This window comes from Solimonas soli DSM 21787, from assembly GCF_000474945.1.
Classification (GTDB): Bacteria; Pseudomonadota; Gammaproteobacteria; order Nevskiales; family Nevskiaceae; genus Solimonas; species Solimonas soli.
In genome coordinates, this window is record NZ_AXDW01000001.1 from 508,586 (window position 1) to 564,321 (window position 55,736).

The 55,736-nt window shown below is 69.2% G+C and carries 52 protein-coding genes (2 of these 52 running past the window's edge); 19 read left to right on the plus strand and 33 right to left on the minus strand.

The window, feature by feature from the left end; all coding sequences use genetic code 11:
• Positions 1 to 99 carry the 3' end of a phosphoribosyl-AMP cyclohydrolase gene (gene hisI / locus K344_RS0102420; protein ID WP_028079340.1) on the plus strand. It extends 378 nt beyond the left edge of the window, so 99 of the gene's 477 nt are visible here — the last part of the coding sequence; the start codon falls outside the window, past its left edge; it ends in the stop codon at positions 97 to 99.
• 44 nt (positions 100 to 143) lie between these two features.
• On the opposite strand, the gene K344_RS0102425 is transcribed toward hisI, so the two are convergent.
• The 4 genes from K344_RS0102425 to K344_RS0102440 are packed head-to-tail and all read right to left on the minus strand — an operon-like array spanning position 144 to position 5,039.
• On the minus strand, positions 144 to 632 hold the full coding sequence (locus K344_RS0102425) for a DUF3592 domain-containing protein (protein ID WP_028079341.1): 489 nt from the start codon (positions 630 to 632) through the stop codon (positions 144 to 146).
• 33 nt (positions 633 to 665) lie between these two features.
• Positions 666 to 3,059 (minus strand): DNA internalization-related competence protein ComEC/Rec2, encoded by a 2,394-nt coding sequence (locus K344_RS19745; RefSeq protein ID WP_084196833.1) that lies wholly within the window; start codon positions 3,057 to 3,059, stop codon positions 666 to 668.
• Positions 3,014 to 3,799: a lipoprotein-releasing ABC transporter ATP-binding protein LolD gene (gene lolD / locus K344_RS0102435; RefSeq protein WP_084196835.1), complete on the minus strand. Its 786-nt coding sequence runs from the start codon at positions 3,797 to 3,799 to the stop codon at positions 3,014 to 3,016. Before lolD ends, K344_RS19745 begins: the two co-directional genes overlap by 46 nt.
• A complete protein-coding gene (locus K344_RS0102440) occupies positions 3,792 to 5,039 on the minus strand; it encodes a lipoprotein-releasing ABC transporter permease subunit (RefSeq protein WP_028079343.1) in 1,248 nt (415 codons plus the stop codon). Before K344_RS0102440 ends, lolD begins: the two co-directional genes overlap by 8 nt.
• A 193-nt stretch (positions 5,040 to 5,232) precedes the next feature.
• Here K344_RS0102440 and K344_RS19750 point away from each other — a divergent pair, with 193 nt between their 5' ends.
• From K344_RS19750 to K344_RS19760, 4 genes are all read left to right on the plus strand, one after another.
• A complete protein-coding gene (locus K344_RS19750; protein WP_051361789.1) occupies positions 5,233 to 6,981 on the plus strand; it encodes a PhoX family protein in 1,749 nt (582 codons plus the stop codon).
• 65 nt (positions 6,982 to 7,046) lie between these two features.
• Positions 7,047 to 8,765, plus strand: coding sequence for an Aq_1262 family (lipo)protein (locus K344_RS19755; RefSeq protein ID WP_051361790.1), 1,719 nt, complete (start codon positions 7,047 to 7,049; stop codon positions 8,763 to 8,765).
• A gap of 227 nt (positions 8,766 to 8,992) precedes the next feature.
• The gene (locus K344_RS0102455) at positions 8,993 to 9,877 is read left to right on the plus strand and encodes a thiamine pyrophosphate-dependent enzyme (protein ID WP_169729224.1); all 885 of its coding nucleotides are present in this window, start codon (positions 8,993 to 8,995) and stop codon (positions 9,875 to 9,877) included.
• 106 nt (positions 9,878 to 9,983) lie between these two features.
• Entirely contained in the window at positions 9,984 to 10,439 is a 456-nt protein-coding gene (locus K344_RS19760) for a hypothetical protein (protein ID WP_043113492.1), read from the plus strand.
• 50 nt (positions 10,440 to 10,489) lie between these two features.
• Here the strand turns inward: K344_RS19760 and K344_RS0102465 are convergent, their stop codons facing one another.
• Entirely contained in the window at positions 10,490 to 11,047 is a 558-nt protein-coding gene (locus K344_RS0102465) for a hypothetical protein (protein WP_028079345.1), read from the minus strand.
• Positions 11,048 to 11,229: 182 nt separating this feature from the next.
• On the opposite strand from K344_RS0102465, the gene K344_RS19765 reads away from it, so the two are divergent.
• From K344_RS19765 to K344_RS0102490, 5 genes are all read left to right on the plus strand, one after another.
• Positions 11,230 to 11,601 (plus strand): hypothetical protein, encoded by a 372-nt coding sequence (locus tag K344_RS19765; RefSeq protein ID WP_051361791.1) that lies wholly within the window; start codon positions 11,230 to 11,232, stop codon positions 11,599 to 11,601.
• Between the two features lie 102 nt (positions 11,602 to 11,703).
• Positions 11,704 to 12,741, plus strand: coding sequence for an agmatine deiminase family protein (locus tag K344_RS0102475; protein WP_028079346.1), 1,038 nt, complete (start codon positions 11,704 to 11,706; stop codon positions 12,739 to 12,741).
• 4 nt (positions 12,742 to 12,745) lie between these two features.
• Positions 12,746 to 13,657, plus strand: a complete 912-nt coding sequence (locus K344_RS0102480; RefSeq protein ID WP_028079347.1) for a carbon-nitrogen hydrolase — start codon at positions 12,746 to 12,748, stop codon at positions 13,655 to 13,657.
• Between the two features lie 275 nt (positions 13,658 to 13,932).
• On the plus strand, positions 13,933 to 15,075 hold the full coding sequence (locus K344_RS0102485; RefSeq protein WP_028079348.1) for an acyl-CoA dehydrogenase family protein: 1,143 nt from the start codon (positions 13,933 to 13,935) through the stop codon (positions 15,073 to 15,075).
• Between the two features lie 114 nt (positions 15,076 to 15,189).
• A complete protein-coding gene (locus K344_RS0102490; RefSeq protein ID WP_028079349.1) occupies positions 15,190 to 16,341 on the plus strand; it encodes an acyl-CoA dehydrogenase family protein in 1,152 nt (383 codons plus the stop codon).
• A gap of 361 nt (positions 16,342 to 16,702) precedes the next feature.
• On the opposite strand, the gene K344_RS0102495 is transcribed toward K344_RS0102490, so the two are convergent.
• Together K344_RS0102495 and K344_RS0102500 are read right to left on the minus strand one after the other, a co-directional pair.
• Entirely contained in the window at positions 16,703 to 17,704 is a 1,002-nt protein-coding gene (locus tag K344_RS0102495; protein ID WP_028079350.1) for a 2-hydroxyacid dehydrogenase, read from the minus strand.
• Between the two features lie 61 nt (positions 17,705 to 17,765).
• Positions 17,766 to 17,987, minus strand: a complete 222-nt coding sequence (locus K344_RS0102500) for a DUF3565 domain-containing protein (RefSeq protein WP_043113626.1) — start codon at positions 17,985 to 17,987, stop codon at positions 17,766 to 17,768.
• Positions 17,988 to 18,080: 93 nt separating this feature from the next.
• Here K344_RS0102500 and K344_RS0102505 point away from each other — a divergent pair, with 93 nt between their 5' ends.
• Positions 18,081 to 19,247, plus strand: a complete 1,167-nt coding sequence (locus K344_RS0102505) for an MFS transporter (protein WP_028079352.1) — start codon at positions 18,081 to 18,083, stop codon at positions 19,245 to 19,247.
• A gap of 9 nt (positions 19,248 to 19,256) precedes the next feature.
• Here the strand turns inward: K344_RS0102505 and K344_RS0102510 are convergent, their stop codons facing one another.
• The 3 genes from K344_RS0102510 to K344_RS0102520 all read right to left on the minus strand — a co-directional run bounded on the left by K344_RS0102510 (position 19,257) and on the right by K344_RS0102520 (position 21,637).
• Positions 19,257 to 19,733: a hypothetical protein gene (locus K344_RS0102510; RefSeq protein ID WP_028079353.1), complete on the minus strand. Its 477-nt coding sequence runs from the start codon at positions 19,731 to 19,733 to the stop codon at positions 19,257 to 19,259.
• 103 nt (positions 19,734 to 19,836) lie between these two features.
• Entirely contained in the window at positions 19,837 to 21,078 is a 1,242-nt protein-coding gene (locus K344_RS0102515) for a threonine ammonia-lyase (protein WP_028079354.1), read from the minus strand.
• 13 nt (positions 21,079 to 21,091) lie between these two features.
• Complete coding sequence (locus K344_RS0102520; RefSeq protein ID WP_028079355.1) at positions 21,092 to 21,637, minus strand: DUF4124 domain-containing protein; 546 nt, start codon at positions 21,635 to 21,637, stop codon at positions 21,092 to 21,094.
• Between the two features lie 86 nt (positions 21,638 to 21,723).
• Here K344_RS0102520 and ettA point away from each other — a divergent pair, with 86 nt between their 5' ends.
• The 4 genes from ettA to K344_RS19770 all read left to right on the plus strand — a co-directional run bounded on the left by ettA (position 21,724) and on the right by K344_RS19770 (position 25,770).
• Positions 21,724 to 23,388 (plus strand): energy-dependent translational throttle protein EttA, encoded by a 1,665-nt coding sequence (ettA, locus tag K344_RS0102525; protein WP_028079356.1) that lies wholly within the window; start codon positions 21,724 to 21,726, stop codon positions 23,386 to 23,388.
• A gap of 160 nt (positions 23,389 to 23,548) precedes the next feature.
• Positions 23,549 to 24,304 (plus strand): ATP-binding protein, encoded by a 756-nt coding sequence (locus K344_RS0102530; protein ID WP_028079357.1) that lies wholly within the window; start codon positions 23,549 to 23,551, stop codon positions 24,302 to 24,304.
• Entirely contained in the window at positions 24,283 to 25,230 is a 948-nt protein-coding gene (locus tag K344_RS0102535) for a peptidylprolyl isomerase (protein WP_211234458.1), read from the plus strand. The genes K344_RS0102530 and K344_RS0102535 overlap by 22 nt, the downstream gene beginning before the upstream one ends.
• 192 nt (positions 25,231 to 25,422) lie before the next feature.
• Positions 25,423 to 25,770: a YXWGXW repeat-containing protein gene (locus K344_RS19770; protein WP_051361792.1), complete on the plus strand. Its 348-nt coding sequence runs from the start codon at positions 25,423 to 25,425 to the stop codon at positions 25,768 to 25,770.
• A gap of 92 nt (positions 25,771 to 25,862) precedes the next feature.
• Here K344_RS19770 and K344_RS0102545 read toward each other — a convergent pair whose 3' ends face one another.
• The 17 genes from K344_RS0102545 to K344_RS23790 form a co-directional block, all read right to left on the minus strand.
• Entirely contained in the window at positions 25,863 to 26,129 is a 267-nt protein-coding gene (locus tag K344_RS0102545) for an acyl-CoA-binding protein (RefSeq protein ID WP_028079359.1), read from the minus strand.
• 117 nt (positions 26,130 to 26,246) lie between these two features.
• Positions 26,247 to 27,545: a POTRA domain-containing protein gene (locus tag K344_RS0102550; protein WP_028079360.1), complete on the minus strand. Its 1,299-nt coding sequence runs from the start codon at positions 27,543 to 27,545 to the stop codon at positions 26,247 to 26,249.
• Between the two features lie 216 nt (positions 27,546 to 27,761).
• Positions 27,762 to 28,262 (minus strand): dihydrofolate reductase, encoded by a 501-nt coding sequence (locus tag K344_RS0102555; RefSeq protein ID WP_028079361.1) that lies wholly within the window; start codon positions 28,260 to 28,262, stop codon positions 27,762 to 27,764.
• An 89-nt stretch (positions 28,263 to 28,351) separates the two neighbouring features.
• Positions 28,352 to 29,464, minus strand: a complete 1,113-nt coding sequence (locus K344_RS0102560) for a mannuronate-specific alginate lyase (RefSeq protein WP_051361809.1) — start codon at positions 29,462 to 29,464, stop codon at positions 28,352 to 28,354.
• Positions 29,457 to 31,055, minus strand: a complete 1,599-nt coding sequence (locus tag K344_RS19775; protein ID WP_051361793.1) for an alginate O-acetyltransferase — start codon at positions 31,053 to 31,055, stop codon at positions 29,457 to 29,459. The genes K344_RS0102560 and K344_RS19775 overlap by 8 nt, the downstream gene beginning before the upstream one ends.
• Positions 31,040 to 31,675 carry an alginate O-acetyltransferase AlgF gene (locus K344_RS0102570; RefSeq protein ID WP_028079363.1) on the minus strand — a complete coding sequence of 212 codons (636 nt, stop codon included), beginning with the start codon at positions 31,673 to 31,675 and terminating at the stop codon, positions 31,040 to 31,042. The genes K344_RS19775 and K344_RS0102570 overlap by 16 nt, the downstream gene beginning before the upstream one ends.
• 23 nt (positions 31,676 to 31,698) lie before the next feature.
• Positions 31,699 to 32,841: an alginate O-acetyltransferase gene (locus tag K344_RS19780; protein WP_051361794.1), complete on the minus strand. Its 1,143-nt coding sequence runs from the start codon at positions 32,839 to 32,841 to the stop codon at positions 31,699 to 31,701.
• Positions 32,842 to 32,861: 20 nt separating this feature from the next.
• Positions 32,862 to 34,310, minus strand: a complete 1,449-nt coding sequence (locus tag K344_RS0102580) for an MBOAT family O-acyltransferase (RefSeq protein WP_028079364.1) — start codon at positions 34,308 to 34,310, stop codon at positions 32,862 to 32,864.
• Positions 34,311 to 34,328: 18 nt separating this feature from the next.
• A complete protein-coding gene (gene algG, locus K344_RS19785) occupies positions 34,329 to 36,107 on the minus strand; it encodes a mannuronan 5-epimerase AlgG (protein WP_051361795.1) in 1,779 nt (592 codons plus the stop codon).
• Positions 36,098 to 37,585: an alginate export family protein gene (locus tag K344_RS19790; protein WP_051361796.1), complete on the minus strand. Its 1,488-nt coding sequence runs from the start codon at positions 37,583 to 37,585 to the stop codon at positions 36,098 to 36,100. Before K344_RS19790 ends, algG begins: the two co-directional genes overlap by 10 nt.
• Positions 37,582 to 39,813 carry a tetratricopeptide repeat protein gene (locus K344_RS0102595; RefSeq protein ID WP_028079365.1) on the minus strand — a complete coding sequence of 744 codons (2,232 nt, stop codon included), beginning with the start codon at positions 39,811 to 39,813 and terminating at the stop codon, positions 37,582 to 37,584. The genes K344_RS19790 and K344_RS0102595 overlap by 4 nt, the downstream gene beginning before the upstream one ends.
• Entirely contained in the window at positions 39,810 to 41,045 is a 1,236-nt protein-coding gene (locus K344_RS19795; protein ID WP_051361797.1) for a PilZ domain-containing protein, read from the minus strand. The genes K344_RS0102595 and K344_RS19795 overlap by 4 nt, the downstream gene beginning before the upstream one ends.
• Before the next feature lie 57 nt (positions 41,046 to 41,102).
• Positions 41,103 to 42,548, minus strand: a complete 1,446-nt coding sequence (locus K344_RS0102605; protein WP_051361810.1) for a glycosyltransferase family 2 protein — start codon at positions 42,546 to 42,548, stop codon at positions 41,103 to 41,105.
• 111 nt (positions 42,549 to 42,659) lie between these two features.
• Positions 42,660 to 43,970 (minus strand): nucleotide sugar dehydrogenase, encoded by a 1,311-nt coding sequence (locus K344_RS0102610; protein WP_028079367.1) that lies wholly within the window; start codon positions 43,968 to 43,970, stop codon positions 42,660 to 42,662.
• Positions 43,971 to 44,016: 46 nt separating this feature from the next.
• Positions 44,017 to 45,483 carry a phosphohexomutase domain-containing protein gene (locus K344_RS0102615; RefSeq protein ID WP_084196845.1) on the minus strand — a complete coding sequence of 489 codons (1,467 nt, stop codon included), beginning with the start codon at positions 45,481 to 45,483 and terminating at the stop codon, positions 44,017 to 44,019.
• A 13-nt stretch (positions 45,484 to 45,496) separates the two neighbouring features.
• Entirely contained in the window at positions 45,497 to 47,005 is a 1,509-nt protein-coding gene (locus K344_RS0102620; RefSeq protein ID WP_245586078.1) for a mannose-1-phosphate guanylyltransferase/mannose-6-phosphate isomerase, read from the minus strand.
• Positions 47,006 to 47,161: 156 nt separating this feature from the next.
• Entirely contained in the window at positions 47,162 to 47,530 is a 369-nt protein-coding gene (locus K344_RS23790; RefSeq protein WP_157622719.1) for a hypothetical protein, read from the minus strand.
• Positions 47,531 to 47,653: 123 nt separating this feature from the next.
• Here K344_RS23790 and K344_RS0102625 point away from each other — a divergent pair, with 123 nt between their 5' ends.
• From K344_RS0102625 to K344_RS0102635, 3 genes are read left to right on the plus strand one after another with little or no spacing between them, the layout of a single operon-like run.
• Positions 47,654 to 49,141 (plus strand): sensor histidine kinase, encoded by a 1,488-nt coding sequence (locus K344_RS0102625; RefSeq protein ID WP_084196847.1) that lies wholly within the window; start codon positions 47,654 to 47,656, stop codon positions 49,139 to 49,141.
• A 31-nt stretch (positions 49,142 to 49,172) separates the two neighbouring features.
• On the plus strand, positions 49,173 to 49,511 hold the full coding sequence (locus K344_RS0102630) for a hypothetical protein (protein ID WP_157622720.1): 339 nt from the start codon (positions 49,173 to 49,175) through the stop codon (positions 49,509 to 49,511).
• Positions 49,477 to 50,814: a sigma 54-interacting transcriptional regulator gene (locus K344_RS0102635; protein WP_028079372.1), complete on the plus strand. Its 1,338-nt coding sequence runs from the start codon at positions 49,477 to 49,479 to the stop codon at positions 50,812 to 50,814. Before K344_RS0102630 ends, K344_RS0102635 begins: the two co-directional genes overlap by 35 nt.
• A 2-nt stretch (positions 50,815 to 50,816) precedes the next feature.
• Here the strand turns inward: K344_RS0102635 and K344_RS22725 are convergent, their stop codons facing one another.
• The 6 genes from K344_RS22725 to K344_RS0102665 form a co-directional block, all read right to left on the minus strand.
• Complete coding sequence (locus K344_RS22725; protein ID WP_051361798.1) at positions 50,817 to 51,245, minus strand: WapI family immunity protein; 429 nt, start codon at positions 51,243 to 51,245, stop codon at positions 50,817 to 50,819.
• A 17-nt stretch (positions 51,246 to 51,262) separates the two neighbouring features.
• Entirely contained in the window at positions 51,263 to 52,057 is a 795-nt protein-coding gene (locus K344_RS0102645) for a thymidylate synthase (RefSeq protein WP_028079373.1), read from the minus strand.
• A complete protein-coding gene (lgt, locus tag K344_RS0102650) occupies positions 52,054 to 52,896 on the minus strand; it encodes a prolipoprotein diacylglyceryl transferase (RefSeq protein ID WP_028079374.1) in 843 nt (280 codons plus the stop codon). Before lgt ends, K344_RS0102645 begins: the two co-directional genes overlap by 4 nt.
• A 44-nt stretch (positions 52,897 to 52,940) precedes the next feature.
• The gene (locus tag K344_RS0102655; RefSeq protein ID WP_028079375.1) at positions 52,941 to 54,134 is read right to left on the minus strand and encodes a class I SAM-dependent rRNA methyltransferase; all 1,194 of its coding nucleotides are present in this window, start codon (positions 54,132 to 54,134) and stop codon (positions 52,941 to 52,943) included.
• Complete coding sequence (locus K344_RS0102660; protein ID WP_028079376.1) at positions 54,131 to 55,063, minus strand: carbohydrate kinase family protein; 933 nt, start codon at positions 55,061 to 55,063, stop codon at positions 54,131 to 54,133. Before K344_RS0102660 ends, K344_RS0102655 begins: the two co-directional genes overlap by 4 nt.
• Before the next feature lie 77 nt (positions 55,064 to 55,140).
• On the minus strand, positions 55,141 to 55,500 hold the full coding sequence (locus tag K344_RS0102665; RefSeq protein ID WP_028079377.1) for a diacylglycerol kinase: 360 nt from the start codon (positions 55,498 to 55,500) through the stop codon (positions 55,141 to 55,143).
• Positions 55,501 to 55,715: 215 nt separating this feature from the next.
• On the opposite strand from K344_RS0102665, the gene K344_RS0102670 reads away from it, so the two are divergent.
• Positions 55,716 to 55,736: the start of a hypothetical protein gene (locus K344_RS0102670; protein WP_028079378.1), read on the plus strand. It continues 192 nt past the right edge of the window; the window shows 21 of its 213 coding nt (coding positions 1-21); the start codon lies at positions 55,716 to 55,718; its stop codon lies beyond the right edge, outside the window.

Here is a 55,736-nt window from a genome sequence, read left to right on the forward strand (position 1 = left end):
GAAGGCCCGGCGGTGCGCGAACTGCACTTCGAGGAAAGCGAGAAGGCTTTCGATCCGAAGGCCGTCTACGGCGACGCGCCGAACCCGACGCAGCTGTGAGGCTGCCGTAACGGCCGGCGGCCCGCGGCCGTTCGCCGGCGACCCTACTCGATCACCGAACCGCGGCGCGGCGATTCTTCGCGCTCGCGCCGCCAGGGCCGCAGGCCCGGCATGAACAGCAGCGGCAGGGCGAAGAAGCCGCCGAAGCCGCCGAGCAGCGCCGGCAGCAGCCAGGTTTCGACGAACAGGTCGAGCGTCGCGTCCTGCGGCTTCTGCGGGTCGAACAGCACCGTCACGCGATCGCCGACGGCGTAATGGCGGTACAGATCCGAGCCGGCGCTTTCGACGCGCCGCCGCTCGCCGCCGCCCGCGTCGAACTCGACGATCAGCGTCGGCACGTCGCCGCTGATCTCGACGACCTCGCCCGGCGCCCGCGCGCCGAAGAATTGCTGGCGCAGCACGTTCGTCGCCAGCCATAGCGCGATCAGCAGCGGCGGCAGCGACACCGCCAGCAGCAGGCTGCCGGTCAGCCGCCGCGACTGGCGTTCGCTGCGCCGGAACTGTTCCTCGAACCGCTCGAAACGGTCGTCCATGCCCCCTCCCGGCGCGCACTCCCCGGCGCGAGTCTACGGCGCCGCGCAGGGTGCGGCCGGCAGCGACGCCGCGGCGCGCCGCCAGTAGGCATCGGCGGCCGGATCGGCATTCCAGAAATGGCTCGCCCGCAGCCGCCAGCGCTCGACCCGCAGCGCGCCGGCGGCGCCGGCGACGATGAGCGCGCCGTCCTCGCCGGTCATCAGCAGGCGCGCGCCGCAGTCCGCGTAGCGACGCACGACCTCGGGGCGCGGATGGTTGAAACGGTTGTGCCAGCCGCTGGGGAAAACGACGAGTTGCGGACGCACGGCGGCGATGAACGCGGCGCTCGACGAACTGGCGCTGCCGTGATGCGGCGCGATCAGCAGATCGGCGCGCAGCGCCTCGCCATGCGCATCGAGCAGGCGCTGCTCGGCGGCGCGCTCGATGTCGCCGGGCAGCAGCGCCGAAAAACCGCCCGCCGCGGGCGGCGCTTCGATTTTCAGCACGCAGGAGCGGTTGTTGTCGGAATCGAGGCCGCGCCGCGAACCCTTGGCGGCCGCGCCGGCCGACGCGCCCGGCCCCAGGACCGTGAAGCGCACGCCATCCCACTCCCACTGCTGGCCGTCGCCGCAGGGCGGCGCACGGTCGGTACCGAGTTCACTGCGCACGTTCAGCAGGCGGCGCACGGCCGGCACGCCGCCGGCGTGATCGTTGTCACCGTGCGACAGCAGCAGCAGATCGATGTCGCGCAGGCCGCGGCCGAGCACGTAGGGCGCGACCACCGAGGCGCCGGCATCGAAGCCCTCGTCGTAGGCCGGCCCGGCATCGAACAGCAGGCTGTGCCGCGCGGTGCGCACCAGTACCGCGAGCCCCTGCCCGACATCGAGCACGCTGACCTCGAGCGCGCCGCGCAGCGGCGCGACCGGCGGCCAGAGCAGCGGCAGCAGGCACAGCAGGCCGGCCGGACGCAGCGGCAGGCCGGACGGCGCGAACAGCAGGACAGCGCCGATCAGGGCCAGCAGCAGCGCCGTCGGCGGCAGGGCCATCGGCCACCAGGCCTGCGGCGCGTGCGCGGCGACGGCGGCGAGCGCGGCGAGCACGTACTCGAGCAGCTTGGCGCAGGCCGGCAGCAGGAACTGCGCGGCCGGCATCGACAGCGCGCCGACGAGCGTGACCAGCAGCAGCGCCGGCGTCAGCACCGCGAACAGCGGCACGGCGAGCAGGTTGACGAACGGCGCGGCCCAGGCCAGACCGTGGAAATACCAGACGCCGAGCGGCGCCAGCGCGAGGCTCAGGAACAGCTGCACGCGGATCGCCGCGCGCCAGGGCGCTTCCGGGCGCCAGCGGCCGCCGGCGAGATAGAAGATCGCCGCCACCGCCGCGAACGACAGCCACAGGCCCGGCGCCATCACCGCGCAGGGATCGGCGATGACGATCGCCGCCCAGGCCAGCGCGAGTGCGCGGCTCGGCTGCGCCGTGCGGTGCAGCAGCGCCGCGACCAGCAGCACCAGCAGCATGAACAGGGCGCGCGCCACCGGCGCCTCGAAGCCGGCCAGCGCCGCGCAGGCGCAGGCCACCAGCGCCGAGCCGTACAAGGCGAAGCGCTGCGCCGGCATGCGCAGGGCGAGGCCCGGCACGCTGGCCCAGGCCCAGCGCAGCACGAAGAACGCGAAGCCGGCGGCCAGAGCGAGATTGAAGCCGGAAATCGCGATCAGATGCGTGGTGCCGGTGAGGCGGAACACGTCCCAGTCGGCATCGCGCAGATCCGAGCTCACGCCGATCGTCAGGGCCTTGAGCAGCGCAGCGCCCGGTCGCCGGCCGGCCGCGTGGTCGATGCGATCGCTCCAGGCCTGGCGCAGCTCGAGCACCGGCCAGCCGGCGGCGCTGCCGCAGGGCTCGGCCCCGCGCACCGTCGCCGTCGCGCCGAGATGCTGGCGAAACAGCCAGGCCTCGTAATCGAAGCCGTCCGGGTTCAGGGAACCATGCGGCGCACGCAGGCGCAGGCGCAGACGCCAGCACTGAGCGCCGGCCAGCACGGTGTCGGCGCGATACCAGGAGACGCGGATGCGCGACGGCAGCCCGGCTTCCGCACGCGGCGCGAACGTGAAACGCCAGGTCTGCGTCGGCTCGCCGCCCTCGCCGCGGTCGACGGCGCGCTCCGGCACCGAAGCGACGACGCCCTCGATCCAGCGCTCCTCGTTGTAGCGCGACTCCGGCCACCGATGCTCGCGCAGTCGTCCGGCATGCAGCGTGGTCAGCGCGAGGCCCAGCACCAGGGCGAGCAGGCATGCGCGGCCGCACCAGGGCAGAAGCGCGAGCGCGGCGAGCCCGCACAGCGCCGGCAGCGGCAGCAGCGACGGCAGGGCGTGCACCAGCAGCACGCCCGCCGTGAAGGCAAGCGTCAGGACACGGACGTCTCGACCAGCGTGCCGCTGTCCAGCGTCCATACGCGATCCATGCGGCTGGCCAGATGCAGATCGTGGGTGACGACGACGAGGCTGGTGCCGAGCTCGCGATTGAGCTCGAGCATCTGGTCGAACACGCGCTCGGCCGTCCTGGTATCGAGATTGCCGGTCGGCTCGTCGGCGAGCACACAGGCCGGCCGCGTCACCAGCGCGCGCGCCACGGCCGCGCGCTGGCGCTCGCCGCCCGACAGCTCGCCCGGCTTGTGCTGCAAACGCGCGCCGAGGCCGACGCGCGTCAGCAGATCGGTCGCGCGCTCCTGCGCTTCGCGCAGCGGCGTACGGCGGATCAGCAGCGGCATCGCCACGTTCTCGAGCGCCGTGAATTCCGGCAGCAGATGGTGGAACTGGTAGACGAAGCCGAGCGCCGCGTTGCGCAGGCGGCCGCGCGCCGCGTCGCTCAGCGCCGACATGTTCTCGCCGGCGACCCAGACCCCGCCCGCCGTCGGCGCATCGAGCCCGCCGAGGCAGTGCAGCAAGGTCGACTTGCCGCTGCCGCTGGCACCGACGATGGCGACGCGCTCGCCCCGGCCGATGCGCAGATCGATGTCCTTCAGCACCTCGAGCCGCAGACGGCCGTCGTCGAAGGTCTTGCCGAGCTGGGTCGCGCGAATGATGGCGCCGTCGCCGCTGCCCGCCTGTGCGTTACCACCACGCGAAGCGAATCCGCCGGCATCGAGTAGTGTGCTCGCTGCATCGGTTACTGCACCGGTCACGTCATTCATAACGGAGCGCCTCCGCCGGCTGCACGCGCGAGGCGCGCCAGGCGGGGTACAGGGTCGATACGAGGCCGAGCACCAGCGACAGGCTGCCGATGCGGATGACATCGGAGAGCTTCAGCTCCGAGGGCAGATCGCTGATGTAGTAGACGTCCGGCGCGAGGAACTGATGGTGGGTCAGCTGCTCGAGCAGCGGCACCAGGGTCTCGACATTGAGCGCCAGCAGGACGCCGAAGAAAACGCCGAAGAAGGTGCCGACGAAGCCGATGATCGAGCCCTGCACCATGAAGATCGCCATGATCGAGCGCGGCGTCGCGCCGAGCGTGCGCAGGATGGCGATGTCGGCCTGCTTGTCCTGCACGACCATGACCAGCGTCGAGACGATGTTGAAGGCGGCCACGCCGACGATCAGCGAGAGGATGATGAACATCACCATCTTCTCGGTGGCCACGGCGCGGAAGAAGTTGGCATGGCTGCGTGTCCAGTCCGAAATGTAATAGATGCCGGGCAGCTGGTTGGCGAGGTCGCGCGCCACGCGCGGCGCCGCGAACAGGTCGTGGAGCTTGAGGCGCACGCCGGTCACGGAATCGCCCATGCGCAGCAGGGCCTGCGCATCCTGCAGGTTGATCAGCACCAGGCCGCGGTCGAACTCGTACATGCCGACGCGGAAGATGCCGCTGACCGTGAAGCGGCGGAAGCGCGGCAGCACGCCGGCCGGCGTCACCGAGGCCTGCGGGATCATCAGGTCGATCTTGTCGCCGATCGTCGCGCCCAGCGATTCGGCGAGTTCCGAGCCGAGCACGATGTTGTAGGAGCCCGGCGTCAGCGACTCGAAGCTGCCGGCCTTCATGTGCTGGTCGATCTCCGAAACGCGGCCTTCCTCGGCCGGAATCACGCCGCGCAGCATGGTGCCGGACAGGTCGGAGCCGACCTTCACCATGCCTTCGCCCTCGATGTACGGCGCGACCGCCTCGATCTCCTTGTTCTGCTTCGCCAGCTTGGCAACGCCCGGCCAGTCTTCGAGGCCGCCGCGATAGGCCGAGATGGTCGCGTGCGAGGCCATGCCGAGAATGCGCGTGCGCAGCTCGCGCTCGAAGCCGTTCATCACCGACAGCACCGTGATCAGCGCCGTCACGCCGATCGCGATGCCGGCCATCGACGCCGCCGAAATGAAGGAAATGAAGTGGTTGCGCCGCTTGGCGCGCGTGTAGCGCAGGCCGGCGAACAGCTCGTAGGGGTTACGCATAAGTGGGCAATTGGACCACAAGGCCGACGATTCGTGCCAGCGAAGGACGGGCCGCCACGCAGAAAACTGACAAGACGGTCACACAAGCTTCACGGGCTCGCAATTGCGTGCGGCTACGGTACGGCTCTCGGCAGCGTCCGCATGCACGGGCGCGCCAGGCAGCTCATCTTCGTAAGCGACCCAGGGAGTCACCATGCAGAACCTGTCACCGCGCCCGCTCGGCGCCGGCCTTCTCACCGCCTGCGCCTTCGTCGGCGCGTTCGCGCTCGCCGCGTGCAGCGACGACGACAACAACGACACGCCGGACAATGCCAAGGCCACCCTCTTCGCGCCCGTCGACGTCGCCACCACCGACGCCGCCAAGCGCCAGGTCTACGGCACCGATTTCGCGACGGTCGACGGCGAGACGCGCGAGACCGGCTACGTGACGATCCTGCGCTCGGGCGAGCAGCGCGGCAGCAGCGCCGACCTGAACACCTTCGGCCTGCAGCTCGACAAGCACATGCAGCCGATCCTGGCCGATGACGGATCGAGCGCCATTCTCGATTCGAACGACTTCTCGTCGATCCTCAAGGTCGGCCGCAAGCTGTTCGCGGTCTCGCAGTTCGAGAGCCAGCCGGGCGCCATGTACCTGACCGAACTGGCGCAGGACAAAGCGACCGGCAAGCTGTCGGCCACCAAGACCACGGCCATCGACCTGTCCAGCATCCACGGCATCTGGAACCCCTGCGCGGGTTCGGTCACGCCGTGGAACACGCACCTCGGCTCCGAAGAGTACGAGCCGGACGCCATCAATGGCGCCACCGGCCGCGTCAAGACCATGGTCCCCTACGGCGACACGGTGAATCCGTACTACTACGGTTTCCCGGTCGAAGTCGCGGTCAAGGAAGACGGCACGGCGACGCCGACCAAGCACTACTCGATGGGACGCTTCGCGCACGAGTTGTCATACGTGATGCCGGACCAGAAGACCGTCTATGAAACCGACGACGGCAGCAACGTCGGCTTCTTCCGCTATGTCGCCACCACCGCCGGCCAGCTGACCGGCGGCACGCTGTACGCCGCCAAGTGGACGCAGACCGGCACCAAGCCGGCCACTTCGCCGCTGGCCGCCGCCGACATCAGCTGGGTCGAGCTGGGCACCGCCACCGACGCCGAAGTCGAAACGCTGATCGATGCCGGCACCAAGTTCACCGACATTTTCGAGGTTGGCACCGTCACCGCCGGCGCCTGCGCCGCCGGCTTCACCTACGTCGACGCCTCCGACGGCGACGCCGTGGTGCCGAAGTGCCTCAAGCTCAAGACCGGCATGGAGAAGGCCGCCGCCTTCCTCGAAACGCGCACTTACGCGGCGCTCAAGGGCGCGACCACCGAGTTCAAGAAGGAAGAAGGCATCACCTTCGACCCGGATGGCAAGAAGGTCTACGTGGCCTACAGCGACACCAGCGGCCAGATGTCCGACGCCAAGGGCGATATCCAGGTCGCCAAGGAAAGCTGCGGCACGGTCTACGCCTATGACGTCGACGCCAACTACATGATCACCAAGGCCAGCGGCGTGCTGCGCGGCACCAGCACGACCTACCCGGCCGAGAGTGTCTTCGCCGGCAACACCTGCGACGTGAACGGCATCGGCAACCCGGACAACATCAGCTTCATGCCCGGACAGAAGACGCTGCTGATCGGCGAGGATGCCTCGAGCGCGCACCAGAACGACGTGGTGTGGGCGTACAACGTCGAGGCCAACACCCTGACGCGCATCGCCTCGACGCCCTACGGCGCGGAAACGACCTCGCTGTACTACTACCCGGACGTCAACGACTTCGGCTACATCGTCGCCGTCGTGCAGCACCCGTACGGCGAAAGCGACCAGTCCAAGCTGGAGGACGCGGCCGACAAGCACTCGTATTTCGGCTACATCGGCGCCCTGGCGCCGCACCAGTAAGCATCATCGGGCCGCACCCGGTTCCGGCGCGTTCGCGCGCCGGAACCTTTTTGTTTTACGAATCCATGTCGAACTCCCTGATCCCCGCCTCCCGACCCGCCGCAGCCGCGACGCTGCTCGCCACGCTCGTCATCGCCTGCCTGCTCGGCGCCTGCGAGCGGCGCGACGACAGTGGCGTCACGCTGCGCAGCAAGCCGGACGTCAGCCGCATCGCCAACATTCCGCCGCAGTGCTACACGCGCACGCGGGATGCCGACGGCAAGGTGCAGAATCCCTGCTACGTCTGCCACGCCGACGCGCAGGAACCGAACTACCAGAGCCAGCCGGAGAACCAGCTGAGCTACGCCTTCCCTTCGCTGCAGCGCGACGGCAAGACACCGAACACCTGGGCCAATTTCTTCGTCGACCGCGGCGCCGCCATCGCGGCGATCGGCGACGACGAAGCCCTGCGCCATGTGCGCACCGACAACTACCGCGACGCCCGCGGCCGCATCGAACTGGTCGAACGCCTGACGCACCTGCCGAAGGCCTGGGACGTCAACGGCGACGGCCGCTGGGGCGGCTATCTTCCCGACGCCGCCTTCCGCTTCGACGCGCAGGGCTTCGACCGCGACGCGAACGATCGGCCGACCGGCTGGCGCGCCTTCGCCTACTTCCCGTTTCCCGGCAGCTTCATGCCGACCAACGGCGCCTTCGACGACGTGCTGATCCGCCTGCCGGCCGCCTTCCGCGAACGCGAGGACGGCACGCCGGACGAGACGGTCTACAAGATCAATCTGGCGATCGTCGAAAGCCTGGTGCGGCGCGCGGACATCGCCATCGACGCCAGCGACGAACGCGCGCTGGGCAGCGATCTCGACCGTGATGGCCGGCTCGCCAAGGCGACGCGCATCGTCTACGACTGGGCGCCGCTGCAGAAGCGCTTCATGTCCTACGTCGGTCGCGCCCGGCTCGAGCAGGACGCCGGCCGCCTGCACGCCGCCGCCGGCCTGTTCCCCGAAGGCACGGAATTCCTGCACAGCGTGCGTTATCTCGACGTCGCCGCCGACGGCAGCGTGGTGCCGGCGCCGCGCATGAAGGAACTGCGCTACAGCCGCAAGCTGCGCTGGGTGTCGTATTCGGCGCTGCGCAACCAGGCGATCATCGAGACCAAGGAAGCGGCGCTGTCGCCGGACGAGCCCGAGCAATATTTCGGCGATCCGGAACGCGGCATGCAAAGCAAGCTCGGCTGGGCCTACCAGGGCTTCATCGAGGATGCGCGCGGCCGCCTGCGGCCGCAGACCCAGGAGGAATCGCAGTTCTGCCTCGGCTGCCACGGCGGCCTGTCGGCGACCGACGACACCGTGTTCTCGTTCTCGCGCAAGCTGCAGGGCGGCACGGCCCGCGGCTGGTACCACTGGGACGCGCAGCCGTTCCGCGCCCTGCCCGACCCGCTGCGGGCCGACGGCCAGCCCGAGTTCGCGACCTACCTGTACAACAACGCGGCGGGCGACGAATACCGCGCCAACGACGAGGTGCGGACGCGCTTCTTCGCCGCCGACGGCACGCCGCGTGCCGACGCCTTCGAAAAGCTGAAGACCGATCTGTCGACGCTGATGCTGCCGTCGCGCGAGCGCGCCCTGGCGCTCGACAAGGCCTACTGGCTGATCGTGCGCGAGCAGTCGTTCGCGCACGGCCGCGACGCCATCCTGCGGCCGGCGCACAACATGTGGCAGGAAGTCGAGCAGAACGCGCCGACCGGCATCGAAACGCCGCTGCCGGCGCCGCGTCTCGCCGTGCAATAAGGCCGCGGTCGCGCTGCGGAAACACCCGCAACGCTGGGTGAATCTCCCGAATGGCTGTGCCCGGGGGCGGCGCGGAGAATCGGTCGCGAGCCGCCGCGGGGAAGGCGCGGGCGGCGCTCACGCCGCCGGAGGCCGCAGGGGTCCGCGGCCCTCGTCCGACTACAGCACAGGTGCGCGTGATCCAGCCCGATCCACCGGCGAGGCGAGTCGTCCGCTTCGACATCGACGTGACGCGGTTCATCGACGCCGAGGGCCAGCTCTGCGCGCCGCTGCCGGCCTTCGCACGCCAGTCGGGCACCCTGCGCGCGCTGTACGGCACCATGGTCGAGGCGCGCATCTTCGACAAGAAGGCGACCGCGCTGCAGCGTGCCGGCCAGCTCGGCGGCTATTCGCCGCGGCTCGGGTTCGAGGCGATCGGCACGGCGATCGGCGGCGCGCTGCGCGCCGACGATCTGCTGTTGCCGGCGCATCGCGATGCGGCCGCGCAACTGCTGCGCGGCGCGGCGATGCAGGAGCTTTTCGCGTACTGGAGCGATCCGGCCGGCGAGCAGGATTCGCCCCTGCTGCCGGCCCTGGAACTGGCGCGCCGCAGCGCGCGCGGCGACGGACCGATCGCGCTGCTGAGCTGCGCCGACGGCGAGGCCGGCGTCGAGGAGGGCCTGCTGGCGGCGATGCACGCCAATCTGCCGCTGGTCGTCGTCGCCGCCAGCGTCGCGCGCACGGCGGCGAACGAGGCGCGCCGGCATCGCGCACCGCTGGCGCGGCGCGCCCTGGCCGCCGGCGTCCACGCCGAAGCGGTCGACGGCAACGACGTCATCGCCGTCCGTCACGTGCTCGATCTGGCCGTGGAGCGCGCGCGGCGCGGCGGCGGCCCCACCTTCGTCGAGGCCCTGACCTGGCAGCTCTACGAAGGCGGCGACGAAACGGCGCCGCGCAGCGCGGACGACCTGCGCGCCGCCTGGGAGCGCTGCCCGATCCGCCGTCTCAGGCGCTACATCGGCAGCCAGGGCCTGTGGTCGATCGAAGAGGAAGAAGCGCTGCTGATGCGCGCCGGCGAAAGCGCCGAAGTCGCCGCGCGCGGCTTTCTCGGCGCCTGCAGCGGCGCGCGCTGAGCAAGGCCGATGCCCGCCGCTGAACGGCGGCTTGATGAACCCTCGCCCGCCCTGGACCTCTAAGGCGTGGGAGTGCGTGCTCCCGACCGCCATGGAGGCACGAACGATGAGCAAGCTCGAACAGCAGGATCGCGCGAACCAGAGGTCCGAAGGCGGCATGTTCTATCCGACCGGCTATATCGTGGCCGGCTTCGCCTCGCCGGAATGCGCACGGGACGCTCTGCATCACCTGCAGGAAAGCGGCTTCGCCGAAGACGACATCACCCTGGTGAAAGCGGCGCAGATGGCGCGCGAAGCCGAGCACAACCTGGAGTCGCCCTCCTTGTTCGCGTCGATGGGCTCCAGCCTCCAGGTCCGGCAGAAGCAGCTCGAACTGGCGCGGCAGGGCTGGGACTTCCTGCTGATCGACGCCGGCTCGCAGGAGCGCGAGCGGCGCGCCGTGCAGGCGCTCAGCGGCTGCAAGGTCGGCTATGCGATCAAATACAAGCCGCTGATCATCGAAAACATCATGCCGGACGTGCCCGGCGAGAAGCGCGAGCCGCATCCGGCGCGGGTCCCCTGAATCGACGAAGCAGGCCCGCGCGTCGCCGGCCTGCTTCCTTCGCCCGCCGTTCAGCGCGCGCGATTCTTGCCGAACACGCCGCCCAGCGTGACGCCGATGAAGTCGCTCTGTGAATTGAGATTGCCGTGCACGCCGAGCTCGAGCCCGCGCGTCGGGTAGAACAGCAGCTCGACCGGCACGCCGACGATCGGGCGCTGGCGATCATTGGCGACGTCGGTGAGACGACTCGCCCCGGCGAACAGGTAGGCCTTCGTCGAATACAGGGCCATGCCGATCTCGGCCGCGACTTCCTCGGCGGTATTGCTCGTGTAGTCGGCCATCCAGGCGGCGCGCAGGCGCGCTGCCGCGCGGCTGCCGAAGGTCAGCGCCGCATAGCCCTCCCAGCCGCCGACCTTCTGCGCATCGCTCTTCGTGCCGCCGGGCGGTGGCGCGTAATCCTCGCCATCGTAGTAGCCCGCGCCCACGCTGCCCCAAATGTCCACCGCGGCGGCCGGCTCCGCCGGCGCCTGCCTGGCCGGCGGCGCGCCCTGCGTGGCGGCCGCAGCCTGCATCGTCAGCGCCGTGCCCAGCAGGCAGACGCCCAGTCTCTTGCCAGCGTGTCGCAACATAAGTCCCCATCCCCGAGTTGATGAAACGCGTGCGCGATCCTAGCCGACCGCCTGCCGCATCTCGCGCCGTTTCGCGCGGACGTTGAGCAGTCCGTCACGCCTCGCGGCGGCTGCGGTGGCGGATCGAAAACGCCGCGGGCCGGTGTTATAGTGATTTTCAGATTTGGGGGCCAAGTCTTTTTATGCGCAAGACTTTTTCGATTGGAACACTGATCGCGGCGTGCCTGACGGCGGCGCTCGGGGGCGGTCTCGCCGGGGCGGATGAACTCGCGGTGCCGGCCGTCGAAGGTTCGGCGCAACAGCCGAAGCCGCTGGTCCTGCCGCATCGCGGCCAGAGCGAGGCGACGGTGCTGCGCGAGTTCGGCGAGCCCAAGCTGCGCCACGCGCCGGCCGGCGGCGGCAAGCCGCAGCATCCGCCGATCACGCGCTGGGACTACGACGGCTACTCGGTGTTCTTCGAGCGCACGACGGTGGTCGACGTGGTGATCAAGGGCGATCCGCCGCCGCTTTCGCACGTCGACGAGCTGAAACCGGCGCGCACCTCCGGCGAATAGCGGCGCGGCGTCGCCGCACGGTAAAATCGGCATCGCAGAATCGGGGGCGCGCAAGCGCCCCCTTATCGTTTCCTTCCGCCCCTTTTCCGCCGTGGAACGCCGATGACCGCTCCGACCACCGTCCTGCCCGCCGAATGGGCGCCGCAACGCGCCGTGCAGCTGACCTGGCCGCGGCCCGACGGCGACTTCGCGAAGCACTTCGTCGCCGTCGAAGACACCTTCGTGGCGATCGCCGCGGCGATCACGCGCTTCGAGGATCTGATCATCGCCTGCGGCGACGATGTGCAGGAACTCGGCAGGAAGCTGCTCGCCGGCGGCGTCGACCCCAGGCGCGTCGACCTGTACCCGGCGCCGGCCAACGATGTCTGGGCACGCGATCACGGCCCGATCACGGTGTTTCGCGACGGCCGGCCGGTGCATCTGGATTTCGTCTTCAACGGCTGGGGCGGCAAGTTCGACGCCGCGCTCGACAACCAGCTGACGCGCGCGCTCGCCGCGCAGGACGCGTGGCAGGCGCCGGTCGAGACGCTCGACTTCGTGCTCGAAGGCGGCGGCATCGAATCCGACGGCCTCGGCACCCTGCTGACGACCGAGCGCTGCCTGCTGGCGCCGACGCGCAATCCGCAGTTCGACAAGGCGCAGATCGAGGAGAAGCTCAAAGGCTGGTTCGGCGTGCAGCGCGTGCTGTGGCTGAAGCACGGCGATCTGATCGGCGACGACACCGACGGCCACATCGACACCATCGCGCGCTTCTGCGACGCGACGACGATCGCCTATCAGGCCTGCGACGACGAGCAGGATCCGCACTACGCCGACCTGAAGGCGATGGAAGCCGAGCTGCAGGCCCTGCGCACCCTCGACGGCGAACCGTACAAGCTGGTGCCGCTGCCGCTGCCGCTGCCGGCCTTCGACGAAAACGGCAAGCGTCTGCCGGCCGGCTATCCGAATTTCCTGATCCTGAACGGCGCCGTGCTGGTGCCCACCTACGGCGATCCGAACGATGCGGTCGCGCTGCAGCGCCTCGCGCCCTGCTTCCCCGGCCGCGAGGTGCTCGGCATCGATTGCCGCGCGCTGATCGAACAGTACGGCAGCCTGCACTGCGTGACGATGCAGATTCCGGGCGCGCCCCGAGAGGATTGAACCCATGAGCAAGAACAAGACCCTGCGCGTCGGCGTCGTCCAGCAGCCGTGCACCAGCGAGCGCGACGTCAACCAGAAGATCTCCGAGGAAGGCATCCGCGCCGCGGCGGCCGGCGGCGCGAAGCTCGTGCTGTTGCAGGAGCTGCACACCTCGCTGTACTTCTGCCAGCACGAATCGACCGAGCTGTTCGATCTCGCCGAGCCGATTCCCGGCCCGTCGAGCGAATGGCTGGGCGCGCTGGCCAAGGAGCTCGGCGTGGTCATTGTCGGCTCGCTGTTCGAGCGCCGCGCGCCGGGCCTGTATCACAACACCGCGGTCGTGCTGGAGAAGGACGGCAGCCTCGCCGGCGTCTACCGCAAGATGCACATCCCGGACGATCCGGGCTACTACGAGAAGTTCTACTTCACGCCCGGCGATGCGAACACCGGGGCCGCCACCGGCGGCTTCACGCCGATCCAGACCAGCGTCGGCAAGCTCGGCGTGCTGGTCTGCTGGGACCAGTGGTATCCGGAAGGCGCGCGGCTGATGGCGCTGGCCGGCGCCGACCTGCTGCTCTATCCGACCGCGATCGGCTGGAACCCGCAGGACAGCGACGAGGAGCGCGCGCGCCAGCGCGATGCCTGGGTGACGATCCAGCGTGCGCACGCCGTCGCCAACGGCCTGCCGGTGATCGTCGCCAACCGCGTCGGCTTCGAGCCGGACCCGAGCGGCCAGTGGCCGGGCTCGCAGTTCTGGGGCCACAGCTTCATCGCCGGCCCGCAGGGCGAGTTCATCGCCAAGGCCGGCGAGAAGGCCGACGTGCTGCTCGCCGACGTCGACCTCGAACGCAGCGAGAACGTGCGCCGCTGGTGGCCGTTCCTGCGTGACCGTCGTATCGACGCCTATGGCGATCTGACCAGGCGCTTCCGCGACTGAGCGCCGGCCACGGTGCGTGGCGCCGTGGCGATTGAAGCGGCGCGCGCCACGCGGCACAGTCACGTCTCCACGCTCGCCCTGCCCGCGCCCCGCGCCGCAGCGGCCACACCCATTCCACCATCGAGGAATCTCCCGTGTCCGCCCAGGAACAACTGCAGCCGTTCCGCGATAGCGAACCGGGGATTCGATGAACTGCCGGCGGCAGTTCATGCCCGGTGAACGGACGGGGCTGGGGCCCCGCCCCGTGCGTTTTCATTCATGACATGTGAGCGACCATGACCACTTCCTCCTCCGAACTCGAACTCTTCCGCGACACGGTCCGCAAATTTCTCGCCGACAAGGTCGAGCCGCATTACGAGAAATGGGAAAAGGCCGGCATCTTCCCCAAGGAGCTCTACCTGCAACTCGGCGAAGCCGGCCTGCTCTGCGTCGACCAGCCCGAGGAGTACGGCGGCATCGGCGCACCGTTCGAGTTCTCCTGCGTGATCGTCGAGGAAGTCGCGCGCATGGGTTTCCTCGCGCTGGCCTCGAACCTCACCGTGCATTCGGACATCGCCGCGCCGTACATCCTGCATCTGGGCAGCGAGGCGCAGAAGCGGAAGTATCTGCCGCGCATGGCCAGCGGCGAATGCATCGGCGCGATCGGCATGACCGAACCGGGCGCCGGCTCCGACCTGCAGGGCATGAAGACCAGCGCGACGCCGGACGGCGACGACTACCTCATCAACGGCTCGAAGACCTTCATCACCAACGGCCAGCACGCCGGCGTCGTCGTGCTCGCGACCAAGACCGATCCGAAAGCCGGCGCCAAGGGCACGACCCTGTTCACCGTCGACACCTCGCTGCCCGGCTTCAAGCGCGGCCGCAATCTCGACAAGATCGGCCTGCACGCGGCCGATACTTCCGAACTGTTCTTCGACAACCTGCGCATCGGCAAGGACGAAGTGCTCGGCCGCCTCGGCGGCGGTTTCGGCCATCTGATCGACGAGCTGCCGCGCGAACGCCTCGTGCTCGCCGTGTCGGCCGTGGCCCATGCGCAGGGCGCGCTCGAGAAGACCATCGAGTACGTGACGACGCGCAAGGCCTTCGGCCAGCCGATCGCCGCGTTCCAGAACACACGCTTCGAACTGGCGAAGATCAAGACCGACATCGAAGTGCACCGCGCCTACATGGAGAAGTGCACGGCGCTGTACGCCGAAGGCAAGATGGATGTGCCGACGGCGGCGATGATCAAGCTCGCCACCACCGAGATGGAAGGCCGCGTCACCGATGCCTGCCTGCAGCTGTTCGGCGGCTACGGCTACATGACCGAGTACCCGATCTCGCGCTACTTCATCGACGCGCGCATCCAGCGCATCTACGGCGGCACGTCGGAGATCATGAAGGAAGTCATCGCGCGCGCGCTGGTCGGGCGCTGAGGCCGCGGAATCGGCCGGCGCAAGGCGGCGCCGGTCTACTGCGATTCAGGGAGGCGGCGCCTGCCTTGCTGCCGGACCATTTGCGCCTGCCCTTACGGACGATGCCTGACCGCCATGACCGCCGCCCAACCGATCGAAGCCGAACTCACCGCCTGGCGCGACACCGTGCGCCGCTTCCTCGCCGACGAAGTCGCGCCGCATTACGAGAAGTGGGAGAAGGCCGGCATCCTGCCGCGCGAGCTGTATCTGAAGCTCGGCGCCGCCGGCCTGCTCTGCGTCGACGCGCCCGACGAGTACGGCGGCAGCGGCGCGCCGCTGGAATTCGCCTTCGCGATCCACGAGGAAAGCGCCCGGCTCGGCTACATGTCGCTGTGCTCGAACATGATGATGCACTCCGACATCGTCGCGCCGTACATCCTGCATCTCGGCAGCGAAGCGCAGCGCCGGAAATACCTGCCGAGGATGGCGAGCGGCGAATGCTTCGGCGCGCTGGCGATGACCGAGCCCGGCGCCGGCTCCGATCTGCAGGCGATCCGCACCACGGCGACCCCGGACGGCGACGGCTGGCGCCTCAACGGCTCGAAGATCTTCATCACCAACGGCCAGCACTGCGGCGTCGTGATCGTCGCCGCCAAGACCGATCCGAAAGCCGGCGCCAGGGGCACCTCGCTGTTCCTCGTCGATGCCGACCTGCCCGGCTTCAAGCGCGGCCGCAATCTCGACAAGATCGGCATGCACGCCGCCGACACCTCCGAGCTGTTTTTCGACAACGTGCCGCTCGCGCCCGACAGCCTGCTCGGCCGCACCGGCGGCGGCTTCGGCCATCTGATCGACGAGTTGCCGCGCGAGCGCCTGATGCTCGCGGTCGCCGCCGTCGCGCACGCCGAAGGCGCGCTGGAACGCACCGTCGAATACGTGACGACACGCAAGGCCTTCGGCGCGCCGGTCGCGAGCTTTCAGAACACGCGCTTCGAACTCGCGAAGATCAAGACCGACATCGAGATCCACCGCGCCTACTACGAGAAGTGCCGCGCGCTGTACGCGCAGGGCAAGCTCGGCGTGACCGAGGCGGCGATCATCAAGCTGGCGACCAGCGAAATGGAGGGCCGCGTCGTCGACGCCTGCCTGCAGCTGTTCGGCGGCTACGGCTACATGAGCGAGTATCCGATCTCGCGCTACTGGACCGACGCGCGCATCCAGCGCATCTACGGCGGCAGCAACGAGATCATGAAGGAAGTGATCGCGCGGTCGCTGGTCGGCCGCTGAGCACACGGCGGCCGGAGCCGCCGCTCGAGCGAAGCGCGCAAAGCCCTTTCACCGCGGCCCTGGCCGGCCAAACGGCGCGGCGCATTCTTGAAAGGTGGGAGGAGAAGAGCATGAAATCGGATCGCACCGTCGAACGCGCGGCCGCCGCCGGCAAGCGCATGCAGCGCTCGCGGAGTTCACCGCCAAGCTCGGCGCGAGCTGTCTGTCGTACATCAACGCCAATACCTCCGGCATCGAAGCCGTCTGGGCCTCGCCGGTCACCTACGGCATCACGCTCGGCGCGAAGTTCTGGAGGCGCGCGCGTCGATTCGGGCGGCGGACTGCGGTCCGCCGCCTTTTTCGTGCCTGTCGATCGCCGCCGCTAACGCAGCAGGGCCGCCGTCAGCCGGTTGGCGCACGGCCGGCCGGCTTCGAAGTCGTCGAGATTGGCGAGCGTGGCGCTCGCGATCGCGGCGAGCGCCTCCTGCGTGAAGAAGGCCTGGTGCCCGGTGATGACGACGTTCGGGAAGGTCAGCAGACGCTGGAAGACATCGTCGCCGACGATCGTCGACGACAAGTCCTCGAAGAACAGATCGCCCTCCTGCTCGTAGACGTCGAGGCCGAGCGCACCGAGCTGGCCGGACTTCAGCGCGGTGATCACCGCCGGCGTGTCGAGCAGGCCGCCGCGGCTGGTGTTGATCAGCATCGCACCGTGCTTCATGCGCGCCAGCGACGTGGCATTGATCAGATGCTGCGACCGCGGCGTCAGCGGACAGTGCAGCGACACGATGTCGGACATGGCGAGCACCTCGTCCAGCGCGGCGAACGCGGCGCCCGCGCTGCGCAGCGCGCCGTCCTGCGCGAGCGGGTCGTGCACCAGCACGCGACAGCCGAAGCCGAGCATGATGCGCGCGAACACCGCGCCGATGCGCCCTGCGCCGACCACGCCGACGGTCTTGCCGTACAGATCGAAGCCTTCGAGCCCGTCGAGCAGGAAGTTGTTCTCGCGCACGCGGTTGTAGGCGCGATGGAACTTGCGGTTCAGCGTCAGGATCAGACCAACCGCATGCTCGGCGACCGCATGCGGCGAATACGCCGGCACGCGCGCGATGGCGATGCCGCAACGCTCGGCGGCACGCAGGTCGACCTGGTTGAAGCCCGCGCAGCGCAGCGCGACATGGCGCACGCCGAGCGCCGCGAGGCGCTGCAGCGCCGGCGCGTCGAGCACGTCGTTGACGAAGGTGCAGATCGCCGGATAGCCGGCCGCGAGCGCCGCCGTCTGCGCACTCAGCCGGGCCTCGACGAACACGCAGTCGTGCGCGCCGCCGGCGGCCGAGAAGGAACGGCGGTCGTATTCGCGGGCACTGAAGAAAAGGACGCGCATCGGCGTACTCTGCGTCGGATCACGCCGTGATCATGCCGGATCGGCGCGCGACGCGGCGGCCTCAGCCGTCACCGGCCGGCCGTGCATCCGGCGGCGCGCCGCTGACGCACTTCACGCAGGCGAGCGCGGTGCCGAGCGCAGCGCCGCGACCCTGCGCGCCGGTCACCCAGGGCCGGTTCTGCCAGGGCGGGCTGTGGCGCACGTGCTGGTTGTGGCCGCATTCGAGCTGCGCGACCCAGTGGCCTTCCTCGTCGCGATGAAAGCCGGTGATGCGCCGTGCGATGCCGTTCATGGCCGCCGATCATAGGGCACGCGCATTGCGTCGTCCGCCCTCGCGGCGTACCGTGCGCCGCCTTCGCTTCCGGACCGCCAACCGATGGACCGCCGCCGCCTCGCCGTCTGCCTCGCCGGTGCCGCCGCCTTCGTGCCGCTGTACGCGCCGCAGTCGCTGCTGCCGCTGCTGCGGCACTTCGCCGGCCCCCACTCGACGATGAGTGCGGCGATGGCCGGCGCCGTGGTCTCGGCGGGCACCGCCGGCGTGGCGCTGGCGGCGCCGTTCGTGGGGCGGCTCGGCGACCGTCTCGGACGGCATCGCGTGATCGTGCTCGCCGCCTTCCTCGCGGCGATTCCGAGCCTGCTGTCGGCGCTCGCGCCGACGCCGGCGCTGCTGGTCGCGGCGCGCCTGCTCGAAGGCCTCGCCCTGCCCGGCATCTTCGCCGTGACCGTCGCCTACACCGCCGACCAGTGGCCGCCGCTCGAGGCGCGCCCGGTCACCGCCCTGTACGTCGCCGGCACGATCGGCGGCGGCTTCTGCGGGCGGCTGCTGTCGGGTCTCGTCGCCGAATTCGCCGGCTGGCGCTGGGCCTTCGCCGCGCTGGCCGTGCTGCAGCTGCTGCTGGCGCTGCTGATCCGCGCCTGGCTGGCGCCCGACGCACCGCGGCCGCGGCCCGGGCACGCCGCGCCGGTGCGCTTTGCCGCCCTGTTCGCCGATCCCGCCCTGCGCGCCATCTACGCGGCGGGCTTCGCCCTGCTGTTCGCGCTCGTCGCCGGCTTCACCTACGTCTCGCTGCATCTCGCCGAGCCGCCGTTCAATCTCGGCCCGGCCGGCCTGTCGGCGATCTTCATCGTCTACCTGCTCAGCATGGTGACGACGCCGATGTCGGGCCGCCTGCTCAACCGCCACGGTCACGCGCGCGTGCTGGCGATGGCCTGGGCCGCGGCCATCGCCGGCCTGCTGATCACGCTGCTGCCGACCCTGCCGGCCATCATCACCGGCCTCACGCTGTTCTCGACGGGCCTGTTCTTCGCGCAGACGGCGGCGACGACCTTCGTCGGCGAGGCGATGCCGCAGGCGCGCGGCGCGGCGGTGGGCCTCTACGTCACCTGCTATTACCTCGGCGGCAGCGTCGGCGGCGTGCTGCCGGCGCCGCTGTGGGCGCGCTTCGGCTGGCCCGGCGTGATCGCGCTGATCACGCTCGCCGGCGCCGTCTCGGTCACGCTCGGCCGGCGCGGCTTCCGCCAGCGACGCGCGGCGAAGGCGTAGACGCGACGGCTATCGCAGCCAGGCCGGCGCGTCGTCGTCCTCGTCGGCTTTCGCGGCCGGCGCGTCGGGCGGCGGCGGCGCTCCGTCCGCCGCCGCGTCGTTCTTCTTCGGCCGCGCCGCGCTGCGCAGATGCGCCGTGGCGATGTCCTTCAGTTCCGGCGGCAACATCCATTCGCCGATCTCGTAGCCGGCCTGGTTCATCTTGCGCGCGAGCTGCTCGACGTGCTTGCTGTGCCCGCGCGTGCTGACCATGCTGCCCGGCCGCGAGATCAGCGTGCCGATCTGTTCGAAGAAGCGGCCACGGTCGGTGATCATGTTGCCGGTCGCGGTCTTCGGCATCGCCCACTTCTGCGCCTGGTAGAACTCCTGCGTGAAGGTCACGAAGGCGCCGCCGCCGTCGATGACGATCTGCGTGATGTCGCCCTGGCGGATCACGCGCGCGCGGCTGACGGCGGACTCGAACAGGTTCAATGGACGCTTGCTCATGACGGGATCTCCGGCCGCGGAGACGCATTGTCGGCGCCCCCCGCCGACGGCGCCATCCGGACGCGCCGCCGCCGCGCTCTGAGCAGGCGCTGACGGCGGAGCTTCAGTCGAACTCCATGCCGCCGGTGCCCTTGCGCACGACGAAACCGTGCGCGGCGAGATCGTCGAAGATCTGCCGTGCGTGCGCCTCGTCCTGCGCCTCCACCATCACTTCCAGCGTGGCGTTCTTGGCATGGCCGCGATGCAGGCGCTCGTGGTGGACCTGGATGATGTTGCCGCCGGATTCGCCGATGCGGCCGGCGACGCGGGCCAGAAAGCCGGGCCGGTCCTCGATGTCGATCGACAGCGAGATCAGGCGCGATTCGTTGACCAGCTGGCGCAGCAGCACCGAGGCCAGCAGGCGCGTATCGACATTGCCGCCGGACACCACGAGCCCGACCTTGCGGCCGGCGAACGGCGCCGGATCGGCGAGCAGCGCGGCGAGGCCGACGGCGCCGGCGCCCTCGGCGATGACCTTCTCGATCGCGGCGAGCAGGCCGATCGCGCGCTCGATCGCCGCCTCGTCGACGCGCATCAGCTCGGCGACGTGCTCGCGGATGATGGCCAGCGTCAGCTTGCCGATGTTCTTGACGGCGATGCCTTCGGCGATGGTCTGGCCGCCCTTGACCAGCGCGGGATCGTTCTGCAGCGCCGCGTAGGCCGACGGATAGGCCATCGACTCGACGCCGGCCACGCGCAGCGTCGGGGCGATGCCGTGCGCGGCGATCGCCATGCCGGAGATCAGTCCGCCGCCGCCGACCGGCACGATCAGCGTGTCGAGCTCCGGCGCCTGCTCGAGCATCTCCAGCGCGACCGTGCCCTGGCCGGCGACGATGTACGGATCGTCGTAGGGATGCACCAGGGTCATGCCGCGCTTGCGCAGCAGCTCGGCCTCGAGGAACTCCTGCGCATCGGCCAGCGTCTCGCCGTGCAGGATCACCTCGCCGCCGAGCTCGCGCGTGTTGCGCACCTTGGTGAACGGCGTGTTGGCCGGCATGACGATGACGCTCTTGATGCCGAGCCGCGTGGCGTGGTAGGCGACGCCCTGGGCGTGATTGCCGGCCGACATGGCGGCGACGCCGGCGGCGCGCTCGGATTCGGAGAGGCTCAGCAGCTTGTTCAGCGCGCCGCGCTCCTTGAACGAGGCGGTGAACTGGAAGTTCTCGAACTTGATCCAGACCTCGGCGCCGGTGATCTGCGAGAGCACGCGCGAGCGCGTGCACGGCGTGCGCACGATCTGGCCTTCGATCATCTGCGCCGCACGGCGCACGTCGTCGAACGTAACCGGCAAAGCCCGAGCATCCATCGTCATGCGTTTCCTATTTCCGCTTGCGTCCGCCGCCGCGCCGCACGTCGCTGACCACGCCGCCCTGCAGCGTCACCGTCACGCGCCCGTCGCCCTCGTCGGCGTATGTCCAGGTTTCCTTCGTGCCGCCCTTGCCGCTCGCCGTCGCCGTCGTGCGCGGCTCGCCGAGCAGGCGGCGCACGTCGGCGGCGCTCATGCCGCGTACCACCTCGCGCCGGGCCCGCGCCGCGCGCAGGCGCTCGGCATCGGCGCTGCGCGCCTCGTGATCCTTGCGCCAGGCCGCGTCCTCGGCGGCGCGCGCCTTGCCGTACTCGCGCACGCGGCGGTCGTACTGCTCGGCCAGCGGCGCGGCACCGTCGTCCGCCTTCACGACGTTCGGCGCCTTGAGGTCCAGCGGCGCGTCGCCGGCCTGGCAGGGCCGGTCGCTGAACTGCACGACGCCGCCCACGCTGCAGCGGTAGACCGCGGCCTGTGCCGCCGGAGCGCCGAGCGCCAGGGCGAGCACGTACGGATACCAGCCGCGGCAGCTTCGACGTCCGGCGCGATTATGGTCCTGCATGGCAGCCTCCGCATGGGGGCTCATCCCCCTTGATTCGGTACAATTCCGCTCCTTTTCGCATTCCCCTTCCGAGATTTCCGCGTCCCATGTCTCAGTACGTCTACACGATGAATCGCGTCGGCAAGATCGTGCCGCCGAAGAAAGAAATCCTGCGCGACATCTCGCTGTCCTTCTTCCCCGGCGCCAAGATCGGCGTGCTCGGCTACAACGGCGCCGGCAAGTCGACGCTGCTGCGCATCATGGCCGGCATCGACAAGGACATCGTCGGCGAGGCGCGGCCGATGCCGGGCCTCAAGATCGGCTACCTGCCCCAGGAACCGCAGCTCGACCCGGACAAGACCGTGCGCCAGAACGTCGAGGAAGCTCTCTCCGACGTGCTCAAGCTCAAGGAAGAACTCGACGCCGTCTACGCGGCCTACGCCGAGGAGAACGCCGATTTCGACAAGCTCGCCGCCCGCCAGGCCGATCTCGAGGCGAAGATCGCCGCCGCCGATGCCGAGAACCTCGACGTCATCCTCGACAAGGCCGCCGAGGCGCTCAACCTGCCGCCCTGGGACGCCGACGTCACCAGGCTCTCCGGCGGCGAGCGCCGCCGCGTCGCGCTGTGCCGGCTGCTGCTGTCCAAGCCGGACATGATCCTGCTCGACGAGCCGACCAACCATCTCGACGCCGAATCGGTGGCCTGGCTGGAGAAGTTCCTCAAGGACTTCCCCGGCACCATCATCGCGGTCACCCATGACCGCTACTTCCTCGACAACGTCGCCGGCTGGATCCTCGAACTCGACCGTGGCCACGGCATTCCCTGGCAGGGCAATTATTCGAGCTGGCTGGAGCAGAAGGAGAAGCGCCTCGAAAACGAGCAGAAGGCCGAGGACGCGCGCACCAAGGCGATGAAGGAAGAGCTGGAGTGGGTGCGCAAGAATCCCAAGGGCCGCCAGGCCAAGAGCAAGGCGCGCATCAAGGCCTTCGAGGAGCTCGCCTCGCAGGAATACCAGAAGCGCAGCGAGACCAAGGAGCTGTACATCCCGCCCGGCCCGCGGCTCGGCGACAAGGTCATCGAAGTCAAGAATCTCACCAAGAAGTTCGGCGACCGCACGCTGTACCAGGGCATCAGCTTCAGCGTGCCGCGCGGCGCCATCGTCGGCATCATCGGCGCCAACGGCATGGGCAAGACCACGCTGTTCAAGATGCTGACCGGCCAGGACAAGGACTACGAGGGCGAGATCACGATCGGCGAGACCGTGAAGTTCGCCTACGTCGACCAGAGCCGCGACGCGCTGAACGGCGACAACACGGTGTTCCAGGAAGTCGCCGGCGGCAACGATCTGGTGCGCGTCGGCAATTTCGAAATGCCGAGCCGCGCCTACATCGGCCGCTTCAATTTCAAGGGCGAGTCGCAGCAGAAGCGCCTCAAGGAACTGTCGGGCGGCGAACGCAACCGCGTGCACCTCGCCAAGATGCTGCTGCAGGGCGGCAACGTCGTGCTGCTCGACGAGCCGACCAACGATCTCGACGTCGAAACCCTGCGCGCGCTCGAGGAAGCGATCCTCGATTTCCCCGGCAACGCGCTGGTGATCTCGCACGATCGCTGGTTCCTCGACCGCGTCGCCACGCACATCCTCGCCTTCGAGGATTCCGGCGAAGTGATCTGGCACGAAGGCAACTACCGCGAGTACGAGGACGACTTCCGCCGCCGCACCGGCTCGGAGCCCGGCGTCAACCGCCGCAACCGGCACAGGAAGCTCGCCTGATCGCCGCCGTCAGGAGGCGGCGGCGCGGTCGCGTCGCCGCCTTTTTCGTGTCCGCTTCGCGAACGCTGCTGTCCGCCCGGCGCAGGACAGGCGCCGGCGCAGGACGTAGGATGCGCAGCGACCGCCGCAGGGCGGCACGACCTCGAAACGATACCCGCCGATGAGCACGCACCTCGCCTACCGCTGGCACGAAAAACGGCTCAAGCCGATCGAATTCGTTCACGCCGTACAGCTCGACGAGCTGCTCGGCATCGAGCGGCAGAAGGCGGCGATCGTGCAGAACACGCAGCAGTTCGTCGCGAAGAAGCCGGCCAACCACGTGCTGCTCACCGGGTCGCGCGGCACCGGCAAGTCGTCGATCGTCAAGGCGGTGCTGAACGCCTTCGCGCCGCGCGGCCTGCGCCTGGTCGAGCTGGCGGCGCACGATCTCATCGACCTGCCGGACGTGGTCGCGCCGCTGCGCGAGCGCGACGAGCGCTTCATCCTCTACGTCGACGATTTCTCCGTCGCCGCCAACGATCCGGCGCTGACGGCGCTGAAGACGGCGCTCGACGGCGGCATCGAGGAGCCGCCGGACAACGTGCTGATCTACGCGACCTCGAATCGCCGGCACCTGATGCCGGAGATGAAGCGCGACAACGAGGAATACCACTGGATGGAGGACGAGCTGCATCCGGGCGAATCGACCGAGGAGAAGATTTCGCTGTCGGAGCGCTTCGGCCTCTGGCTCAGCTTCCAGCCGTTCACCCAGGACCAGTACCTCGAGGTCGTGCGCCTGCACCTCGCCAAGCTCGGCCACACCGCCTGGGACGAGGACACCGAGAAGTCGGCGCTGCGCTGGGCCCTGAACCGCGCCTCGCGCTCCGGCCGCGTCGCGCGCCAGTTCGCGCGCGACTGGGCGGGGCGCCACGCCTGAATCCGCGGCGGCCGCGCCTGCGCCTCGCTTTCGTGCTCGCCCTGGCGGTCGCGCTGCCGGCCTTTGCCGCCGACGCGCCGCGCGCCAGGACCCTGCAGCAGATACTCGACGCCTCGCCGGCCGGCGACTGGCGCCCGCTCGATGCCGACAACGCGCTGCTGATGGAAATGCCGGGCGGTCAGGTCGTCATCGAGCTGGCGCCGCGTTTCGCGCCGGCGCACGTCGCCAACATCAAGACGCTGGTGCGTGCGCACTATTTCGACGGCCTGGCGATCACGCGCGTGCAGGACAACTTCGTCACGCAATGGGGCGATCCGCACGCCGGCGAAGCGGCGGCGCGCAGCCTCGGCGACGCTGCCGCGTCGCTGGCGCCGGAATTCACGCGCGCCAGCCGCGGCCTGCCCTTCACCGCGCTGCCCGACGGCGATCTCTATGCGCCGCAGAGCGGCTTCGCCGACAGCTTTCCGGCGGCGCGCGACAGCAGGCGCGGCGCCGCCTGGCTGACGCATTGCTACGGCATGGTCGGCGCCGGTCGCGACAACGATCCGCGCTCCGGGCCGGGCAACGAACTGTACGTCGTCATCGGCCAGGCGCCGCGCCAGCTCGACCGCAACATCGCGCTGGTCGGCCGCGTCGTGCAGGGCATGGCGCTGCTGTCGGCGCTGCCGCGCGGCAGCGGCGCGCTCGGCTTCTATACCGAGGCCGAGCCGAAGCCGCCGATCACGCGCATGCGCGTCGTCGCCGATCTGCCGCCGGCCGATCGGCCGGCGCTCGAACTGCTGCGCAGCGACACGCCGACCTTCGCCGCGCTCGTCGAATCGCGCCGCAAGCGCCGCGACGACTGGTACGTGGCGCCGGCCGGCCGCATCGACGTCTGCAACGTGCCGCTGCCGGTGCGGGAAAGGCCGGCGAGCGAAGCGCGCTGAGCGCCGGGCCCTGCGCCGCGCACGGCGCTCCGCTCCGTGCAAGGGCGGCGCGCGACGACGCGCATCAAGCGTCACCGCCGCCTTTACCCTTCGTTACGCGTTTTTCAGTTGGCGCTCAGCGCGGCGCAGCAGGATGGATCGCAAGGGCCAGGGCATTGCGCACCGCCCGAAGGTCAGTCGCAGGAGGCTGCCATGTCCATCAGGAAAACCTTGCTCGCTCTCACGCTCGCCGGCGCCACGCTGGCGCCGCTCGCTTCGCAGGCCGCCGTCGCGGTCGGCGTCGACATCAACATCGGCCCGCCGCCGGCCCGCGTGGTCGTCGCACCGGCACCGCGTCCGGGCTACGTCTACGCGCCGGGCTACTGGCGCTGGGACGGTCGCCGCCACGTCTGGGTCGACGGCTACTGGGCGCGCGCCCGCCCGGGCTATCACTGGAGTGCGGATCACTGGGTGCGGCGCGGCCCGAACTGGCACTACGTGCGCGGCCACTGGAGCGCCGATCGCCACGACCATGGCGGCCACGGACCGCACCCCCACTGATGCACCGCGCCGGCCGCCGCGCCACTACCGTGGCGGCCGGCAAAAGGAAAAAGGGCCTGACGGCCCTTTTTTCCTGCGCGCGGACGAGCCGCTTACTTGTGTGTTTTCAGCAGCGCCGCGACCTTGTCGACGTATTTCTTCATCGCGTCGTCGGCCTTGACGCCCTTGAGCTTGGCCCAGGCGTCGTACTTGGCACGGCCGACCATGTCGAGCATGCCGGGGCGCGAGCCGCTGACGTCGCCTTCGCTGGCCTGCTTGAAGTGTGCGTAGAGGAACAGCATGTCGTCGTTGCCCGGACGCTTGCTCAACGTCTTGACGTCCGCCTGCGCCTTCGCGAAATCCGCCTTCAGATCGGCCATGTGCGTCCCCTCGTCGTGGTGAGGCGGCGAGCATAGCAAAGCGCCGCCGGCCGACGATTCGCATCGCCGACAGCGCGACCGCGGCCGCAAGGTGAGGCCGGAGTCTGTTGACAGGTCCTAGACCTTGCTGGCGAACATGCGCCCGCCGCCGCCGTTGAGCGGGATCGCGTAGCCGGCCTCGAACTCGAAGTTGACGAAGTTCTTGAAGCGCACGCGCAGGCCGACGCCGAGGCTGCTGCGCGGGCTGTCGAACTCGAAGTCCGAAGCCTTGTCGATGACGTTGCCGGTTTCGAGGATGACGACGCCGCGCAGCCAGGGCCAGGGCTTGTAGAGCGGCCGCGCGAACTCGAGCTGCAGCAGCCAGAAGGCGTCGCCTTCGCGGAAGTTCACTTCGTAGCCGCGCAGGGCATCGGCGCCGCCGAGTCCGAACGGATGCAGCTGCTCGGGCTGACCGAAGTAGAGGCCGGTGCTGGCGTTGAAGGCGAGCGTCTGGTGATCCGTGGCGCCGATCTGCATGGCGCGCGCGTAGCTCGCGGTGATGCGCTCGTAGTGGTAGTCCGAGCCGAAGGTCTCGCTGGCGAAGCTGTAGTTGAACGCGAACTGCTCGCCGACGTCGCTGTAGATGCGGTAGTGCCAGTCGCGGTAGCGCAGGCTGAAGGTCGGCGACCAGGCGGTGCCGTAGGCCGGCGCCGCGTTGGCGCCGCTGGTGGCCTCGTCGTCGTAGTCGAGCCCGACCGCGACACGCCAGCCCTGGCTCGCCGGCGGCCCGCCGAGATGGCGCGACAGCGCGAGGCCGGCGTCGCGGAAGGATTCGCTGTAGCTCCTGCCGTCGTCGTTGTCGACCGGCCGGCTGCGATAGCCGCCGTAGACGTTGATGCCGTACGACGAGCCGTCGATGAACGGAATCGAGTACGAGCCGGAGTACTCGGTTTCGCGGCCGATGCCCTGCTGCTTGGCGTCTTCCTCGAGCCACAGCAGGCGCAGCGAGTGATCGAGGCCCCAGGCATTGTCCCAGCGCACCTGCGCGCCATAGCTGTAGCGGCCGTCGCTCTTGGCGTCAAAGCGCGGCAGCGGCAGCAGGTAGTGGCGCTCGGTGACGTGAAAGACGAGCCGCTGCCGGCCGTCCGCGAGGCTTTCCTCGCGCACGCGCACGTTCTTGAACAGGCCGAGATCCTGGATCGCCTGGCGGCTGGCTTCGATGCGCCGCGCATCGGCCGGATCGCCGACGGCGATCTTCAGCTCGCGCTGCATCGTCTCGGCGCGCGTGTGCTCGTTGCCCTCGAAGACGATCTCGCCGATCGCCGGCTGCGGCGCCGCCTGCGCGGCAGCCGAGGGCGCGCCGCGCGTTTCCGCGGCGGCATCGGCGGGCGCTTCGGTCGCCGCGTCCTCGGCCCAGGCGCCGGGCGCGGCCGCCATGGCCGCCGCCAGCACCGGCGCACCCGTCCACTGCCAGCGCCCCGCTCGTTCCGCCTGCCGCATGCCCTCGACCCCGTGACACCGGGAGGACGGCGCAGCGGAATGCCGCGGCCGTGGATGTCACGCATCCACTGTAGCGGCGCGACGTCAACACAATGTTGGTGAAGCCCGCCGTGCATCGGCGCCGTCGGGCCTGTTGTCGCCGGCGACGCGCACTCAGGCGACGCGCCGCTCCAGCGTCACCATCCGGAACGGAAAAGCGTGCCGCCCGTCGGCGGCGTGCGGCTCGACCGCCATCTCGCGAAACGCGCTGCGATCGAAGGGCGGAAACCAGGCATCGCCGTCGCCGACGCGCGCCTGCACTTCGGTGAGATAGATGCGCTGCGCCAGCGGCAGCGTCTGCCGGTACAGCTGCGCGCCGCCGATCACCATCAGCTCGCCGTCGCCGTGCGCGGCGAGCGCCTCGTCGAGCGAGCGGAACACGCGGACGCCATCGCCCTGCGGCGCGAACGCGGGATCGCGCGAGACGATCCAGTTGGCGCGCTCGGCGAGCGGCTTGCCGAGCGAGTCCCAGGTCTTGCGGCCCATCAGCACGGTCTTGCCCAGCGTGACGCGGCGGAAGTGCTTCATGTCGTCGGGCAGGCGCCACGGCAGGCCGTTGGCGCGGCCGATCAGGCGGTCTTCATCCATCGCCACGACGAGGCTGAGATTCGGCATGGGCAGGCGGTCATCGTTCTCGCCACGCAGCGTGGCGCGCGCACTATACCGTCGCCGCCGCGCGCGGGCGCCGACGGCGGCGCTGGCACTCAACGCGGCGCGAACACGGCGGTGACATCGCCACCGAGCCGTGTGTTCTTCATCGGCCGCAGGCTGCCGAGCTTGGCCGACTCCGCGCCGCTGCAGGCCAGCGTCCAGCAGTAAGGTTCGAGCCAGGCCAGCTTCGAGCTCTGTTCGTCGGCACCTTCGAGCACTTGCTGCTTGCCCGTCTTCGCTTCGTAGGCGCGCGGATCGTCGTAGGCACCGATCGCGCGCTCGGCGGCGCGCTGCAGCGCGTTGCTGCCCTGGCTGGCGAGATCGACATGATTGGCCTTGCCGAACGCCGCCATCATCGCCACCGGCGTCAGCGCGTAGACCTGGTAGCCGGCGGCGCGCGTCTGCCGCTTGATCTCGTTCGGCAGATAGCCGTCGGCGTCGACCTGCGCCGCGAAGATGCCGTACATCTTCGCCGCCCAATCGAACAGGTCGCGCCGGTCGACGACGACGCTGGTCGCCATCACGCTCCATGCCGCCCAGTAGTAATGGTTGTTGATGCGCTCGCGCGGATCGTCCTCGTTCCACTCGTGCACGACCTGGTCGGCGATCGCGCCGAGCCAGGCCTGGATCTTCGCCGCCTCCTGCGCGTGCGCGGCCAGCGGCTGCGAGCTGGAGAACTGCAGGCGCAGCCACGCGCTCGACAGGCTCGCGAGCGCCCATTTGCGCATCGACTTGCCGGTGTGGTTCGCCGCCGGACCGAGCAGGGCCCGGGCATCCGCCCAGCCGCCGTACCAGGCCAGCACGCAGGCAAGCGCCTGCGGCGAGCCGCTGTCCATGTACTGGTCGACGAGCCGCGTGGCGCCCTTCTCCATCGTCGTGATCGGCAGGGTCAATGTCTTGTAGCGTGCATCGGACGCCTCGTTGAGCGTGTCGCGCGACTTGCCGGAGCCTTCGTACTTGCTCGGAAAGTCGAGCGTGCCGGCGAACGGCGGCGGCGGCGGCGGGCATGCCGGTGTCTTGCCGCCGCGCGCGACCGGCGCGTAATAGCCGGGCGGCGGCACCAGCCGGTCGGCGAGCGCCGGCGTCGCCGCGCCGCTCAGCGCCAGCGCGCAGCCGAGTCCGACACGGCGCGACCAGCGCGCCAGCGCGGATGGGCGGTCAGTCATGCGCATGCTTGCGATCCTCCAGGGTGGCCGTCTGCTGCGACGGCGCATCGGCCGCCTCGCAGAGCTGCGCGCTCGCTTTCAGGGGTCTGGCCGGCGCCTGATCGAGCTCGATCGTGGCGCCCATGAACGTTGCCGCGGCGTAGTCGGGCCGGTTGCTGCGCAGCTCGGTGACGAAGCGACCGCCGTTGTCGACGTACTGATTGAAGTGCAGCTTCAGCGATTCCTTCTGGCCGCTGAAGTACCAGATCATCGCGTGCAGATCCTTGACGGTCGGATCGTCGAACTGGATGTCGAGCCAGTAGCGCGCGCCGGTGAGGTTCTGCACCTTGCCGCCGCCGTTGAACAGCAGCTCGTTGCTGCCCTGCTGCAGCTGCACGGTCTGCGCCAGCGCCGCGGGGCGCCCGTGGCAACCGTCGTGCACCAGCGGCACGGCCTGGCGGAAGGTCTTGTACGGATTCTTGTCGCTGCCCGGCCAGTTCTGCCAGGGCATTTCCCAGATCATGATCTTCGGCGGATGCTTCTGGTACAGCTCGCTCGGCAGGTAGTGCAGCAACGAACCGTCGAACGAACCGCCGGACAGCGCGGTGTCGAGCAGATCGGCACCCAGATACTGCTGCAGGTAGCCGCCGAAGTTGTAGCCGCCCTTGCTGTCGCTGTTCGACGTGCCGATCAGCACGATCTGCGGCACCTCGCCGTCGCCGCCATTGCCGAGCAGGCCGCCGTCGTCGCCGCCGGTCGCGTCGAGCAGGCCGCCGGCCGTCGCGTCGTTGGCGGCCGGCGTGGCCTTGGCGTCGCCGAGCAGCGCGTCGCCGCCGGTCTCGCCGCTGCCGTCGCCCGGCTCGGTCGCATAGCCGGTCACGTACTGCATGGAATAGACGCCGCCGCAGATCTGCGACGCCACCTTCTGCAGCGTGCCCGGCTTGCCGATCAGCATCGCCGGCTTGGTCACGAAGCTCCTGCGAGGCACATCCTGGAAGGCCGGCAGCTGCTGCACGGTGTCGGCGACGACCTGCGCGGTATGCTCGGCGCCTTGCGGCGTCCAGTGATGATCGCGACGGAAGAAGTATTCGTAGCCCTTGTGTTCGTCGATCAGGCGATCGAGCGGCGCGACGCTGACGCCGGCCGTGCGGATGCGCGCGAGCGCATTGCCATACGCCTTCTTCGCCGCGGCGAAGTCATAGTGTCTGCGCTGTTCCGCCGTCAGCTTGTCCGGGTCCATCAGCGCGCGCGGCGGCTGGAAGACGATGACCAGCTCGGTGCCGCGCTTGCGCAGGACGGTGGCCAGGCGCTTGAGCTCGGCGAGGCTTTCGTCGCTGATGTCGATCTTCGTCGTCAGGTCGATGCCCGAGCGGAACAGCCAGCCGTCGCGGCCCTGCTGCAGCACGCGGAACTCTTCGAGATACGAAGAACCGTCGTACACCGCCGGATCGGCCGCCTTCGGGCAGAGCCGGCAGCACAGCGCCAGGTCGTACTGCGGCGCGACCGCCGGCGCCGCCGCGGCCGGCGCCGCCGATGCCAGCGCCGCGGCCGCCGCGAGCACGGCCGTGGCCAGCGGCGCGCGCCAGCCGCGCCCGTTCAGTTGACGACCCATGTCAGCACCGGCGCCGCCGTCGTGCCCGTGACGAACAGGCTGTAGACCTTGCCGCGCTCCAGCGTCATCGGCCTGGCGTCGGCGAGCTTGCTGCCGCCGTTGAACACGGCCAGCGAGGCCTTGACCGGATTGACCTCGCGGTGCGCCGACTTCTCGGCGGCGACGCCGTCGACGACGGCGGGACCGTTGTCGCCGGCCTTGACCGTCAGCGTCGTGCCGTCGATCAGGTTGTAGACCGAGATCAGCGATTTCAGCTGACTGCTGAAGCAGTCCTGGTCGAAGGTCTCGATGCCTTTTGTGGTCGCCGCCGCGGTGTAGCAGCGCTTGCTGTCGAGCTTGAGCGTGTCCGACTGGCCGGCGATCTTCGCCGGATAGCTGCCGGGCGGCAGGAACACGTAGGCGCTGGCATCGAGCGGCGCCGGATCGGGCAGCGTCTTGTCGCCGATCTGCGCATTGAGCCTGCCCTGCGAGGTCGCGTTGAAGACGCGCACGAAGGCGGAATCGGGGGGCGCCGCCGGCGGATAGAGCCCGGCCTGCGCGCCGCCGGCGACGAGGCTGCCGAACGCGGCGACGGCGAGGGCTGTGCGGCGGCGCGGCGAGTGGAAATGGCGGTTCTTCATTTTCGAGGTCCTCCTGTGGGTCTTCAGTGCGCGGCGGCCGGCGCCGCCAGCGTCGTGTCCTTCTGCGGCATGGCGAGATAGCGCTCGGGGATTTCCCAGATCACTAGCTGCGGCGGCGCCGCCGCGAAATCGCCGCCGTGCAGGTAGCGGTCCATCGGCACGAACGGCCCCTCGCCGTCCTTCGCGTAGTTGGCGATGTCCTCGCCGAGCTGCTGCTCGAGCGCGCCGACGAAGTTCCAGTTCGGATTGGCGCTGTAGCTGGTGCCGACCAGGGCGATGCGCGGCGCCGCGCTGGCGCCGAACAGGTCGCCACCGGCGTCGGCCGTGGTCTGCGTCGGCGTGATGGTGTCGGCGCGCGGCAGCAGCCAGCCGAAGTACGGCTCGAGCGGCAGGAAGTTGAAGAGATCGCCGCGATGCTCGCGCGTCGGCTGCACCGTCGTCGTGTAGGCGCTGCGTGTCGCCGGCGCTGGCAGCTCCTGCCGCACGCTGGCGGCGACCGAGCGCGCCGCCAGTCGTGCTCCGAACGGTGTCCAGTGCGTGTCGGTGCGCAGGAAGGTCGGCGCCCGCGCCTTGCCGGCTTCGAGCGGATCGAACAGATCGGGGTGCGCGACTTCCGCCGCGACCAGCGCCGCCTGCGCGTGGTCGTAGAGACCGCGGTGCAGGGCCGGCGGCAGGTGGCCGGCGCGCAGATGCTCGGGATAGACGCGCGCCTTGGCCGGCACCACGGCGACCACCAGCTGCACGTTCTTCGCCGCCAGCGCGTCGCGCACGCGGTCGACCAGCGCCAGGTTGTGCTCGACGACGCGCTCGGCGCCGTCGACCACGTTGAATTCCTCGTCCGTGTACAGCCAGCCGTCCCTGCCGGCGACGACGCCGGTCTGCGCCTCGTCGAACAGCAGATAGTCGATCGCCGCCCACAGGCTGATGCCGAAGCCGCGCGCGGGAAAGGACTGGTCGTAGTGATGCTCGAAGTCCTGCGCCATGCGGCCGTCGAGCACCTGCGCATCGACCTTCGGCTCGAAATGCCGCGCGCTGACCAGCGCCGCGAGGGCGACGGCCAGCACGGCGAGCGCGAACAGCAGGCCATGCAGCAGCGTGGTGGCGCTGAGCCGTTCGCGCAGTTCGACCGTCTGCCCGGTCAGGCTTTCGCGCCTCATGTCGTTCATCGGCGTTTCCTCGGCAAGGTCTAGAACTGGAAGTACAGGAAGGGCGAATAGCTCTGCGCCGACAGCTTCAGCACGGCGAGCGCGAACAGCGGCCAGATCAGCGCATGCGCGGTCCACTGCGCGACGCCGTGGCCGACGAGGCTGAAGCGGCCGGCCGGCAGCGGCGGACGGCGCGGCGGCGTGTGCACGGCGACGCCGCGCACCACGAGCACGACCACCGCGAGCGCCATCGTCGCCAGCTGCAGCTGCGTGATCGAACTGGCGTAGACGTCGGACAGGCCGGCGCCGTCGAACGAGAACATCGCCTTGTAGAAGGTCCAGGCGACGCCGACGTGATCGGCGCGGAACATGACCCAGCCCAGCACCACGAACAGCAGCGTCGGCGCCCAGCGATGGAAGCGGAAGCCGTTCGCATCGGCCTTGACGCCGAGCGCGCGCTCGACGCAGAGGATCGCGCCGTGCCAGGCGCCCCAGATCACGAAGGTCCAGTTGGCGCCGTGCCACAGCCCGCCGAGCAGCATGGTGAGGAACAGGTTGCGATAGGTCTTCGCGGTGCCGCCGCGATTGCCGCCGAGCGAGATGTACAGGTAATCGCGCAGCCAGCTCGACAGGCTCATGTGCCAGCGCCGCCAGAATTCGGTGATGCTCTGGCTGATGTACGGCTGGTTGAAGTTCTCGACGAAGCGGAAACCCATCATCAGGCCGAGGCCAATCGCCATGTCGCTGTAGCCGGAGAAATCGAAGTACAGCTGCACGGTGTAGGCGACCGCGCCGAGCCAGGCGTCGGCCGTGGTCGGGTCGGTCAGCGCGAAGGCGTGGCGCACCAGCGGCTCGACCGAATCGGCGATGAAGACTTTCTTGATGAAGCCCTGCATGAAGCGCAGCGCGCCCTGCCCGAACAGCGTCATGCTGTGCTCGCGCTTCTCGAACTGGTCGGCGAGATCCTTGTAGCGGAACACCGGGCCGGCGATCAGGTGCGGGAACAGGGCGATGAAGGTCGCGAAGTCGACGGGGTGCCGGGTCGCCTCGACGTCGCCGCGGTAGACGTCGGCGATGTAGCTGATCGACTCGAACACGTAGAACGAGATGCCGATCGGCAGGATCACGTGCGCGAACGAGAACGGCGCCAGACCCATGCCTTCGAGCATGGCGTTGAAGCTCGCCACGCCGAAGTTGGCGTACTTGAAGTAGACGAGCACCGCGAGGTCGATGGCCACGCCGGCGCTCAGCCAGCGGCGCGCTGCGGCGGTGCGCGCACCGTGCCGGGCGATGGCCATGCCGACCATGTAGTTCCAGGCCGTGACTGCGGCGAACAGCGCGAGGAAGTCGACGCGCCACCAGGCATAGAACAGGTAGCTGCCGACCAGCACGACATAGTTGCGCAGGCGCTTGCGGTCCGGCGTCAGGTAGTAGACCGCGAGGAACAGCGGCAGAAACAAGAACAGGAAAATGTTCGACGAGAAAACCATGTGGCGGTCCGCTCCTGATCAGTGCCCGCTCGGGCCGTACTCGTTGCTGCTGACGACCTGCCCGGCCGGGCGCAGGATGACGGCCTTCTTCTGGCGCATCAGGATGTCGAGCACTTCTTCCTGGTGCTTGCCGAGGATGCCGGTGAACTTGAGGCCGAGCTGGCGCTGCGGCGCGCGCATGTCGACGTCGTAGAGTTCGAGGCTCAGCGGCTGGTCGATGCCGACCGGCGCCGAGCCATTGGAAACCAGCTGGCCGCCGACCACGGTCATCGAGATGCGTTCGTGGAACGGATCGAGGCGCAGGTTGCGGCCGGTGCCGGTGAGATCCTTGATGTGGCCGTAGATGCCGGACAGGCCGTTGCCGACGGCGATGTTGCCGTACAGGCGCATGTTGGTGCTGTTGCGCACGCGCACGCCGTGGCGCTTGTTGCCGCTGACCAGGTTCTGCCAGATCAGCGTGCGCGGACTCTCGTAGATCGTGATGCCGTCCGACGCGTTGCGATAGGCGCGGTTGTGCGCCACCACGTTGTTGACGCTGTTGCGGTCGACGACGATGCCGGACAGGTGATTGTCGTAGGCCTCGTTGTTGATGATCCAGCTGTCGTCGACCTCGCGCGAGACGATGATGCCGTGCTTCTTCTTCGTGTTGTACGCCTTGTTCTCGGCGATGATCAGGCGCCGCGAGCGGTCGTGCGGGTCGATGCCGTAGACGATGTTGTCGTGGTAGTCGTTGCCGCGGATGACGACGTCCTCGGCCTCGTAGCAGTAGAAGCCGTACCAGTTGTCGTAGAACTGCGAATCGATCAGCCAGCCGGTCGGGTTCGGCCGCTTCATGATCGGCGCCAGCGCCGGCGAGAATTGCGAGATCGACACGCCGTAGGATTTCGAGGCGGCGTAGCCGAGATGCGCGACGGTGCTCTGCACGATGTAGGTCTGCGAGCCGCCCCAGGAGATCATGAACGGCCGGAAGGCGCTCTTGTCGACGAAGTGCGCGGGCTCGTTCCTGCGCTCGTTCCAGCCGCGCAGCCTGGCGCCGGTGATGAACAGCTTGCCTTCGTTGACGAGGAAGGCGCCGCGATCGAGGGAGAGCCTGAAGTCGCTGCCGTCGTCGATGTGCAGCGTCGCGTCCGGCCCGACGTCGACCGGCAGGCGCGCGACGTACACGCCCTTGGCGGTCTGCGCGAAATACTGCTTCGGCACCACGCGCGCGATGTCGCGTGGCGTCACGTAGCCGCTGCGGATGAAGATCACCTTCGGCAGCGAGGTCTGCCGCGCCGCCCACTCGCGCATGCGTTCGTCGGCGCCCATGAAGCCCTTGAACGACTGCTCGGTGAGCATGCTGCCGACTTCGATCCGGCCCGGCGCGCCGCGCTTGATCTTGGCGCGCGCGGTGGCCGCGGTGTAGCGCGTCAGGTCCGGCAGCTGCGGCGGATCGATGCGCAAGGCGACGCCCGACACGGCGTCGATCTGGTACGGACGCCTGGCGGCTTCGGCCAGCCTGCGCTCGTCGCCGGCGAAGTCGTCCTGATCGGAGCCGTCGGTCTGGTAGCGCTCGCCGGGATCGTCCGGCTCGGCGTCGCTGATTTCCTCGTCGGGATCGAGCGCCTCGTCGTGATCGGTGCGCGGATTGACCGGCACGCGCGGCGCGACGATCGCCGGCTCGTCCGGCGCGGCGTCGCCCTCGATGTGCGGCGGCGCCGGATCCGGCTTCGCGGGCCGTGCCGCCGCGCCCGCGGCGCCGCTCGCCGCGGCAAGCAGCAGCGCCAGCGCCAAGGCCGTCGCGCGCTTCAGTACCACAGCGTGAACTCCGCGAGCACGCGGTACTCGTCCCTGGCGTCCGGCCCATAGGCGTCGCCGGGCTGGAACCAGGATCCGCGCAGGCGGATCGAGCTGTCGCCGACGTCGTCGGGCGTGTAGGCCGGCGCCTCGCCACCGCCCTGGTGAGCGATATCGAAGTAGCGCGTCAGCGCCACATCGACGCCCTGGCCGAGATCGTGAGCGGCGACCGTCGGCCCGACGCGCAGCGCGTCGCTGAGCACCGGCGCGTTCTCCTGCGGACGGCGCAGCTTGTTGTAGACCACGCTGGCGTCCCAGGCGCCGGCGTTGACGGAGACAAAGGCGGTCGCCGCCTGCAGGTTGCCGAGCTCGGGCCGGAACGCCTCGTTGAAGCGGTAGAGCTGCGTGCGCGTGCCGGTGAAGCGCGAATCGTTGCTCTGCACGCCGGTCTGCTCGTACTGCTTGCCGGGATCGTCGTCGCCGCCGCTGCTGTAGGCGTAGGCGACGCCCGCCTGCACCGGGCCGCCGAGGCGCACGCGCAGGCCGGCGTCGCCGGCCCAGGCGCGCACGTCCTCGTCGCTGCGCGCCGTGACCACGCGCGCACCGGGATTCGCCGGATCGACCGGATCGGCCGGCCCTTCGACGGCGCGATCGCGGCTGCCGACCAGGTAGGTGCCCGACAGCCAGTACGACACCGGCTGGACCTGCCGCCAGTCATACGGATGATTGTCGAGCGCGACCTTGATCCAGGTCTGCTCGCCCCGGGTCTGCCGCTCGCCGCTCGCCGGCGACGCGCCGAGCGCCGGCAGCTCGTTGTCGTCGCTGGCGTGCACCACGCGCAGGCCGAGGCGCTGCCGCGCCGCCCAGTCCCAGCCGATGCTGCCGAAGGCGTAAGTGCGGTCCCTCTGCTCGGCCGGGATGTCGACGCCGTCGCTGCGGTAGGTGTCGAACTGGCGGGCGACGCCGAGATCGGCGTCGAGCAGCGTGGTGTCGAAGATCCAGCGCAGCGCGTCGATGTCCTGGTCGAAGAACTGCGTGTCGTCGTCGCGGATGCGCTGGCGGCCGATGCGCAGCGCCTCGCCCGGATAGCTGGTGAGGCCGCCGTACTCGAACCACAGCTCCTTGAGACCGACGAAGGCATCATCGCTGGCCGCGACATTGTTGTTGTCCTGGCCGGACTGCAGCAGCTCGCCGGTCGGCGCGTACAGACGCACGCGCGCGAAAGCCGCCCAGTCGTCATTGAACTGCAGATGCAGCCACGGCGTCGCGTCGATGTAGCCCTCGCGCGTGTCGTCGGCGTCGCCGAGCCCCAGATCGCGGCCGCCGTCGGCGATGCCGGCCAGCGTCGCCTTCAGGCGCCAGTCGATCTCGGTGGCATGCGCGGCCAGCGGCAGCGCCGCGCCGACGAAGGCGACGGCGGCCAGCGACCAGGAACTTCGCGGCAGCCGGGCGACCTTGCCGCCGCCGGACTTCGCTTTCGTGCCGGACTTCTTGTTCATGATTTTCCTCCGGTCGGATCGACCCGCACCGACGGCGCGGGAGCTGGGGTGGCGGGCGTTGCCGCGCCGGCCGGCATCGGCGCCGGCGTCTGCAAGGGATTTTCGTATTCGATGGTCTCGGGCTCGGCGAGCAGGGCGCGCGTGGCGGCATCCTCGGACGGCTTGTGCGAGAGACGGATCTCGCGGCGCGGCAGCACGGCCTGCGCCTCCTCGCCGCTCGCCGCCGCGTCGCCGGCCGCGCCGACGGGCGCTTCGAGCGGCACGTGGTAGCTGAGCGTCTTGCTGAAGCTCAGCGTCGGCGCGCGCAGATGCGGAAGCGCGGGCGTGGCAGCGGCGAGCGGCGGCGCTTCGGGTGCCGCTGCATCGGCCGGCGGCGCGGCGCTCGCGGTGGCGACGGGCGACGCGGCGGCGTCCTCGCCGCCCGTCGCGGCGCGCGCCTCGTCCCGCGCGTCGTTCGACGGCGGCGCGGCGGCGGCGACATCGTCCGTCGTCGCATCGTCGGTCTGGCGCGCTGGCATCGCCGCTGCATCCTGCGTCGGCGCGGCGCCGCCGATGGCCACCGCCGCCTCGCCTTGCTGCGCCAGCAGGGTTTTCGGGATCTCGTATGCCGACGGCCGCGCCTGCAGCTCGGCATCGAAGCGATGATCGGCCGCGGCGATCTGCGTCGGCGTCAGCTGCGCAGCGATCTGCTGCTGCAGCGCGGCGGTCGAAGCACTGCCTTCGCGCGCGCCGAGTTTGGCGAACACGTAGGCATTGAGCAGGTCCGGGCACAGGCCCTTGCCGTTGGCGAACAGGCGCGCCAGGGCGCCGTCGGCGGCGACGTAGCCACGTCGTGCCGCCCACATCAGATGCTCGGCGGCGAGCAGCGGCTGGCTCTCGTCGAGGTAGCCGTACTGATAGAGGCGGCCGAGGAAGTAATGGCCCTGCAGCGCCGTCGCCGGCGTCGCCGCCGCCTGCTGCAGGTAGCCGAGCGCCAGCTGCGGATTGCGTGGCGCGCGTGCGCCGGCCAGGTAGAGCTGGCCCAGATACAGGCGCGCCTCCGGCACGCCGCGTTCGAGGCCCTGCTTGAGCGCGCTCTCGATGTCGACGCCGGGCAGCAGATACGGATAGCGGGCGACGACGCCGGCGGCGAGCGCCGGCGCCTCCTCGCGTCCGTGCAGCAGCCTGTCGAGCAGGGCATTGGCGAGGTCGGGCTGCGCGGCCGGCGCCGGCGCATCCGCGGTCGCCGCTGCCGGATCGGCGTGCGCGGTGCTGACCGGCTCGCTTGCGCAGGCCTGCTGCGCCTCGCCGCCGCCGGCGACACGCAGCGTCGCGAGGCTCGCCTCGCCTTCGTCTTCCGGCACGTCGGAGATTTTCACCGGCAGCGCGGCCGGCGCGGCGGCATCGGCCTCAGCGCTCTCGTCCGGCGCGTCGACCAGTGCGCGCGCCAGCGCGGCCAGCGTCGCCGCCGGCACCATGCCCTGCTCGTAGCGCTCGCCCGCCGCGCTCACCAGCTTCTTCAGATAGTCGACGTCGCCGCCGGCGCGCGCGGCGCGCGCCAGATCGACGTGGCATTCCGGCACGCCCTCGAGCCAGCGCGCGCAGAGCTGCGCGACCTTGTCGCGATGGCCGTCGATCTGCGGCGTGCTGCGATACCAGCCGATCACCGCGCCCTGCACGTCCGGCTGCCGGACGGTCTCGGCGCGCACCACCAGCGCGCCGACGCGCTGCTCCGTGTCGCGCTGCGGATGCTCGCTGTACAGGCGGATCAGGCCGGCGAGCGCCTCCGGGTCCTGGCGATGCTGCCAGGCACGGTTCAGCAGGCCCTCGCCTTCGGACAGCGCGGCGGCGTCGTCCTCGCGGATCAGCAGACGGCCGAGCGGCACCTCGGTCGGTTCCGGGCTGCTGTCGCGCGCGGTGCGCAGCCAGCGGATCGCCGCGGCGATGCGCTCCGGCGTGCCGATGCGCGCGTAGAGCTTGCCGAGCGCGATCTGCGCCTCGACGTAACCGCGCTCGGCGAGCGGCTTCAGGTCGGCCTCCGCCGCGTCGAGGCGGCCATCGGCCGCCGCCTGCCGGCCCCGCGCCAGATCGGGCAGCCCTTGCGTGCCTTCGATCAGCGCGCCGTCGCTGTCCTTGTGGCGCGTCGCCGCGGCGTCGGCGTCGTAGCGCACGCCGAACATCAGCGCCGCGATGGCGAGCGGCACCAGGCCACGCGCCGGCAGGCGCAGCGGGCGCGGCGCGCGCCTCATTGCCGCGCCACCTCGCCGCGCATGCGGTCGACGACAGCGCGGATGGCGCCGGACAGCGCGGTTTCGCCGCCGAGCGAAACATCGACCGGGCGATCGATCAGCTTCGGATCGAGCGCCTTGTCCGGCTCGATGGTGACAATGACGTCGGCCGTGGTGCCCGGATTGTTGAGGCCGCGGATGTCGCTGGCGCCGCTCTCGGCCGCGCCGTTGGCGGCGAGCAGGCGCACGTCGCGCACCTTGCCGTAGCGCTCGCCGGATTCGCCGGAGATGGTGAAGGCCAGGGTCCTGCCGATCGGCAGCTTGTCGATGCTCTCGAAGCGGAAGCGCGCCAGCACGTAGGGCCTGGCGTCGGCCGGCGTCAGCTCGAACAGCGGCATGCTGCGATTGACGTACTGGCCGTCGACCGCGAACTGCTGCTGCACCTTGCAATCGCAGGGGCTGGTCAGGGTGCCCTTGAGCTGCTCGCCCATCAGCTCGGAGAGCTGTTCCGGCGAGAGATGCAGCGAGCCGACGTCGGTTTGCACGACGTCGAGCATCGCCGCCTGGAACGAACCGAGCGGCTGGCCCTTCTTGACGACGCCGTCCGGCGCCACGAGGCTGAAGAAGGTGCCGTCGCGCGGCATCGCGATGTTGAAGGTCGGCGCCGCGATCTTCGCCGCCGACGCGCGCGTGACGAAGGCCATGGCGTAGACCTTGGAGACCGCGTAGAAAAACGCCACCACGCCGACCGTGAACATCACCACCGTCATCGTCAGCGCCCGGGCGCGCGCCTTGCCGGTGAGCCCGCCGGTCGCTTCCCTGGCGGGGCGCGGCTTGGTGAAGCTGTCGCGCGACAAGGCGGTGATGATGTCGCCGGTGGCGATCAGCTCGCCGGCCAGCGTGCCGCCGATCAGCTGCCGCAGCAGGGCGATCTCGCGCGGCCCCAGATCCTGGAACTGCGCGCCGACGCGGCGGCCGCCGTCCGACACGTTGCGAATCTGCAAAGTCACCGGCAGCGCGAAGGCGACCGGCGCGACGGTGAACTGCAGGCGACCGCGAAGCATCTCGCCGACGCGAAAGTGCGCGCCGTCGCCGGCCGCGAAACTCAGGCCGCCGGCGGAAATGTCGCCGAGCGCGTAGCGTGCCTCGCCGCCGTCGCGCGCGAGCAGCAGCGTGCCGGGAATGCGCACGCGCGGATGCTGGCGCTGCGCTTCGGCTTCATGCACGACATTGGGGGCGGTACCGTCATCCATGGCAGGTTTCCTCTGTGACGCAATGAGAAGATCGGGGCGGGCGGACACGGGCGGATCTCAGAGCTCGACCATCGCCAGCACGACGGCGGCGAACACGCTGACCGCGGCGAACATCAGCAGATGCGAGGACCACCAGTTGAAGCGGGTCTGGAAGCGGTCGGCGCTGGCGGCCAGCCTGGTCTTCTGGCGCGTCCACGACTGCTGGTCGAGGCGGAACGAGACGTGGATCTTCACGATCGAGCCGACGATCTGGTTGTAGTACAGCAGCAGCGGGAAGGCCGGCCCGATCGGATGGCCCGACAGCACCAGCAGGAAAGTCATGAGCAGGCGCGTCAGCATCACCCACAGCACGAAGCTGACCAGGAACATCACGCCGAACTTGATGCTGGCGGCCACTGCCAGCGACAGGCCGAGCAGGCCGGTCCACATCAGGATGCGCTGGTCGAGCAGCACGTAGTACGTGAACCAGCCGAGTCGCGAGGGCCCGAGCGCCAGCGCGCGGCCGTTCTGGCGCAGCGAGTTGCCGTACCAGCGGAACATCAGCTGGCGGCTGGCCTTGACGAAATTGCGGTGCGGCGGATGCTCGACCGTGCTGATCGCCGCGTCCGGCACGTACCAGGTATCCCAGCCGAGACGCATCAGGCTGTACCAGCTCGACTTGTCGTCGCCGGTGAGAAACCTGAAGCGGCCGAGACGCCAGTGATCGAGATGATCGTGCTGCACGTCCTCGATGAAGCTCGGATCGCAGACGATGCCGACGCGGAACAGCGACATGCGGCCGGTCAGGGTCAGCACGCGGCGCGTCAGCGCCATCGAGCACATGTTGAGGTGGCGCTGCGCGAAACGCAGCTTGTGCCACTCGCTCATCACGTAGCCGCCGTCGACCTTGCAGAACTCGTTGGTGGTCAGGCCGCCGACGCCCGGCAGCACCTTGAAGAAGGGCGCGGTCTTCGTCACCACGCCCGGTTCGAGCAGGGTGTCGCCGTCGATCACCGCGACCACGGCGTCGGGATCGGGCATGTCGCGCGAGATCGCGCGGAAGCCCTGCGCGAGGCCGTCGCGCTTGCCGGTGCCCGGGATGCGCACGATCTTCAGCTTCATGCGCTGCGCCGGCGGCGCCAGGCGCCGCCACAGATCGAGCACGAGGCGCTCGTCGCTCATCTCGACGATCGAGGCGATCACCGTGCACGGCCAGCCGCAGCGCATGCCTTCCTCGATCGTCGCGCGATAGACCTCGGCGGTGGTCTGCGCGTCGATGCGGAAGCTGGTGATCATCAGATACACGTGCGAGGGCGCCGCCGCCGCGCCGAGCGCCTCCACCTGGCGACGCAGCCGCGGATACTCGCGGTGCACGAACAGCATCGCGCGCACGAAATGCACGACGCGCAGCGAGTAGCGCCAGATGCCGAGCGCGCCGATCGCCAGCACGTAGTTGGCCGAATCCGGATGGAAGGCGTCGGCCGGCAGCAGCAGCGCGGTCCACACCACTGCCGTGGCGTACATCAGCCAGCCGGCGGCGTCGAGCCACAGCGGCCGGGCCTCGGGCGGCCGTGGCGCGGCGTGGTCGACCGGAATCGCCGCGGGGACGAAGGCGCTCGTCATCGGCGGCGGTCCTTACCAGCAGATGCCCTGCATGTCGTCGGTCGACGGATGCGGCATGAAGCCGACCAGGTCGACGACCTTGCGCTCCTGGCGCGAGCCGTTGACGTACTTCTCGAAGCTCTTGTCGCGCAGGCCGAGCACCAGCACCTCGGATTCGTCGACGACTTCCTGCACGTCCGACTTCAGCAGCGAGGAGATGTGCGGGATCTTGCCGTTGATGTACTCGCGGTTGGCGCCGTGCACGCGCGCGTACTCGACGTTCTTGTCGAAGATCGACAGCTCGTAGCCCTTGCCGAGCAGCATCTCGGCAAGCTCGACCAGCGGGCTCTCGCGCAGATCGTCGGTCTTGGCCTTGAACGACAGGCCGAGCAGGCCGACCTTCTTCTTGCCGAACGATTCGACGAGGTCGAATGCCTTCTTGACCTGAACGCTGTTGGTCGCCATCAAAGACTTCAGCAGCGGGATTTCGACGTCCATCTGCGTGGCGCGATAGGTCAGCGCGCGCACGTCCTTCGGCAGGCAGGAGCCGCCGAAGGCGTAGCCCGGCCGCAGGTAGTAGTCGGACAGGTTCAGCTTGGTGTCCTGGCAGACCACTTCCATGACCTGGCGGCCGTCGACGCCGAGCGCCTTGGCGATGTTGCCGATCTCGTTGGCGAAGGAAATCTTGGTGGCATGCCAGACGTTGCACGAGTACTTCACCATCTCCGCCACTTCGATCGCCTTGCGGATGATCGGCGCCGGCAGGTGTTCGTAGAGCGACGCCAGCTGATCGCCCGAGGCCTTGTCCCATTCGCCGACCACCGTCATCGGCGGATGGTTGTAGTCGTAGATCGCCGTGCTCTCGCGCAGGAATTCCGGATTGACGGCGATGCCGAAGTCGACGCCGGCCAGCTTGCCGGAAGCCTCCTCCAGGGTCGGCACCACCAGGCCGTTGACGGTGCCCGGCAGCACGGTGCTGCGCACGACGATGGTGTGCCGGTCCTTCTTGGTCTTGATCACTTCGCCGATCTGCCGCGTCACCGCCTCGACGTAGGAAAGATCGAGATCGCCGCTCTTCTTGCTCGGCGTGCCGACGCAGATCATCGTCAGCTCGCTGTTCTCGATCGCGTCACGCGTGTCGCGCGTCGCGCGCAGGCGGCCGGCCTTGACGCCGGCGGCGAGCAGTTCCTCCAGGCCCGGCTCGACGATCGGCGACCTGCCGGCGTTGATCAGATCGACCTTGTCGGCGGCGACGTCGACGCCGATGACCGTGTGCCCGCGCTCGGCGAAGCAGGCGGCGCAGACGGCGCCGACGTAACCCATGCCAAAGATGCTGATGTTCATTGCAAGCCCCGTGAGTCGGAAGGTGTGTGTGCCAGGAAGGTGAGGCTCAGACCGGCGTGCCGCCGATCATCGCCAGCAGGTCGCGCGTGCGCTCGCGCATCAGTTGCTCGTCGCCGCGCGACTCGACGTTGAGCCGCAGCACCGGTTCGGTGTTGGAGCCGCGCAGGTTGAAACGCCAGTCGGCGAAGGCGATCGACAGCCCGTCGACGTGCTCGACGTGCAGCGCGTTCGGCGCGTAGTGCGCCTCGAGGCGCGCCAGCGTGCTGCGGATGTCGTCGACCTTGCGGTTGATCTCGCCGCTCGCCGGAAATTTCTTCATGCGTTCGCCGACCAGCGCCGACAGCGGCTCGCCGGTCTCGCTGATCAGTTGCGCGACGAGCAGCCAGGGAATCGTGCCGTTGTCGCAATAGGCGAAGTCGCGGAAATAGTGATGCGCGCTCATCTCGCCGCCGTACACGGCGTTCTCGACACGCATGCGTTCCTTGATGAAGGCATGGCCGGTCTTGCTCTGCACGGCGATGCCGCCCGCGGCTTCGACCATGTCGACGGTGTTCCAGCTCAGGCGCGGGTCATGAATGATCTTCGCGCCCGGCGCCTGCTTCAGCATCGCCTCGGCGAGCAGGCCGACGATGTAATAGCCCTCGATGAACGCGCCGCGCTCGTCGAACAGGAAGCAGCGATCGAAGTCGCCGTCCCAGGCGACGCCGAAGTCGGCGCCGGTCGCGCGCACGAAGTCGGACGTCGCCGCGCGGTTCTCCGGCAGCAGCGGGTTCGGAATGCCGTTCGGAAAGCTGCCGTCCGGACGCGCGTGAATGCGCTCGATCGTGAACGGCAGATGCGGCGCGAGGGCGTCGACCACCAGGCCCGCGCCGCCGTTGCCCGGATTGACGGCGACCTTCAGCGGCTTGAGCGCGCCGGGCCGCAGGTAGCCGAGCAGATGATCGACGTAGCGCTCGCGGAACGAAATCAGCTGCGTGCGCGCCGCGCCGGCCTTCGGTACGGCATTCGACGCCAGCACATCCGCTTCCAGCTCGCGCAGACCGGAGTCGCCGGAGATCGGCAGCGCGCCGCCGCGCACGAGCTTGAGGCCGTTGTACTCGATCGGATTGTGCGAGGCGGTGACCATGATGCCGCCGTCGATGCCGGGCTGGAATGCCGCGAAGTAAATCTCCTCGGTGCCGCACAGGCCGATGTCGAACACTTCGGCGCCGCCGTCTTCGAGGCCCTTGGCGAGTGCCTCGACCAGCATCGGACTCGATTGCCGCACGTCGCAGCCGACCGCGACGCGTCGCGCGCCGAGGCGCTTCGCGTAGGCGAGGCCGAGCCGGTAGACGATGGTCTCGTTGAGTTCGTCCGGCACCCGGCCGCGGATGTCGTAGGCCTTGAAGCTCGACAACCGCTGCGGCGCGCCCTTCGCGCGGTCCGCGCCTCCGGCACCGCCCTTGTCGGACGATCTCGGCGCAATGCGTCCCTGGACCGGCGCCGCGGCGCCGGCATCGAGTGGAGCGTTCATGGGTTTTCCGTTTCTAGGCGGTGTTCTTCACGCTGGCCCTGGCGTCGTTCTTCGCTTCTTCGACGCGACCGTAGGTGTCGCTGAAGCGCACGATGTCGTCTTCGCCGACGTAGCAGCCGGTCTGTACCTCGATCAGCTCCAGCGGCACCTTGCCCGGGTTCTCCAGGCGATGCGTGTTGCCGAGCGGAATGTAGGTCGAGTGATCCTCGGAGACGATGAAGGTCTTGTCGCCGCAGGTGACGCGCGCCGTGCCTTTCACCACGACCCAGTGCTCGGCGCGATGGAAGTGCATCTGCAGGCTGAGCTTCTCGCCGGGCTTGACCGAGATGCGCTTGACCTGGAAGCGCTCGCCGAGCGCCACCGTCTCGTAGAAGCCCCAGGGCCGGTAGCAGCGCTTGTGCGATTCGGCCTCGACGCGCTTCTGCTTCTTCAGCTTCTGCGCGATCTTCTTGACGTCCTGCACGCGATCCTTGCGCGCGACCAGCACCGCGTCTTCGGTCTCGACGACCACGTGATCATCGACGCCGACCAGGGCGACGAGACGGCCGCTCGAATGCACGAGGTTGTTGTGCGCATCCTCGAGCACGACGTCGCCGCGCGTGCGGTTCTCGTCGCCGTCGGTCGGCGGAATGCGCTCGAGGAAATTCCACGAGCCGACGTCGTCCCAGTCGGCATCGAGCGGCACCAGCGCCAGCTGATCGGTCTTCTCCATCACCGCGTAGTCGACCGATTCGTTGCGGCATTCCTTCCACGAGGCGGGGTCGAGCGCGATGGTGTTGCCGTCGCGCCGGGCCTTCTGCAGCGCCTCGTGCGATTTCATGTAGGTTTCCGGCTCCAGGCGGCGCAGCTCGGCAAGGAAGCGGCCGGAACGGAACAGGAACATGCCGCCGTTCCAGTAGTGATCGCCCTGCTCGATGAACTGCTGCGCGCGGTCGAGCGAGGGCTTCTCGACGAAGCACTCGACTTCGTGCGCGTTGGTCGTGCCGAGGCGCGCATCCGGCTTGACCTTCAGGTAGCCGTAGCCGGTTTCGGGGCGCGTCGGCTTGATGCCGAAGGTGACGATGTAGCCCTGTTCGGCGGCTTCGACCGCCGATTTCACGGCGCGCGCGAAGGCCGCCGGATTTCCGATCGCATGATCCGCGGCCATGATGAAGACGATCGCATCGGGACCGAATTCCTCGGCGACGAAATGCGCGGCGACGGCCGCGGCCGGTGCCGTGTTGCGGCCCTGCGGTTCGAGCAGCAGCGCCGCATCGCGGATCTTCGCCTGGCGCAGTTGCTCGGCGATCACGAAGCGGTGCGCCGCCGAACCGATGACCACCGGTCCGGTGGTCTCGTCCATCCTCGCCGTGCGCAGCACGCTGTCCTGGAACAGGCTGGCCTCGCCGAGCAAGGAAAGGAACTGCTTCGGATACTGCTCCCGCGACAAGGGCCACAGGCGTGTACCGCTGCCGCCGGCAAGCAGCACCGGCACGACCATGCGCGCCTGGGTCATCGGGAAAAGTCGCGGCGGAGTCTTCATCGTCGTCACCTGCTTCCTTGCTCGCATCGAGCGCTGCGTTCGGCACGGTCGTGCCCGGGGACCTCGAGCGGCCTGGTGATATCGCGGCCCTCGCCGACAGGGGGGCAAGCGCTGTGCCATCGACGAGAAAAATCCATGACGACAGGCGCTTGCGCTTCAGGCCGCGCGCCGCGCCGCGCGCACGGCGACCTCGCGCGACGAAAACTGTCGCCGCGCGGCGACAGCGGCCGGTGCCGCCATCACGCAAACGCTGGTCCGCGCATCGTTTCCGCCCTGTCGCGATCCGACGACAGGGCCGCGCCGCGCCGCCGTCGTGCCGGCCCGCGGCGGCGATCCGCGCGGCTCGATACGGCGCCGGCGCGTTGGCGCGGTCGTTTCGTGTGCGCTGCCTTGTCTGGCAACGGTTTCACGCTCGTGCAACCGCGCGCCCAGGATGGCCGCGCGTTGCCCCGCGGTGCCTCGCGCGACACCCACCGTCGCCGGCCGGCGACACTTTGTGCGTCGCGGCAATTTGGCGATCTGCATGTAACTTGCCGGCTTCCGCTGCGTTCATATTCAGTTCAGGCCCAATCGGCGCAAATCAGCATTTGCGTGCCAGGCGGCTCGACGTGACATGGACGACACTGTTTTTTGCCGACCGACCAGCCGATGAGTTTTCGCATTCCCAGGACCATGACGGGACTGGTCGCGGCCGGCTGCGTGCTGGCCGCGGCGCCGCTGCTGGTCGCCCTGCTGCTCGCCGAGCTGGCGCTGGAACGAGTCACGCAGCAGACCGAAGCCTTGGTCGACGAAGGTGTCGTGGTCGCGCAGCTGAGCGGCGATCTGCGCGATCAGGTGGAGAACCTCGAACGCGCCATTCGCCAGTATCTCGCGCTGCAGGACCCGGCGCTGCTGACCATGTCCGATCGCCGCTGGGACGGCGCGCACCAGACCATTCGCGCGATCGAGCACCGCCGTCTCGACGCGGCGACCGCCCGGCAGGCATCGGATCTGCGCCACGGGCTCGCCGATGCGCGCCTCGCCTGGCAGGTCGGCACCGCCGAGAACGAGTCGATGGAGGAAGCCGTCGCGCGCCTGCAGCAGCTGTATCCGAAGATCGAAACCATCATCAGCGCCTCGCGCGCGCGCATCGACGAGCGGCTCGAAGGCCTGCGCCGCGCAACCGTGCACGCGCGCCGCGAAATGCTGGTGTCGGCGCTGACGCTGATTCCGCTCGCCGCCCTGCTCGCCTATGCCTGCTCGGTGACCGTGACGCGCCCGCTGCGCGACCTGTACCGGACCATCGCCGCGCTCGGCCACGGCCGCTACTCGCATCCGGTGAAGATCGAATTCCCGCGCGAGATGCAGCGCCTCGGCGAGCAGCTCGACTGGCTGCGTCGCCGCCTCGCGCAGCTGGAGGCCGACAAGGACCAGTTCCTGCGCCAGGTCTCGCACGAGTTGAAGACGCCGCTCGCCAGCCTGCGCGAAGGCGCGGACCTGCTGCGCGAAGGCTCGCTCGGCGAACTCAGCGAACGGCAGCGCGAGGTCGCCGGCATCCTCGCCGAATCGACGGTCGAGCTGGAATCGCTGATCTCGAACCTGCTCGCCTATGCCGAGTGGCGCGCCGAACGCAAGCACAGCGAACGCCGCTGGTTCGATCCGCGCCCGCTCATCGACGAACTGCTGGCGGTGCACAAGCTGCCGATCGCCACGCGCGGGCTGCACGTCGAGCTGCACGTCGCCCACATGGGCCTGTTCGGCCAGCGCGCGCAGCTGCGCCTGGCCCTCGACAATCTGCTGACCAACGCGATCAAGCACGCGCCGGCGCGGTCCGTGATCGAAATCCACGTGACCACGCCCGATCACCAATGCGAGTTGGCGGTGCGCGACTACGGCCGCGGAGTACGGGATGAAGACAAGGAACGCATATTCGAGCCCTTCGTGCGCGGCACCGAGGTCGAGGAACAGGGCATCCGCGGCACTGGCGTCGGCCTGTCGCTGGTGCGCGAAGTGGCGCTCGCGCACGGCGGCGTGGTCCGCGTCGAGGACGCCGGTCCCGGCGCGCGCTTTCGCATGGCGTGGCCCTGCCCTCGTCCTCAGTACGTCGATGTGGCTGAACAGTTGCGCGCTGCAGAACCTGCAGTTGCCGCCGCTTGAGCCGGCGCAGAGCCCCTTGGAGTTCTACGTCATGGCAAGCACGGCGACCGCGGCACAAAGAGAGCAGATGTGGAGGTCGCTGCGCGACGGGCACGGCAGCGATGCCGACCTGAAGAGCGCGCTGCTGCAGAGTCTGCCCGGCCACGCCGGCTACGATCCGGCGCGCGCGCGGCGCCGCCTGCTCGGCATCGCGCGGCGCGGCGACGGCGACGACAGCGCGCTGGCGCGGCTGCGCATTGCCGAACTGAACAGCGCCAATGAATGCCGCGCCAGCGTGCAGGACCTGCAGCAGCGCCTGGACAAGATTGTCGACATCGAGCGGAGTCTCGACGGAAATGGGCATGCCACGGCATCACATCCTGCTCGTTGACGACGACGCCAAGCTGCTGCGCGTGCTGACCCTGCGGCTCGAAGCCGAGGGCTACGGCGTGATCGCCGCCGCCGACGGCAACGAGGCGCTGCAACGCCTCGAGGAGACCAAGCCGCAGATGGTGCTCGCCGACCTGCGCATGCCGGGTCTCGACGGCGTCGAACTGCTGACCCGCATCCAGGGCCGCCATCCGAGCCTGCCGGTGGCGATCCTCTCGGCGCACGGCGACATCCCGGATGCGGTACGGGCCACGCACGCCGGCGCGGTGGACTTCATCACCAAGCCGGTCGATCGTGACCGCCTGCTGGCCTGCATCGAGCGCCACGTCGCCGCCAATGCGCCGGTCGAAGCCTGGGCCGCGAACGTCGTCACGCGCAGCCCGCTGATGCAGGCCGTGCTCGACGACACGCAGCGCATCGCGCGCACCGAGTCCGCGGTGCTGATCACCGGCGCCAGCGGTACCGGCAAGGAAGTGCTGGCGCGCGCGATTCACGCCGCGAGCAATCGCGCGAAGGCGCCGTTCGTGGCGATCAACTGCACGGCGGTGCCGGCGGAATTGCTGGAGTCGGAGCTGTTCGGCCATCGCAAGGGCGCCTTCACCGGCGCGCACGCCGATCATCCGGGCCTGTTCCGCGCCGCGCACGGCGGCACGGTGTTCCTCGACGAGATCGGCGACATGCCGAGCGGCCTGCAGGCCAAGCTGCTGCGCGTGCTGCAGGAGCGCGAGGTGCGTCCGGTCGGCGAGACGCGCACGATTCCGGTCAACGTGCGCGTGCTGTCGGCCACGCATTGCGACCTCGAAGCGCGCGTGCAGGACGGCCGCTTCCGCGAGGACTTGTTCTATCGCCTCAACGTCGTGCGCCTGCGCCTGCCGACGCTGGAGGAACGGCGCGAGGATATCGCCCTGCTGGTCGCGCATCGCCTCGAGCAGTTGCGCAAGGACGGCGCGACGCGCCGCGTGTTCGCGCCGGATGCGCTCGAGTTGCTGGCCGCCGCCGCGTGGCCGGGCAATGTGCGCCAGCTGTTCAATGTCGTCGAGCAGTGCGTCGGGCTCGCGCCGAGCCGCGTCATCGGCGCCGCGCTGGTGCGCAAGTGCCTGGGCGAGACCAACGGCGGCCTCGCGCCCTTCGACGAGGCGCGCGACGAGTTCGCCCGGAACTATCTGCGCCAGCTGCTGGAACTGTCCGGCGGCAACATCAGCCGCGCCGCGCGTCTCGCCCGCCGCAACCGCACCGATTTCTACAAGCTGCTGAACCGCTACAAGCTCGATCCGGCGCAGTTCAAGCAGAACGACGACGAATAAGGCTAGACGCGCACCGGGTAGGCGCTCAGCAGCGCTTCCAGGCTGGCGAACGTTTCGCGCAGCTGGGCCTGATCGAGGAACAGACCGAATTCCAGGCGATTGCCGATTCCCGGCTGGTCCAGCGCGACGCCGGTCACGGAAATTTCGCCGAGGCCATCACCTTCGAGCATCAGCGTCAGCTGTTCTTCCAGCGTGTGGAACTCGGCTCTGCCCTGCAGAGTGTCGAGCAGCGGCTGCAGCTCATCGCGGAACGCCGCGAAATCCGCCGCCAGGAAGGCCGCCGCGAACCGGCCGCCGAATGCGCCCGCATCGAGGATGACTTCCGCGGCCAGCCAATGGTCGCCGGGCTGGTCGCCGGTCAGCGGCGGCTGGTAACCGCGCACGACGATCTCGACGCGGTCGCGCTCGCTGCCGATGGCTATCGACTTCATGCGCGGCGCCGGCCCGGTTAGACCGCCACTTCGCCCTTGATGTGCGGGTGTGCCTGGTAGCCGACCAGCTCGAAGTCTTCGAGCTCGTACTGATCGATCGACGCCGGCCGCCGCTTGATGAGCATCTTCGGCAGCGGATAGGGCTCGCGCGTCAGCTGCAGCTGCACCTGCTCGAGGTGGTTCTTGTAGATGTGCACGTCGCCGCCGGTCCACACGAACACGCCCGGTTCGAGATCGCACTGCTGCGCCAGCATCATCAGCAGCAGCGCATAGCTGGCGATGTTGAACGGCACGCCGAGGAACATGTCGCAGGAGCGCTGGTAGAGCTGCAGGTTGAGCCGGCCGTCGAGCACCGAGGTCTGGAACAGGCAGTGGCAGGGCGCCAGCGCCATCTTCGGCAGATCGCCCGGATTCCAGGCGCTGACCAGCTGGCGGCGCGAGGCCGGATCCTTCTTGATCAACTCGATCAATTCCTTGATCTGATCGATGTGGCGGCCGTCGGCCGTCACCCAGTCGCGCCACTGCTTGCCGTAGACGGGCCCGAGATCGCCGTTCGCGTCGGCCCACTCGTCCCAGATCGACACCTTGCGTTCCTGCAGCCAGCGCACATTGGTGTCGCCGCGCAGGAACCAGAGCAGCTCGACGATGATCGAGCGCAGATGCAGCCTCTTGGTCGTCACCACCGGAAAACCGTCGGCGAGATCGAAGCGCATCTGGCCGCCGAACGTGGCCAGCGTGCCGACGCCGGTGCGGTCCTGCTGCTCGACACCCTCGTCGAGCACACGCCGCAGGAGATCGTGATAGGCCTTCATGAAACGCTCCGGACCGTCGCCGTATGCTGGCGCAGCGACCACAGCAGGATGGTGATGCCGGCGAGCAGCATCGGCAGGCAGAGTTCCTGGCCGCGCGTCAGCCAGCCGAAGTGCAGATAGCCGAGCTGCGCGTCCGGCACGCGGACGAACTCGACGCAGAAGCGGAACACGCCGTACAGGATGAGGAACAGCGCGCTGATGAGACCGCGCGGCGTCGGCCGTTTGCCGACCCACCAGAGGATCGCGAACATGACCAGGCCTTCGAGCCCGGCTTCATAGAGCATGCTCGGATGACGCGGCAGCAGGTCGGGCGCGGTGTGCGGAAAGACCATGCCCCAGGGCAGGTCCGTCGGCTTGCCCCACAGCTCGCCGTTGATGAAATTGCCGATGCGGCCGGTGAACAGGCCGATCGGCGTCAGCACGGCGGCGAAATCGGCGACCTCGAAGTACGGCAGCTTCTGCAGGCGCGCGAACACGCCCATGGCGACGAGCACGCCGATCAGGCCGCCGTGGAACGACATGCCGCCCTGCCAGACGCGCAGGATCATCAGCGGATCGGACGCCGGCAGCCAGTGGCCCTGCGCATCGTACGAATAAAACAGGATGTATCCGACGCGGCCGCCGACGATGACGCCGAGCACCACATAGAACAGCAGGTCGGAGATGCGCTCCTTCGGCCAGCCGACGTGCGCGAAACGCGCGCGGCGCAAGGCCATCAGCCAGGCAATCCAGAAGCCCAGCAGGTACATGAGACCGTACCAGTGGATGGCGAGCGGGCCAATGCCAAAAAACGGGCCGAGCTTGAGCGCGACCGGGTCAATGTTGGGGTGCGTGAGCATGGCGGCGATTGTAGCGGGAGCGTTGCAGCGGTTTCTCGGCCGATCTATTCGGCCGTCACCGCGCAAAAGAAGCCTTTCAGATAGCGCGTCTCCGGTATCGCCGGATGCACGGGATGATCCGGCCCCTGCGCGCCCTGTTCGAGCAGACGCAGGCGCCGGCCGGCGTGCCGCGCCTCGCGCAGCAGGATGCGCTGCAGATCGTCGGCGCCGAGATGATGCGAGCAGGAGCAGGACACCAGGATGCCGTCGCCGGCGAGCAGGTGCATGGCGGCGCGGTTCAGCGCCGCATAGTGCTCGAGCCCGGCGTCGAAATCCTTGCGTCGCTTGATCAGCGCCGGCGGATCGACGATCACCACGTCGAAGTGCCGGCCTGCGGCGCGCAGCGCCTTCATGCCGGCCAGCGCGTCGTCGCGGATCGTCTCGATCGCCAGGCCATTGAGCGCGGCGCTGGCCTGCGCCGCGTCGAGCGCGGTCTGCGAGGAATCGAGACAGGTGGCGCTCGACGCGCCATCGCGCAGCGCACGCAGGGCCCAGGCGCCGACGTAGCTGAACACGTCGAGCACGCTGCGTCCGCGCACGTAGCGCGCGAGGCGCGTGCGGTTGTCGCGCTGGTCGTAGAAGAAGCCGGTCTTCTGTCCGCCGACGAGCGACAGCGTGTAGCGCAGCCCCTGTTCGCGGATCTCCAGCGGCTCCGGCACGTCGCCGATGACTTCGCTCTCCTGCGAGAGTCCTTCGAGTTCCCGTGCCGCGCTGTCGTTGCGCATCAGGATGCCGCGCGGCCGCAGGACTTCGTGTAGCGCATCGAGCAGCGGCGCCTTGAGCTTGTCGATGCCGGCGCTGGTGATCTGCACGACGAGGACCTCGCCGTAGCGGTCGATCACCAGCCCCGGCACGCCGTCGGCTTCGGCGTACAGCAGGCGATAGTACGGCTCGTCATAGAGGCGCTCGCGCAGGGCCAGCGCCGCGCTGATGCGCCGCGCGAACCAGTCGCGGTCGATCGCCGCATCGACGTTGCCGCTGAGAATGCGCACGGCGAGCAAGGTGCGCGGATTGACATAACCCAGTCCGAGCGGCTTGCCGCGATGATCCATGACGCGGCACAAGGCGCCGGGCTCGATGGTGCGGAAATCGTAGCCGGCCTGCGGCCCCGTCTCGATCTCGTTCGAGTAGACCCAGAGGTGGCCGGCCCGCAGCCGGCGCTCCTCGCGCGCCTTCAGCTTCAGCGTCAGCATCATCAGGCCAGCGTGGCGCGGAACGCCTTCTTGTAGCGGGCGCGGAACTCGTCGAGCGTGAAGCCGTGGTTCTGCGTGCCGGGCCGCTCGATGCAGTAGGCGCCCATCAGCGAGGCGATGCGGCCGGTCGTTTCCCAGTCGTGGCCTTTCAGCAGGCCGTACAGCAGGCCGCCGCGATAGGCGTCGCCGCAGCCGGTCGGATCGGTCAGCGATTCGGCCTTCGCGGTCGGAATGCTGATGACGCGGCCGCCGCTGTAGATCTGCGAGCCCTTGCCGCCCTGGGTGACGATCAGGGCGTCGACCCGGGCGGCGATCTGCTCGAGCGACCAGCCGGTGCGATCCTTCAGCACCTCGGCCTCGTAGTCGTTGACGGCGACGTAGCTCGCCTTGTCGATGAAGGCGCGGAACTCCTCGCCGTTGAACAGCGGGATGCCCTGGCCCGGATCGAAGATGAACGGAATGCCGGCATCGGCGAACTGCTGGGCATGCAGCAGCATCGCCTCGCGCGATTCGGCGGAGATCGAGCCGATCTTCACGCCCTGGGCGACCACGTCCTGCGTGTGCGCCTGCGCCATCGCGCCGGGATGGAAGGCGGTGATCTGGTTGTCGTCGAGATCGGTCGTGATGTAGGCCTGCGCGGTGTACATGTCCGGCACCGTCTTCAGGAAGCGGCGATCGATGCCGTAGCGGTCCATCCAGGCCGCGTAGGCGCCGAAATCATGGCCGACCGTGCCCATCGGCAGCGGCGAGGCGCCGAGCAGCTTGAGGTTGTAGGCGATGTTGCCCGCCGTGCCGCCGAAATCGCGGCGCAGATCCGGCACCAGGAAGGACACGTTCAGGATGTGAACCTTGTCGGGCAGGATCGCATCCTTGAAGTGGCCCGAATACACCATGATGGTGTCGTACGCGAGGGAACCGCAGATCAACGCAGACATCGATGCTCCCGATGCGGCCCGCAGAGCCGGCCGCGCTTGAGTGAAGCGGCCGCGAATCGCGCAGCCGCGCTCCGAAATCAATCCAGCAAGACGAAACCCCAGACAACCGGCACCTGCAGCAGCGACAGGTGCACGGCCGCCGAGCCGAGATCCTTGGCACGACCCGACAGCTCGTTCCATTCGCTGCCGATGCGGTCGACGACGACTTCGACCGCCGTGTTCAACAGCTCCGTGATCAGCACCACGAACAGGCTCAGCAGCAGCAGCGCGCGCTCGATGCCGCCGTGGCCGAGCCACAGCGCCGCCGGCACCAGCAGCAGGCATAGCGCGAATTCGATGCGGAACGCCTCTTCGACGCGGAGCGCCCAGCCAAGCCCCCAGTAAGAAACCTTGGTGGCGCGCATGAGGCGCGCCCAGCCTTTGATGCCGTCAGCCATGAACGTCGTGGTTCGTCTAAGTGATTGTCGCGACTGACATGTCGCGGGTGGCGCAGTTTCGCCGAAATGGGCGGCGATCGCAGCGGCCCTTCAGTTTAGTTTTTCTGAACTGGAATTCGAAAAAATATCAATTGTTGCATCGCAGCAAGATGCCCTTAAATAGGCTCATGCCAATCCCACTGTTGTGGAATGCATTGAATTCGGAGTGAGTCGCCATGGAAATCCTGTCCTTCGTC

Bases quoted from the DNA above. Each gene is read 5' to 3' on its own strand.
- K344_RS0102480 (WP_028079347.1), top strand. From the start codon at position 12,746: ATGAGCAAGAACAAGACCCTGCGCGTCGGCGTCGTCCAGCAGCCGTGC.
- K344_RS0102440 (WP_028079343.1), bottom strand. From the start codon at position 5,039: ATGCGTAACCCCTACGAGCTGTTCGCCGGCCTGCGCTACACGCGCGCC.
- K344_RS19760 (WP_043113492.1), top strand. From the start codon at position 9,984: ATGAGCAAGCTCGAACAGCAGGATCGCGCGAACCAGAGGTCCGAAGGC.
- K344_RS0102495 (WP_028079350.1), bottom strand. From the start codon at position 17,704: ATGCGCGTCCTTTTCTTCAGTGCCCGCGAATACGACCGCCGTTCCTTC.
- K344_RS19795 (WP_051361797.1), bottom strand. From the start codon at position 41,045: ATGGATGACGGTACCGCCCCCAATGTCGTGCATGAAGCCGAAGCGCAG.
- K344_RS0102610 (WP_028079367.1), bottom strand. From the start codon at position 43,970: ATGAACATCAGCATCTTTGGCATGGGTTACGTCGGCGCCGTCTGCGCC.
- K344_RS0102475 (WP_028079346.1), top strand. From the start codon at position 11,704: ATGACCGCTCCGACCACCGTCCTGCCCGCCGAATGGGCGCCGCAACGC.
- K344_RS19780 (WP_051361794.1), bottom strand. From the start codon at position 32,841: ATGAACGACATGAGGCGCGAAAGCCTGACCGGGCAGACGGTCGAACTG.
- K344_RS0102615 (WP_084196845.1), bottom strand. From the start codon at position 45,483: ATGAACGCTCCACTCGATGCCGGCGCCGCGGCGCCGGTCCAGGGACGC.
- K344_RS0102660 (WP_028079376.1), bottom strand. From the start codon at position 55,063: ATGTCTGCGTTGATCTGCGGTTCCCTCGCGTACGACACCATCATGGTG.
- K344_RS19765 (WP_051361791.1), top strand. From the start codon at position 11,230: ATGCGCAAGACTTTTTCGATTGGAACACTGATCGCGGCGTGCCTGACG.
- K344_RS0102545 (WP_028079359.1), bottom strand. From the start codon at position 26,129: ATGGCCGATCTGAAGGCGGATTTCGCGAAGGCGCAGGCGGACGTCAAG.
- K344_RS0102505 (WP_028079352.1), top strand. From the start codon at position 18,081: ATGGACCGCCGCCGCCTCGCCGTCTGCCTCGCCGGTGCCGCCGCCTTC.
- K344_RS0102465 (WP_028079345.1), bottom strand. From the start codon at position 11,047: ATGTTGCGACACGCTGGCAAGAGACTGGGCGTCTGCCTGCTGGGCACG.
- lolD (WP_084196835.1), bottom strand. From the start codon at position 3,799: ATGAATGACGTGACCGGTGCAGTAACCGATGCAGCGAGCACACTACTC.
- K344_RS0102555 (WP_028079361.1), bottom strand. From the start codon at position 28,262: ATGCCGAATCTCAGCCTCGTCGTGGCGATGGATGAAGACCGCCTGATC.
- K344_RS0102595 (WP_028079365.1), bottom strand. From the start codon at position 39,813: ATGAGGCGCGCGCCGCGCCCGCTGCGCCTGCCGGCGCGTGGCCTGGTG.
- K344_RS0102570 (WP_028079363.1), bottom strand. From the start codon at position 31,675: ATGAAGAACCGCCATTTCCACTCGCCGCGCCGCCGCACAGCCCTCGCC.
- K344_RS0102645 (WP_028079373.1), bottom strand. From the start codon at position 52,057: ATGAAGGCCTATCACGATCTCCTGCGGCGTGTGCTCGACGAGGGTGTC.
- K344_RS19790 (WP_051361796.1), bottom strand. From the start codon at position 37,585: ATGAACAAGAAGTCCGGCACGAAAGCGAAGTCCGGCGGCGGCAAGGTC.
- K344_RS22725 (WP_051361798.1), bottom strand. From the start codon at position 51,245: ATGAAGTCGATAGCCATCGGCAGCGAGCGCGACCGCGTCGAGATCGTC.
- K344_RS0102630 (WP_157622720.1), top strand. From the start codon at position 49,173: ATGGCAAGCACGGCGACCGCGGCACAAAGAGAGCAGATGTGGAGGTCG.
- K344_RS0102605 (WP_051361810.1), bottom strand. From the start codon at position 42,548: ATGTACGCCACGGCAGTGGTGTGGACCGCGCTGCTGCTGCCGGCCGAC.
- K344_RS0102530 (WP_028079357.1), top strand. From the start codon at position 23,549: ATGAGCACGCACCTCGCCTACCGCTGGCACGAAAAACGGCTCAAGCCG.
- K344_RS19745 (WP_084196833.1), bottom strand. From the start codon at position 3,059: ATGGACGCTGGACAGCGGCACGCTGGTCGAGACGTCCGTGTCCTGACG.
- K344_RS19775 (WP_051361793.1), bottom strand. From the start codon at position 31,055: ATGGGTCGTCAACTGAACGGGCGCGGCTGGCGCGCGCCGCTGGCCACG.
- K344_RS0102515 (WP_028079354.1), bottom strand. From the start codon at position 21,078: ATGGATGCTCGGGCTTTGCCGGTTACGTTCGACGACGTGCGCCGTGCG.
- K344_RS19750 (WP_051361789.1), top strand. From the start codon at position 5,233: ATGCAGAACCTGTCACCGCGCCCGCTCGGCGCCGGCCTTCTCACCGCC.
- K344_RS0102550 (WP_028079360.1), bottom strand. From the start codon at position 27,545: ATGGCGGCCGCGCCCGGCGCCTGGGCCGAGGACGCGGCGACCGAAGCG.
- K344_RS0102580 (WP_028079364.1), bottom strand. From the start codon at position 34,310: ATGGTTTTCTCGTCGAACATTTTCCTGTTCTTGTTTCTGCCGCTGTTC.
- ettA (WP_028079356.1), top strand. From the start codon at position 21,724: ATGTCTCAGTACGTCTACACGATGAATCGCGTCGGCAAGATCGTGCCG.
- K344_RS0102490 (WP_028079349.1), top strand. From the start codon at position 15,190: ATGACCGCCGCCCAACCGATCGAAGCCGAACTCACCGCCTGGCGCGAC.
- K344_RS0102635 (WP_028079372.1), top strand. From the start codon at position 49,477: ATGGGCATGCCACGGCATCACATCCTGCTCGTTGACGACGACGCCAAG.
- K344_RS19755 (WP_051361790.1), top strand. From the start codon at position 7,047: ATGTCGAACTCCCTGATCCCCGCCTCCCGACCCGCCGCAGCCGCGACG.
- K344_RS19770 (WP_051361792.1), top strand. From the start codon at position 25,423: ATGTCCATCAGGAAAACCTTGCTCGCTCTCACGCTCGCCGGCGCCACG.
- K344_RS0102665 (WP_028079377.1), bottom strand. From the start codon at position 55,500: ATGGCTGACGGCATCAAAGGCTGGGCGCGCCTCATGCGCGCCACCAAG.
- K344_RS0102520 (WP_028079355.1), bottom strand. From the start codon at position 21,637: ATGCAGGACCATAATCGCGCCGGACGTCGAAGCTGCCGCGGCTGGTAT.
- K344_RS0102510 (WP_028079353.1), bottom strand. From the start codon at position 19,733: ATGAGCAAGCGTCCATTGAACCTGTTCGAGTCCGCCGTCAGCCGCGCG.
- lgt (WP_028079374.1), bottom strand. From the start codon at position 52,896: ATGCTCACGCACCCCAACATTGACCCGGTCGCGCTCAAGCTCGGCCCG.
- K344_RS0102560 (WP_051361809.1), bottom strand. From the start codon at position 29,464: ATGACTGACCGCCCATCCGCGCTGGCGCGCTGGTCGCGCCGTGTCGGA.
- K344_RS23790 (WP_157622719.1), bottom strand. From the start codon at position 47,530: ATGCAGATCGCCAAATTGCCGCGACGCACAAAGTGTCGCCGGCCGGCG.
- K344_RS0102625 (WP_084196847.1), top strand. From the start codon at position 47,654: ATGAGTTTTCGCATTCCCAGGACCATGACGGGACTGGTCGCGGCCGGC.
- K344_RS0102425 (WP_028079341.1), bottom strand. From the start codon at position 632: ATGGACGACCGTTTCGAGCGGTTCGAGGAACAGTTCCGGCGCAGCGAA.
- K344_RS0102485 (WP_028079348.1), top strand. From the start codon at position 13,933: ATGACCACTTCCTCCTCCGAACTCGAACTCTTCCGCGACACGGTCCGC.
- K344_RS0102620 (WP_245586078.1), bottom strand. From the start codon at position 47,005: ATGAAGACTCCGCCGCGACTTTTCCCGATGACCCAGGCGCGCATGGTC.